Origin of the sequence: Nocardioides daejeonensis (assembly GCF_003194585.1) — a bacterium.
Lineage (GTDB): Bacteria > Actinomycetota > Actinomycetes > Propionibacteriales > Nocardioidaceae > Nocardioides > Nocardioides daejeonensis.
The window spans coordinates 1-44,133 of record NZ_QHKZ01000012.1; the positions used below are offsets into that span (position 1 = coordinate 1).

General features: G+C 69.2%; 44 protein-coding genes. 12 read left to right on the forward strand and 32 right to left on the reverse strand.

From position 1 onward, the window contains the following. Positions 1–241, reverse strand: a 241-nt coding sequence (locus DNK54_RS20590) for an alcohol dehydrogenase catalytic domain-containing protein (protein WP_204164735.1), incomplete at its 3' end; no start/stop codon positions are given. Positions 242–309: 68 nt separating this feature from the next. Here DNK54_RS20590 and DNK54_RS20595 point away from each other — a divergent pair. The 3 genes from DNK54_RS20595 (at position 310) to DNK54_RS20605 (ending at position 3,358) form a co-directional block, all read left to right on the forward strand. Continuing rightward, positions 310–1,467 (forward strand): hypothetical protein, encoded by a 1,158-nt coding sequence (locus tag DNK54_RS20595; protein ID WP_110208897.1) that lies wholly within the window; start codon positions 310–312, stop codon positions 1,465–1,467. A 77-nt stretch (positions 1,468–1,544) separates the two neighbouring features. After that, positions 1,545–2,108 (forward strand): SigE family RNA polymerase sigma factor, encoded by a 564-nt coding sequence (locus DNK54_RS20600; RefSeq protein ID WP_239460213.1) that lies wholly within the window; start codon positions 1,545–1,547, stop codon positions 2,106–2,108. Then, positions 2,105–3,358 (forward strand): hypothetical protein, encoded by a 1,254-nt coding sequence (locus tag DNK54_RS20605; RefSeq protein WP_110208898.1) that lies wholly within the window; start codon positions 2,105–2,107, stop codon positions 3,356–3,358. Before DNK54_RS20600 ends, DNK54_RS20605 begins: the two co-directional genes overlap by 4 nt. 81 nt (positions 3,359–3,439) lie before the next feature. Here the strand turns inward: DNK54_RS20605 and tsaD are convergent, their stop codons facing one another. From tsaD to DNK54_RS20635, 6 genes are all read right to left on the reverse strand, one after another. Beyond that, positions 3,440–4,483: a tRNA (adenosine(37)-N6)-threonylcarbamoyltransferase complex transferase subunit TsaD gene (gene tsaD / locus DNK54_RS20610; protein WP_110208899.1), complete on the reverse strand. Its 1,044-nt coding sequence runs from the start codon at positions 4,481–4,483 to the stop codon at positions 3,440–3,442. After that, a complete protein-coding gene (locus DNK54_RS20615; protein ID WP_162602579.1) occupies positions 4,480–4,944 on the reverse strand; it encodes a GNAT family N-acetyltransferase in 465 nt (154 codons plus the stop codon). Before DNK54_RS20615 ends, tsaD begins: the two co-directional genes overlap by 4 nt. Continuing rightward, positions 4,941–5,588, reverse strand: coding sequence for a tRNA (adenosine(37)-N6)-threonylcarbamoyltransferase complex dimerization subunit type 1 TsaB (gene tsaB, locus DNK54_RS20620; protein WP_110208901.1), 648 nt, complete (start codon positions 5,586–5,588; stop codon positions 4,941–4,943). The genes DNK54_RS20615 and tsaB overlap by 4 nt, the downstream gene beginning before the upstream one ends. 95 nt (positions 5,589–5,683) lie before the next feature. Next, the gene (tsaE, locus tag DNK54_RS20625; protein ID WP_110208902.1) at positions 5,684–6,649 is read right to left on the reverse strand and encodes a tRNA (adenosine(37)-N6)-threonylcarbamoyltransferase complex ATPase subunit type 1 TsaE; all 966 of its coding nucleotides are present in this window, start codon (positions 6,647–6,649) and stop codon (positions 5,684–5,686) included. Next, a complete protein-coding gene (alr, locus tag DNK54_RS20630) occupies positions 6,646–7,806 on the reverse strand; it encodes an alanine racemase (protein ID WP_110208903.1) in 1,161 nt (386 codons plus the stop codon). Before alr ends, tsaE begins: the two co-directional genes overlap by 4 nt. 61 nt (positions 7,807–7,867) lie before the next feature. Continuing rightward, positions 7,868–9,361, reverse strand: a complete 1,494-nt coding sequence (locus tag DNK54_RS20635; RefSeq protein ID WP_110208933.1) for a bifunctional ADP-dependent NAD(P)H-hydrate dehydratase/NAD(P)H-hydrate epimerase — start codon at positions 9,359–9,361, stop codon at positions 7,868–7,870. Positions 9,362–9,456: 95 nt separating this feature from the next. Here DNK54_RS20635 and DNK54_RS20640 point away from each other — a divergent pair, with 95 nt between their 5' ends. Continuing rightward, positions 9,457–9,753, forward strand: coding sequence for a hypothetical protein (locus DNK54_RS20640; protein ID WP_162602580.1), 297 nt, complete (start codon positions 9,457–9,459; stop codon positions 9,751–9,753). A 15-nt stretch (positions 9,754–9,768) separates the two neighbouring features. On the opposite strand, the gene DNK54_RS20645 is transcribed toward DNK54_RS20640, so the two are convergent. Continuing rightward, complete coding sequence (locus DNK54_RS20645) at positions 9,769–10,119, reverse strand: holo-ACP synthase (RefSeq protein WP_110208905.1); 351 nt, start codon at positions 10,117–10,119, stop codon at positions 9,769–9,771. Further along, the gene (gene glmS, locus DNK54_RS20650) at positions 10,116–11,960 is read right to left on the reverse strand and encodes a glutamine--fructose-6-phosphate transaminase (isomerizing) (RefSeq protein WP_110208906.1); all 1,845 of its coding nucleotides are present in this window, start codon (positions 11,958–11,960) and stop codon (positions 10,116–10,118) included. Before glmS ends, DNK54_RS20645 begins: the two co-directional genes overlap by 4 nt. Positions 11,961–12,048: 88 nt before the next feature. Between glmS and coaA the strand changes: the two genes are divergently transcribed. Continuing rightward, on the forward strand, positions 12,049–13,026 hold the full coding sequence (gene coaA / locus DNK54_RS20655; protein ID WP_110208907.1) for a type I pantothenate kinase: 978 nt from the start codon (positions 12,049–12,051) through the stop codon (positions 13,024–13,026). Between the two features lies 1 nt (position 13,027). On the opposite strand, the gene DNK54_RS20660 is transcribed toward coaA, so the two are convergent. The 5 genes from DNK54_RS20660 to rplM form a co-directional block, all read right to left on the reverse strand. After that, entirely contained in the window at positions 13,028–13,774 is a 747-nt protein-coding gene (locus DNK54_RS20660; RefSeq protein WP_110208908.1) for a DUF8017 domain-containing protein, read from the reverse strand. Between the two features lie 34 nt (positions 13,775–13,808). Beyond that, complete coding sequence (locus DNK54_RS20665) at positions 13,809–14,828, reverse strand: GNAT family N-acetyltransferase (protein WP_110208909.1); 1,020 nt, start codon at positions 14,826–14,828, stop codon at positions 13,809–13,811. Between the two features lie 80 nt (positions 14,829–14,908). Further along, the gene (gene glmM / locus DNK54_RS20670) at positions 14,909–16,252 is read right to left on the reverse strand and encodes a phosphoglucosamine mutase (RefSeq protein WP_110208910.1); all 1,344 of its coding nucleotides are present in this window, start codon (positions 16,250–16,252) and stop codon (positions 14,909–14,911) included. A 92-nt stretch (positions 16,253–16,344) separates the two neighbouring features. Then, positions 16,345–16,848, reverse strand: coding sequence for a 30S ribosomal protein S9 (rpsI, locus tag DNK54_RS20675; protein ID WP_204164736.1), 504 nt, complete (start codon positions 16,846–16,848; stop codon positions 16,345–16,347). Positions 16,849–16,871: 23 nt separating this feature from the next. After that, positions 16,872–17,315 (reverse strand): 50S ribosomal protein L13, encoded by a 444-nt coding sequence (rplM, locus tag DNK54_RS20680; protein ID WP_110208911.1) that lies wholly within the window; start codon positions 17,313–17,315, stop codon positions 16,872–16,874. Between the two features lie 309 nt (positions 17,316–17,624). On the opposite strand from rplM, the gene DNK54_RS20685 reads away from it, so the two are divergent. Continuing rightward, complete coding sequence (locus tag DNK54_RS20685) at positions 17,625–18,944, forward strand: citrate synthase (protein WP_110208912.1); 1,320 nt, start codon at positions 17,625–17,627, stop codon at positions 18,942–18,944. Between the two features lie 72 nt (positions 18,945–19,016). Here the strand turns inward: DNK54_RS20685 and DNK54_RS20690 are convergent, their stop codons facing one another. Beyond that, positions 19,017–20,591 (reverse strand): long-chain-fatty-acid--CoA ligase, encoded by a 1,575-nt coding sequence (locus DNK54_RS20690; protein WP_204164737.1) that lies wholly within the window; start codon positions 20,589–20,591, stop codon positions 19,017–19,019. A gap of 155 nt (positions 20,592–20,746) precedes the next feature. Here DNK54_RS20690 and DNK54_RS20695 point away from each other — a divergent pair, with 155 nt between their 5' ends. Further along, positions 20,747–22,030, forward strand: coding sequence for a S1C family serine protease (locus DNK54_RS20695; protein WP_110208935.1), 1,284 nt, complete (start codon positions 20,747–20,749; stop codon positions 22,028–22,030). 9 nt (positions 22,031–22,039) lie between these two features. Here the strand turns inward: DNK54_RS20695 and DNK54_RS20700 are convergent, their stop codons facing one another. Then, the gene (locus DNK54_RS20700; RefSeq protein WP_110208914.1) at positions 22,040–23,716 is read right to left on the reverse strand and encodes an ABC-F family ATP-binding cassette domain-containing protein; all 1,677 of its coding nucleotides are present in this window, start codon (positions 23,714–23,716) and stop codon (positions 22,040–22,042) included. 213 nt (positions 23,717–23,929) lie between these two features. Between DNK54_RS20700 and DNK54_RS20705 the strand changes: the two genes are divergently transcribed. Beyond that, positions 23,930–24,880, forward strand: coding sequence for a phosphatase PAP2 family protein (locus DNK54_RS20705; RefSeq protein WP_110208915.1), 951 nt, complete (start codon positions 23,930–23,932; stop codon positions 24,878–24,880). A 69-nt stretch (positions 24,881–24,949) separates the two neighbouring features. On the opposite strand, the gene DNK54_RS20710 is transcribed toward DNK54_RS20705, so the two are convergent. From DNK54_RS20710 to truA, 3 genes are read right to left on the reverse strand one after another with little or no spacing between them, the layout of a single operon-like run. Continuing rightward, complete coding sequence (locus DNK54_RS20710) at positions 24,950–26,320, reverse strand: FAD-dependent oxidoreductase (protein ID WP_110208916.1); 1,371 nt, start codon at positions 26,318–26,320, stop codon at positions 24,950–24,952. Beyond that, positions 26,317–26,931 (reverse strand): class I SAM-dependent methyltransferase, encoded by a 615-nt coding sequence (locus DNK54_RS20715; RefSeq protein WP_110208917.1) that lies wholly within the window; start codon positions 26,929–26,931, stop codon positions 26,317–26,319. The genes DNK54_RS20710 and DNK54_RS20715 overlap by 4 nt, the downstream gene beginning before the upstream one ends. Further along, positions 26,928–27,785, reverse strand: coding sequence for a tRNA pseudouridine(38-40) synthase TruA (truA, locus tag DNK54_RS20720; RefSeq protein ID WP_239460214.1), 858 nt, complete (start codon positions 27,783–27,785; stop codon positions 26,928–26,930). Before truA ends, DNK54_RS20715 begins: the two co-directional genes overlap by 4 nt. Before the next feature lie 115 nt (positions 27,786–27,900). On the opposite strand from truA, the gene DNK54_RS20725 reads away from it, so the two are divergent. From DNK54_RS20725 to DNK54_RS20735, 3 genes are all read left to right on the forward strand, one after another. Further along, a complete protein-coding gene (locus DNK54_RS20725; RefSeq protein ID WP_110208919.1) occupies positions 27,901–28,095 on the forward strand; it encodes a hypothetical protein in 195 nt (64 codons plus the stop codon). Positions 28,096–28,156: 61 nt separating this feature from the next. Further along, positions 28,157–28,903 carry a DUF2786 domain-containing protein gene (locus DNK54_RS20730; RefSeq protein ID WP_110208936.1) on the forward strand — a complete coding sequence of 249 codons (747 nt, stop codon included), beginning with the start codon at positions 28,157–28,159 and terminating at the stop codon, positions 28,901–28,903. A gap of 88 nt (positions 28,904–28,991) precedes the next feature. Continuing rightward, positions 28,992–29,498, forward strand: coding sequence for an Lrp/AsnC family transcriptional regulator (locus DNK54_RS20735; RefSeq protein ID WP_110208920.1), 507 nt, complete (start codon positions 28,992–28,994; stop codon positions 29,496–29,498). Here DNK54_RS20735 and DNK54_RS20740 read toward each other — a convergent pair. The 13 genes from DNK54_RS20740 to DNK54_RS20800 form a co-directional block, all read right to left on the reverse strand. Next, positions 29,458–30,198: a gamma-glutamyl-gamma-aminobutyrate hydrolase family protein gene (locus tag DNK54_RS20740; RefSeq protein WP_110208921.1), complete on the reverse strand. Its 741-nt coding sequence runs from the start codon at positions 30,196–30,198 to the stop codon at positions 29,458–29,460. The genes DNK54_RS20735 and DNK54_RS20740 overlap by 41 nt on opposite strands. Continuing rightward, the gene (locus tag DNK54_RS20745) at positions 30,199–31,653 is read right to left on the reverse strand and encodes an APC family permease (protein ID WP_110208922.1); all 1,455 of its coding nucleotides are present in this window, start codon (positions 31,651–31,653) and stop codon (positions 30,199–30,201) included. Positions 31,654–31,767: 114 nt separating this feature from the next. Next, positions 31,768–33,054 carry a YlbE family protein gene (locus DNK54_RS20750; protein ID WP_110208923.1) on the reverse strand — a complete coding sequence of 429 codons (1,287 nt, stop codon included), beginning with the start codon at positions 33,052–33,054 and terminating at the stop codon, positions 31,768–31,770. A gap of 2 nt (positions 33,055–33,056) precedes the next feature. Then, entirely contained in the window at positions 33,057–34,397 is a 1,341-nt protein-coding gene (locus DNK54_RS20755) for a hypothetical protein (RefSeq protein WP_110208924.1), read from the reverse strand. A 180-nt stretch (positions 34,398–34,577) separates the two neighbouring features. After that, positions 34,578–35,099 carry a 50S ribosomal protein L17 gene (gene rplQ / locus DNK54_RS20760; RefSeq protein ID WP_110208925.1) on the reverse strand — a complete coding sequence of 174 codons (522 nt, stop codon included), beginning with the start codon at positions 35,097–35,099 and terminating at the stop codon, positions 34,578–34,580. A gap of 54 nt (positions 35,100–35,153) precedes the next feature. Beyond that, a complete protein-coding gene (locus tag DNK54_RS20765) occupies positions 35,154–36,170 on the reverse strand; it encodes a DNA-directed RNA polymerase subunit alpha (RefSeq protein ID WP_110208926.1) in 1,017 nt (338 codons plus the stop codon). A 107-nt stretch (positions 36,171–36,277) separates the two neighbouring features. After that, entirely contained in the window at positions 36,278–36,886 is a 609-nt protein-coding gene (gene rpsD, locus DNK54_RS20770; protein ID WP_110208927.1) for a 30S ribosomal protein S4, read from the reverse strand. 36 nt (positions 36,887–36,922) lie between these two features. After that, on the reverse strand, positions 36,923–37,330 hold the full coding sequence (gene rpsK / locus DNK54_RS20775) for a 30S ribosomal protein S11 (RefSeq protein ID WP_110208928.1): 408 nt from the start codon (positions 37,328–37,330) through the stop codon (positions 36,923–36,925). Between the two features lie 94 nt (positions 37,331–37,424). After that, positions 37,425–37,796, reverse strand: coding sequence for a 30S ribosomal protein S13 (gene rpsM, locus DNK54_RS20780; RefSeq protein ID WP_110208929.1), 372 nt, complete (start codon positions 37,794–37,796; stop codon positions 37,425–37,427). Between the two features lie 190 nt (positions 37,797–37,986). Beyond that, positions 37,987–38,100, reverse strand: coding sequence for a 50S ribosomal protein L36 (rpmJ, locus tag DNK54_RS20785; RefSeq protein ID WP_004008316.1), 114 nt, complete (start codon positions 38,098–38,100; stop codon positions 37,987–37,989). 84 nt (positions 38,101–38,184) lie between these two features. Next, on the reverse strand, positions 38,185–38,406 hold the full coding sequence (gene infA, locus DNK54_RS20790) for a translation initiation factor IF-1 (RefSeq protein WP_011757309.1): 222 nt from the start codon (positions 38,404–38,406) through the stop codon (positions 38,185–38,187). Between the two features lie 233 nt (positions 38,407–38,639). After that, positions 38,640–39,695 carry an LLM class flavin-dependent oxidoreductase gene (locus DNK54_RS20795; RefSeq protein ID WP_239460215.1) on the reverse strand — a complete coding sequence of 352 codons (1,056 nt, stop codon included), beginning with the start codon at positions 39,693–39,695 and terminating at the stop codon, positions 38,640–38,642. Positions 39,696–39,783: 88 nt separating this feature from the next. Beyond that, positions 39,784–42,126 carry an FHA domain-containing protein gene (locus DNK54_RS20800; RefSeq protein ID WP_110208930.1) on the reverse strand — a complete coding sequence of 781 codons (2,343 nt, stop codon included), beginning with the start codon at positions 42,124–42,126 and terminating at the stop codon, positions 39,784–39,786. A gap of 178 nt (positions 42,127–42,304) precedes the next feature. On the opposite strand from DNK54_RS20800, the gene DNK54_RS20805 reads away from it, so the two are divergent. Beyond that, positions 42,305–44,133, forward strand: a 1,829-nt coding sequence (locus tag DNK54_RS20805; RefSeq protein ID WP_110208931.1) for a beta-propeller fold lactonase family protein, incomplete at its 3' end; no start/stop codon positions are given.

The following is a 44,133-nucleotide window of genomic DNA, read 5'->3' on the forward strand; positions in this document are numbered from 1 at the left end:
CAGGAGCCACTGAGGTGACGTCCGGACCGACCGACTCCACCACCCCGGCCGCCTCATGTCCGAGCAGGAACGGGAAGTCGTCGTTGATCCCACCCTCCCGATAGTGCAGGTCGGTATGACACACCCCGCAAGCCTGGATCTTCACCACCGCCTCCCCCGGACCAGGATCAGGCACGTTGATCGTGGTCAGAGTGACCGGCTCACCCTTCGCCAACGCCACCACTGCTTGCACCTGCTGCATAGTTCCTCCCAAGGACGGCTCGACTCGGCACGACCTTAGTAGGTCCGCACCACACGTAGGCTGGTGCCGTGCGCCGTACGACGCTCCGCCTCGTTCTGCTGACCGCCGTCGTCGTCGGGCTGGTGCCGGTCACCTTCCTTCTCATCGGCCTGAACGTGCGCGCCACCCTGCAGCAGAAGGCACCCGACCCCGAGGCGAAGCCCGCCTACGGCCTCGGCTGCGCCGCCCCGACGCTGACCTCGGTCGAAGGCATGAACCAGTGGATCGACTCGGCACGCACCGTCGCCGGGTTCGTAGGCGCCGACGTGGGCGCGAGCGTGCAGCTCAGCGACGGCCGAAGTGTCTGGGTCTTCGGCGACACCATCCGCGCGGCCTCGGTGCCGGGCCCCGAGATGGTGCACAACTCCATGATGGTCGTGGACAAGAAGTGCATCCGGGTGGTCTCCACACCCGACGGCGGGGCCGTCGTACCCGATGGACCGGACGGCGTCGGCTACTGGCCGACGACCATCGACCATCTCGCCGTGCCCGGCGGCGACAAGGTGGCCGTCGGCCTGATGCGCGTCAGCCCGCACGGCCCTGGCACGTGGGACTTCACGATCCTCGGCAGCGCCCTGGCCGAGTTCTGGGTCCCCACCGGTGGTACGCCGGAGCTCGTCCAGGTCGTCGACGTCGGCGGGCGGGCGCGGGACGACCGGCCTACCTGGGGTGTCTCGGTGGTCGTGAACGACCCGTGGATCCATGTCTACGGCACCTCGCGCCCCTCCCCCGACTCGACCGGATGGGCGTTGCACGTCGCCCGGCTGAGGCTGCCCGACATCACCCGTCCGGACCGCTGGCAGTACTGGGACGGTCGCCGGTGGGGCGCGGACCCGAACACGACCGCTGCGGTGATCCCGGCCGACGGCGGCGTCTCGCGGGTGCTCAGCGTCTTCCAGCGCGGCAGGCACTGGTACGCCGTCAGCAAGCGTGGCGACTTCCTCGGCACCGATCTGGTGATCTGGAAGGCCGATGCGCCGCAGGGACCGTTCCTTGCCGGCCCGCCGGTGAAACAGATCCCCTCGACACCCGACCACCTCCAGTACATGGCCCTGGCGCACCCGCACCTACTCCCCGAGCCAGGCTCGATCGTGGTCAGCTGGAGCCGCAACGGCGGCGGACTCGACGCCATCCGCGCCGACCCGACCCGCTACCGGCCGGTCTTCGCCCGCGTCCCGCTGCCCTGAGGCACTGACGCGGGGGCGCGCATGCAACCCGTTCGCACCCATCTGCGTCTTGGTTGCGAAAGGATGGTGAGGACACCGTGCACACCGCGACCCACACGGGGGCGACGATGAAGGCATCCAGCGCAGAGCGCGACGCCGACTTCGGCGCGTGGATGGCCGCCCGGCAACCCGGCCTTCACCGGACCGCCTACCTGCTGGCCGGCGACCATCACACCGCCGAGGACCTGGTGGCCCAGACGCTGGCCAAGGTCTATCTCTCCTGGCACAAGATCGAGCGCCGCGAGTCCGTCGACGGCTATGCCCGCCGGATCCTGGTCAACGAGCACAACTCCCTGTGGCGTCGACCGTGGAAGAAGCGCGAGGTCACGCACGACTCCCTCCCCGATCAGGTCGGCGCCCACGACCACTACGACGAGGGGCAGAGCCAGGCGCTCTGGTCCCTGGTGCAGACGCTGCCGCGCAAGCAGCGCGCGGTGGTCGTGCTGCGCTACTACGAAGGCCTCAGCGAGGCCGAGATCGCCGACGTTCTAGGCATCTCCACCGGAACCGTCAAGTCCCAGGCGAGCCGCGCGATGGCGACCCTACGCACCCAGGCCGCAAGCAGCGGCGTACACACGTCCTTCGGGGAGGAGGAGAAATGAACGAGCACGACACTCTCGGCGGCCGCCTGGCACAGGATCTGCAGGCTCGTGCCGATGGGCTGCCCGGCCACCCGGTCTCCTTCGACCAGGTCAAGCGGACCGCGGGTCGAATCCGACGGCGACGTGCCGCAGCGACCTCCGCCGCTGTCGCGGTGGTGGCCGTCGGGGTGCCCGGTGGCACCTGGATGGCCATGCAGGGCAGCGACGCGCCCGACCAGCACCTCGTCGCCGCACCCAGCTTCCACCGGGACGGCCCGACGCCCAGCCTGGACCCCGACGCCACCGCGCCCGGCGACCGTTCCGGTATGAGCATCCCCAGCCTCGAGTTGGACGAGATGGCTCGCGGCGACGCGCCCAGGCGCGACTGGATGCAGGACAAGGAGTTGCACACCGCAGACGGCCGGGTCCTCACGCTGCAGACGGCGTACAGCACGATCTACCGGTACGACGACGGTTGGTTGGCGCTGGACTACAACGGCTCCGACGCCGGCGCCACCATGCAGAAGTTGGACGGTTCCGGAGCACCCGTCGGCGACCCCTTCCCCAGCACCGGCGGAGCCAGCTCAGCCGACGGTCAGCACCTGACCTACCTGTCCGGCAACGACTTGATGCTGCACGACAACCGCACCGGTGACACCACGACGGTCCGCGCCGGCTTGCCCGCGGAGACTGTCGCGGTCGGGGTTGATGCCGAGGGTGCCGTCTACTACAACGTCCCGGCCAAGGACCACATGCTCGACGGGCGCGTCTGGAAGGACGGCGCGGAGATCGACCCGAGCCCCGGGGTCACGCAGCCGATCCGATCGGTCAGTGGGGCCGGGTTCACCACCCGCTTGATCGAGATCTCCGACATGGGCAGTTGCTCGGCGGTCTTCGATCCTGCTGGCCTCGAGCAGGCGCGCACCTGCGACTTCTCGACCTCCGAGTTCTCCCCCGACGGCACCAAGGTGCTGGCCGGCCCCGCGTACGGCGACGGTTTCGCAGACCTGAGCTTCGCCGTCCTCGGCGCCGACTGGGCCACACCGCTCCTCGAGCGGGTCAACTACGGCTCCTCGGAGGAGCAGGGGGACAGCCTGGTTGACTCGGTCTGGGAGGACGATGACCACGTCCTCATCGCGATGGCCGACGCAGCCAACGGCTACGACAAGATGAAGTGGTACGTCGTGCGGGTCGCCCTTGACGGCACCACCGAGATCGCCGCCGGCCCGATCACCGGAGCCGAGTACGAGGGAATCGCACTGCTGCAGTAGCCCACGCCCGCACGCGGGTGGTCCCTGATGCTCCGCAGGTTCATCGACCAGATGACCTGCAGAACGTCGGGGACCACCCGTTCAGACCAGGACGGTGGTGATCGGCTGCGAGGAGTCCGCGGGCAGGTCGAGGGCCGAGGGCGTGCGGCCGCGGGCGACCATCTCGGCGCCGAGGGCGGCGACCATGGCGCCGTTGTCGGTGCACAGGCCGGGCCGGGGCACCCGCACCCGGATGCCGAGGTCGGTAGCGCGCTCGACCGCCATGGCCCGGAGCCGGGTGTTCGCCGCGACGCCGCCGCCGATCAGGATGTCCTCGATGCCCTCGCTCGACGCCGCGTCCAGCGCCTTGCGTACCAAGACGTCGCAGACAGCCTCTTGGAAGGAAGCCGCGACATCGGCCACCGGCACAGGTTCACCGGAACGCTCCCGGGCCTCCACCCAGCGGGCGACCGCGGTCTTCAGGCCGGAGAAGGAGAAGTCGAAGCGGTGTCGCTCCAGGTCGCGACGCGAGGTCAGGCCGCGGGGGAAGTCGATGGCGACGCTGGAGCCGGAAGACGACTCCTTGTCGATGTACGGTCCACCGGGGAACGGGAGCCCCAGGAGCCGAGCCACCTTGTCGAAGGCCTCCCCGGCAGCATCGTCGATCGTCGCCCCCATCGGGTCGACACCCGTGGTGATGTCGGTGACCCGCAGCAGCGATGAGTGCCCGCCGCTGACGAGCATCGCGATGCACGGCTCCGGGAGCGGACCGTGCTGGAGCTGGTCGACCGCGACGTGGGCGGCCAGGTGGTTGACGCCGTACAGCGGCTTGCCCAGACCGAGCGCCAACGCCTTCGCCGAGGCCACCCCGACCAGCAGCGCTCCGGCCAGTCCGGGACCAGCGGTCACCGCGACGGCGTCCACGTCGTGCAGGGCGATACCCGCCCGTTCGCAAGCACGGTCGATGGTGGGGACCATCGCTTCGAGGTGGGCGCGCGAGGCGACCTCGGGCACCACCCCGCCGAACCGTGCGTGCTCCTCGACGCTGCTGGCCACCTCGTCGACCAGGAGTGTGTGGCCTCGGACGATGCCGACGCCGGTCTCGTCGCAGGAGGTCTCGATGCCGAGGACCAGGGGTTCGCTCATGACGCGCTCCAGTTGCAGCTCGGGCCGAGGCTCCGTCGCAGCACCAGCGCGTCGGAACCATCCTTGTAGTAACGCGGCCGCTGGTCGATCTGCGTGAAGCCGGCGTCGACGTAGAGGGCGATCGCACCGCGGTTGAGCGCCGAGACCTCCAGCAGCATCCGGTCGGCGCCAGCCGCCTTGGCGTGGCTGAGAGCATCCGTAAGCAGGACCCGCGCCACCCCGTTGCGCCGCGCCTCCGGCCGTACGACGACCCGCACCAGATCACTCACCTCACCCAGCGTCATGGTCACCAGGGCGCCTACCACCTCGTCGCCGACGACAGCCACGCGCACGCGACGCCCGGGCCCGTCCAGCTCGGCCTCCCAAGCAGGACGGTCCCACGCATCGGCGGGGAAGCCGAGAGCGTCGAGGGTCACCAGCGTGTCCAGGTCGGTGGGAGTCGCATCGCGAAGCTCAGTCACGACACTCGCTTCGGCGCGTGGGCGGCCACGGCATCGGGGCGACGCAGGTAGAGGGGCTCGGGGTCCAGCAGCTCGACCACCTCGGCGGCGGCGATCCGGCCGAGCCAGCCGGCGGACGGACGGGCTGGGCCGACCCGGGTGCCGAGCAGGTCTGAGTAGAGCTCGGCGCCCTCACCGACCACCGGCGTACCGGGGGCGAGGCGGGCGGCGAGGTCGGCCGGCCGTTCGACCTCCGGCCCTTCGACCCGGCGGCCCGCGGACCAGGCGCCCCAGTAGACCTCCTTGCGCCGCGCGTCGGTGGCGACGAGGAACTCCTCCCCGACGACGCCGGAGGACATCGCCTCGGCGGCCAGGATGTCGAGCGAGCAGACGCCGTACACCGGGACCTCGAGGACGTGTGCCAGCGTACGAGCGGTCACCAGGCCGACGCGCAGACCCGTGAAGGGACCGGGCCCGACACCGACCGCGATCGCGGTGAGGTCCTGCATGATCAGGCCCGCGTCCGCGACCACGTCGGCGATGAGCGGGGCGAGGAGCTCGCCGTGCTTCATCGTCTGCGCGGAGTTCCGCTCGGCGCGCACTTCGTCGCCATCGGTGACGGCCACCGCGACCTGGGGCGAGGAGGTGTCAAAGGCGAGCAGCACGCTCGGAGTTTAGTACGCGTCCCTACGCATGACTGGTGCGGTGGCGTTGTCGGAATGCTGCGTCACAGCAGGTGTGGAGCGACCATGACCCCGCATTACAGCGGGAGATCGAGCTTCTCGAGGTCGGCGTCGAGCCAGCGCTCCCCTACCGGTTGCAGCCACAGCTCACGGGGATCGAGCGGCTCCTCGCCGGTTGCCACCGACGCACCGGGAGCCGGCGCCGCGGCGCCCAGGGCACGCACGATCCGGATCTCCAGGCGATCCTCGGCCAGCCCCTCGGCCACGCCGTCTCCCCACTCCACGACGGTCACAGCCTCACTCAGCGAGGTGTCGAGATCGAGGTCGTCGAGCTCGTCGATACCACCGAGCCGGTAGGCGTCCACGTGCACCAAGGCCGGACCGGAACCGGTCGGCGGATGTACCCGGGCGATCACGAAGGTCGGCGAGGTGACGTCACCGCGCACCTCAAGCCCAGCGCCGATCCCCCGGGTCAGGGTGGTCTTGCCGGCACCGAGCTCGCCGGAGAGGATCAGCAGGTCCCCGGCCCGCACCACCTCCGCCAGCCGACGGCCGAGCTCGTCGGCGACCTCCGCGGTAGGCATCTCGATACGCCGATCGAAGATCCTCAGCATGGTGACGTTGACACCGTCACGGCCGGTGCGCACGAATCCGTGATGCTCCCAGAAGGCCAACGAAGCGGGGAGCTCCGCCCGGGCGACAACGCGCATCCCCGCATGACCACGTGCCCGGGCCTCCGCGGCCGCGTGCGCCACCAGCGCACCGGCAACACCGGTGCCCTGCGCTTCGGGTACGACGCCGAAGCGGGTGAGCATCAGTGCCCGGTCGCGCTCGGGCCCGAAGACCAAGCAGCCCAGCGGACGGCCGTCGAGCGACGCCAGCAGGCCGCCGTTCCCCGCCAGCGCCGCCGCGACCGTCTCCGGAGTCTCCGCGAGGGCCGCCGCCGGTGGATCCAGCGGTGCCCGGGAGCCGAAGGCGCGCGCGATGACGCCGTGCACCACCTCCGCAGCGTCAGCACCGACCCGGCCTACCTCCACGGTCACCGGTCGCGCTCGCTGTCGACGTAGATCCGGGCGAAACGACCGCCGATCCGCGTGACGATCTCGTAGTTGATGGTGTTGCACGCCTCCGCCCAGTCCTGGGCGGTCGGCGCGCCGTCGTGTCCGGTGCCGAAGAGCTCCACCGCGTCCCCCGCCGCCAGCTGCGCACCGTCCGGGCCGAGGTCGACCATGAACTGGTCCATACAGATCCGGCCACGCGCGGGTCGGCGAGCGCCGGCCACCCACACGTCGACTCGGTTGCTCGCCGCGCGCGGGATTCCCTCGCCGTAGCCGGCCGGAACCAGGCCGAGCCAGGTCGACTCGTCGGCCACCCACTGGTGCCCGTAGGAGACGCCGTCCCCCGGCTCGATCGGCTTGACCATGCCCAGCCGGGCACGCACGGTCATCGCCGGCACCAGCCCGCTGCCCTGGGTGTGTCCGGGCGCCGGGTCCAGCCCGTAGGTGGCGATCCCGCAGCGCACGAGGTCGAAGTGGATCGAGGGGCGGAGCAGAGCCGCCGCACTGTTGGCCAGGTGGCGCCACCGAGGCCGGAGGCCGGCTCGCTCGGCGACGGCGACGGCATCGAGGAAACGCAGCTCCTGCTCGTCGTTGATGGCACGCTCGGGCTCGTCGGAGGCCACCAGGTGCGACCAGACGCCGACCACCTCGACGCTGCCCGCGAGCTCTGCGGCGCGCGCGGCAGCCACCAGCTCCGGCCAGTCGGCGCGGGTCGCGCCACCGCGGCTCAGCCCCGTGTCGATCTTGAGGTGCACACGCGCGGTCACGCCCACCGCACCCGCCGCCTTCTCGATGGCGGTGAGCTGCTCGATCGAGTACGCAGACACGTCGACGTCCCGCGCCAGCGCCGGACCATGATCCTCACCGGGGACCGCCAGCCAGGTCAGCAGTGGGCCGAGGTCTCCGGCCTCGCGCAGCGCCACCGCCTCCTCGAGCGTCGCGACGCCGATCCACTCGGCGCCCGCCTCGCGAGCTGCGCGTGCGACCGGAACCATGCCATGGCCGTAACCGTCGGCCTTGACCACGGCCATCACCGCGGGCGCGCTGCCGTCGGGGCGCGTCACCGCCTCACGCAGGCGCCGCACGTTGTGTCGGATCGCCGCCAGGTCCACCACGATCTCTGCGCGGGCGGAGTCGGTCATGCCCTCCAGTTTCGCAGGTCGCGCGCCGAGGCGGACGGCGGGTCCGCGACCGGGCCGCTCGTCAGGGACGAAGCAGGTCGGCCAGTACCGGGCGGAGCGCAGCAGCCACCTCGCTGGCGATCACCGGACCGCCTGCCGAGGAGCGGACCCCAGCAGCGTCGTACACCTGTGCGCCTGCGGCACCGGTCACCTGTGCGCCTGCGGCACCGGTCACCTGTGCGCCTGCGGCACCGTGCACCTGTGCGCCTGCGGCACCGTGCACCCAGGCGCCTACGGCACCGTGCACCCAGGCGCCTACGGAGGCGGCGTCGAACGGACTCAGGCCACTGGCCAGCAGTGCGCCGGCGAGGCCCGCAAGCACGTCGCCCGAGCCGGCGGTCCCCAACCAGGGCACACCGGTGGCGTTGACCCGCACGCAGCCGTCGGGCCGGGCGATGAGGGTACGCCGCCCCTTGAGCAGCACCACCGCCTCGAAGCGTTCCGCAGCCCGCCGGACATGCTCGAGCTGCCGCGCCTCCACCTCGTCGCGGCGCACCCCGAGCATGGCGGCGAGCTCGCCTGCATGCGGCGTCAGGACCGCAGGAACGCCCAACGGACCACGGACGGCGGCGAGGGCATCCGCGTCCACCAGCACGGGGACCTCGTCGGCCAGTGCTGCGTCGAGGTCGGCGCTGGCCCGCTCCGCCGCGCCCGGGCCGACCACCCACGCCTGTACCCGTCCGGCGCCCACGATCTCTGGATGGCGGGACCGCGCGGCAACCGCCACCGCCTCGTCGCCGACGAACCGCACCATCCCCGGCAGGCCGAGAGCGCCGTCCAAGCAGAGCAGCGCTGCTCCGGGGTAGGTGGCCGATCCGGCCCGAACGCCGAGGACTCCGCGGGTGTACTTGTGGCCGTCGTTCGCCGGTCGAGGGAGCAACCGGGCGACGTCGGAGCGCTGCAGCGACGTCACCCGAGAGTCAGGCAGGGAGAGTCCGATATCGACGAGGTGCACGACACCACAGGCGGCCGCCGCCGGGTCGACCAGATGGGCGACCTTGTGCGTCCCGAAGGTCACGGTGACAGCCGCGCGTACGTGCGGCCCCGAGACCTCACCCGTGTCGACATCGACCCCGCTCGGCACGTCGACCGCCACCACAGGCACCTCCGGCCATTCGCCGAGCGCCTCCACCGCTTCAGCACGCAACCCTGGCCGACCACCGATGCCCACAATCCCATCGACGACCACGTCCGGCCGCCGGCGCGGCTTCCCGACCCGGCCGCCGGACCGCCGGAGGCCGGCGAGTCCGTCAGCGTGCGCAACTGCTCCCAGCAGTACGGCGTCGACGTGGGCGCCGCGACGGGCCAGATAGGCGCCTGCCCACAGCGCGTCGCCACCGTTGTTGCCCGGCCCGACCAGCAGCAGCACGCGACGACCGAAGGCACCCCCAAGGATGTCGAGGAGTACATGAGCCAGGCCTCTCGCCGCCCGCTGCATCAGCACTCCGTCGGGCAACCCCGCCAACAGCGGCTCCTCGGCCGCCCGAACCTCGGCCACGGTGTGGGCACAACGCATGGAGCTCACGCTACCGGCGCGCTCCGCGTAGAGGTTCTCCACAGACCCACGAATCGGGCTGGTGCCGCCAGCGGACACGACCTACCGTCATGGGCATGGCGGCGGAGAACAGCTTGGAGCGCAAGGTCAACCAACTCGACCACGATGTGATGGCGATCTATGAGCTGCTCGCAGCCATCGCCGAGACCCAGGCAAACCACACGGCGCTTCTCGCCAAGCACGAGCAGCGGCTCGATCGCATCGACACCCGGCTCCAAGCAGTCGACACCCGACTCGACGGAATCGACACCCGACTCCAAACAGTCGACACCCGACTCGACGGAATCGACACCCGACTCGACGGAATCGACACCCGGCTCGTGGAGATCATCAGGCTGCTCCGCGCGGGCTGACAGGCAGGTGGGGGGTCATCCCTCCAAGACGACGTACGCCGACGCGATGCCCGCGTCGTGGGTGAGCGAGAGGTGAACGTGCCGCACACAGAGTGCGGTAGCCACCTCCAGCACCGTGCCGCGGATCTCGAAGCGCGGCCGACCGCTGATCTCGCGCACTACCTCGGCGTCGTGCCAGGCCATGCCGGGCGGCGCCTGCAGTGCCTTGGCCAGGGCCTCCTTGGCCGCGAAGCGCGCCGCCAGGGAGCGCAATGGCAGCTCCGACTCCGCCGGGGTGAACAGCTTCGCCAGAAGTGCCGGGGTGCGCTCCAGCGAGAGCCCGAACCGGTCGACGTCAACGACGTCGGTGCCGATGCCGACGATCATTCGACCGTGACGGACTTGGCGAGGTTGCGCGGCTGGTCGACATCGTGACCCATGAGGGTCGCCAGCTGGCAGGCGAAGAGCTGCAGCGGGATCACGGCAACGAGCGGCTGCAGCAGGGTGGGCACCCGTGGCAGCGCGATGAAGGTGTCGGCGTAGTCGGCGGCGGCCGGGTCGCCCTCCTCCGCCAGCACGATGGTGCGTGCGCCGCGTGCCCGGATCTCCTGGATCGCGCTGATCATCTTGCCGTGCAACTGGTCGCGCCCTCGCGGCGGCACGACGCAGAAAACGGGCAGTCCCTCCTCGATGAGCGCGATCGGGCCATGCTTGAGCTCGCCGGCCGCGAACCCTTCGGCATGGATGTACGCGAGCTCCTTGAGCTTGAGCGCACCTTCCATCGCCACCGGGTATCCGGCGTGCCGGCCGAGGAAGAGCACTGCCTTCGCTCCGACCAGCTCCTCTGCCAGCTGGTAGACCCGGTCGGCGCGCTCGAGCACCCGGCCTACCTGGCCGGGCACCTGCTCCAGGTCGCCGACGATGCGGCTGATCTCGTCGCCGTACATCGTGCCGCGGACCTGGGCCAGGTAGAGGCCGAGCAGGTAGCAGGCCACCATCTGGGTGACGAAGCCCTTGGTGGAAGCGACGCCGATCTCGGGGCCCGCGTGGGTGTAGATCACCGCGTCGGACTCGCGCGGGATCGTGGCGCCGTTGGTGTTGCAGATCGCGAGCACCTTGGAGCGCTGCGCCCGGGCGTGCCGGATCGCCATCAGAGTGTCGGCGGTCTCTCCCGACTGGCTGATCGCCACGACCAGCGTGTTGCGCGTCAGGATCGGGTCCCGGTAGCGGAACTCGTGCGCAAGCTCGACCTCCACCGGGATCCGGGTCCAGTGCTCGATGGCGTACTTCGCCACCTGCCCGGCGTACGCCGCGGTGCCGCAGCCGACGACGATGATCCGGTCGACGTCACGCAGCTCGGCGTCGTCGATCCGCACCTCGTCGAGCTGGAGCCGACCGTCCTCGGTGTGCCGTCCGAGCAGTGCGGCGGCGACGGCGGCAGGCTGCTCGAAGATCTCCTTGCGCATGAACCAGTCGTGGCCGTCCTTCTCGGCCGCCGAGAGATCCCAGTCGACGTAGTAGCGGTTGCCGGCCGCCGGCCGTCCGTCGAAGCCGGTCACCTCGACTCCGTCCCGGGTGATGGTGACGACCTGGTCCTGCCCGAGCTCCAGCGCCTCGCGGGTGTGCTCGATGAACGCAGCGACATCGGAGCCCAGGAAGTTCTCGCCGTCACCCAACCCGACGACCAGCGGCGAGTTGCGGCGTGCCGCCACCACCCGGTCGGGGTCGTGGGAGTCGACGGCGACAAGGGTGAACGCACCCTCGAGCCGTCCGCAGACGCGCTGCATGGCGACGGTCAGACCGACACCGGTGGCAAGCTCGGACTCCAACAGGTGGGCGGCCACCTCGGTGTCGGTCTCGGAGCGCAGCTCGTGCCCCGCCGCCTCGAGCTCACGGCGCAGCTCGGCGAAGTTCTCGATGATCCCGTTGTGGACGAGCGCCAGCCGCGACTCGTTGCCCAGGTGCGGGTGGGCGTTCGCGTCGGTGGGGGCACCGTGCGTTGCCCAACGCGTGTGCCCGATCCCGGTCGTCGAGGAGGGCAGCGGCGTCTCGGCGATCGCCTTCTCCAGGTTGGCCAGCTTGCCGGCCCTCTTGTCGGTGGCCAGGTCGCCCTCGTGGACCAGTGCGATGCCGGCCGAGTCGTAGCCCCGGTACTCCAGGCGGCGCAGCCCCTCGATCACTACGTCCTGGGCCTGCTTCATCCCGACGTATCCGACGATTCCGCACATGCTCTGGTCCTCCCCGGGGCAACCATCCCTGCCTCCTGGTCACGGGCCCAGAAGCTGGGCGCTCACAACGGCTGCAAGAATACCCGGCATGTCCTCCTCCGACGGTCCGGAGCCCCGCGACCAGCCGCGGGAGACCTCGCCGTACGTCGAGCTCGACCGGGCAGCCTGGGCCGCTCTCGCCGCCCATACCGAGCAGCCGCTCAGTGCCGAGGAGGTCGAACGGGTCCGTGGACTCGGCGACGAGCTCGACCTGGAGGAGATCCAGCAGGTCTACCTGCCGCTCTCCCGCCTCCTGAGCATGTACGTCGAGTCGGCCGGTGCGCTGCACCGCAAACAGCAGGACTTCCTCGAGCGGCCGCACCAGGCGCGCACGCCGTTCGTGATCGGCCTGGCCGGCTCGGTCGCGGTCGGCAAGTCCACGACCGCGCGCGTCCTGCAACAGATGCTCGCCCATTGGCCAGAGCATCCGTCGGTCGCGCTGGTCACCACCGACGGCTTCCTCCTCCCCAACGCCGAACTGGAGCGGCGTGGCCTGCTCGGCCGCAAAGGCTTCCCCGAGTCCTACGATCGCAAGGCGCTCCTACGCTTCGTGGTCGACATCAAGTCCGGCCGCGACGAAGTGCTTGCACCCACCTACTCCCACCTCATCTACGACGTGGTGCCCAACCAGATGGTGGCGGTCAAGCGCCCCGACATCGTCATCGTCGAGGGACTCAACGTGCTGCAGCCCGCCCCGGTACGCGAGGACGGACGCACCGGGCTCGCCGTGAGCGACTTCTTCGACTTCAGCGTCTACGTCGACGCCGCCACCAGCGACATCAGGGAGTGGTACGTCGCGCGGTTCCTCCGGTTGCGCGAGACCGCCTTCCGTGACCCCGCGTCGTACTTCTCCAAGTACGCGAGTCTCTCGACGGAGGATGCCGTCGCGGAGGCGCGGCGGATCTGGGCAGAGATCAACGAGCCCAACCTGGTGCAGAACGTGCTCTCGACACGCTCACGCGCCACGTTGGTGCTGCGCAAGGACCGGGACCACTCGGTGCGCTACGTACGGCTGCGCAAGCTCTGACTCAGCCGACCGTGAGGGAGGCGGCGATTGCCGCCCACTCGGTGTTGGTCACTCCCCCGCTGGCAAGCAGGTAGCGTGCCTGGACCAGGCTGACGAGCTCGCCGTCGTGCTCCGTGGTCGTCACCGCGACCTCCACGGTCTCCGGATAGCAGGGGCCGGTGAAGACGCTCCAGTCGACCATCACGACGCTGCGCGCGCCCTGGCTTCCATCGGCCAACGTCACATTCTCGGTCGTCACCGGATCGGAGACGGGAGCCGTCGTGCCCGCTTCGTTGCTGGCGAAGCTGCGTGCCCAGGCGACGACGGCGCGCGTCGCCTCCACCGCGGCGTCGTCACCTGCGACCGCCTCGGCGAGTACCGTCCAGCCAGCGGCGACCGGCATGGTCTCTTCCGTGCAGGCGTTGCCGTAGTAGCGGGCCACGTCGGCACCTCGGGCGACGACCGCTCCGTCGGCATCTGTCGCCTCGTAGTCGCCACCGGTGACCTGCCAACCGCCGGGCACCCGGTAGGTGGCATCGTCACCGCGCTGGATGACCCAGTTCCGATAGCTGAAGCCGCCCGGAGGCTCGGCGAAGACGTCGTCACTCGGGTTCGGCGCGGGAGTCGGCCCGTCCGCCTGAGCGGCGGCAGGAGACTCCTCCTGAGCCTGGACGACGGCCGCGCCGATCCCCGCGCCCAGTGTGCAGAGCACGGCGAACACCGCGAGCACGCGTACTGCGCCCGCCAGCGCGCCGCGTTCCCGAGTCATGCGGTCAGTCTAGGGAAGATGGATCGGCGGTTCCCTAGGCAGTCAGGAGCTTCTTGAACTCCCCGAGCCGGGCGACGGGCCGGTAGCCCAGCCGGTCGTTGACGCCGACCATGTGAGCGTTCACCTGCGCGTTCCAGGTGTGCACCTGGCGCACCCGGGGGTCGCCCTCCTGGAGGACCCGGAGGTTGTGGACCTTCAGCGCCAGGCCGAGCCGCGCACCACGATGGGCGCCGTGGACGAGGGTGCCCCACTGCCAGGCCCGCTCCGGCTCCAGCTCGGAGGTGCAGATGTCGGTGTAGCCGGCCAGCGTGCCGTCGGCAGCCACCGCGACCGTCGCCCAACGAGTGCGCCTCTGCGCGGCCAGTGTTGCCTCCTCGGCCCGGAAGGCAACGACGTCGGCGACCGCCTCCTCCAACCCCAGTTCACCGACCGGGGCCTCGGTCGGCAGCGCCGCGGTCAAGGCGGCGAATTCGGCGACCAGCTCTTCGGGTACCGGGCCGCGGAAGGAGCGCAAGGTGTACGCCGCATGGTGAGGTGCCGCCTCCTCGGCGAGCCCGGTGAGTCTCGCCTCGTCGACCGGGAGGTCCAGCACCCGCTGCACATCCAGCAGCGCCAGCTCGTAGCCGTGCCGCCGCGCGAACTCGACATCGCCGTAGCCGGCACCGTCGGCCGGGCTGGTGAGCGGGAAGGTCACCTCGGCGAGGATCTTCGTCCGGCCGAGGGAGCGCACCTGCTCCTCTACGTGGGCGACGAGCGTCGACCCGTGGCCGCGGCGCCGGTGCTCCGGGGCGGTCCATACCTTCGCCAGCGCCAGGTCGAGGTTGTCGAGTCGCGAGATCTCCACGCCGGCGCAGGCGACGACCTGGCCGCGGTCGACCGTGGCCCAGATGCGCCAGTCGCTCGCCGGCGTACGGGCCTGCTTCAGAACGCGCGACTCCTCCCGGAGCCACGGGGTGGCGATGCTTCCGTGGCCGTGTCGCTCCGCGGCCAGGTAGCAGTCGTGCCAGGCGTCGAAAGACTGCCGGTCGAACGGGTCGACCTCCACGATGCGCATGGTTGTGACGCTATCCGGCCGGCGCCACCGGGGCACAACGGTTTTCCGCGGCCGCCGAGGGGTCTCTCCCAGGCAGACGCTCAGAGTGCGAGGCGCTCGCGCACCACGTCGGCCAGGCGATCAGCGACCTCCCGGGCGTGGGCCTCGGTGAGCGCCTCGACCATGACGCGCACGAGCGGCTCGGTGCCGGATGCGCGGAGCAGGACCCGCCCTCCGTCGCCGAGCTCCGTCTCGGCCTCGGCGATCGCGGCGCCGAGAACCTCGTCGTCCGTGCGGGTCTTGTCGACTCCCGGCACGTTGACCAGCACCTGCGGCAGCCGGGACATGACCCCGGCGAGCTCGGCAATGCTGGCGCCGGTGGTGGCCATCCTCTCGAGCAGGTGCAGCGCGGTGAGGATCCCGTCGCCGGTCGTGGCGTGATCACTCATGATCACGTGGCCGGACTGCTCCCCTCCAAGGTTGTAGCCACCGGCGCGCATCGCCTCGAGCACGTAGCGGTCGCCCACCTTGGTCTGCCGCACCGCGACCCCGGCGTCGCGCATCGCACGGACGAACCCCAGGTTGCTCATCACGGTCGCGACCACGGTGTCGGCACGCAGGCGACCGCTGTCACGCAGCGAGCCGGCCAGGATCGCCAGGATCTGGTCGCCATCGACGACGTTGCCCTCCGCGTCGACCGCCAGGCAGCGGTCGGCATCGCCGTCCAGCGCGAAGCCTACGTCGGCACCGTCCTTGACCACGGCGGCCCGCAGATCGGCCAGATGGGTCGACCCGCAGTTGTCGTTGATGTTGAGCCCGTCGGGCTGGGCGTGGATCGCCGTCACGTCTGCACCGGCGCCGATCAGGGCACGGGGAGCGGCCTCGGAGGCGGCCCCCTCGGCACAGTCGAGCACCACCCGTAGGCCCGCCAGCGGCTTGTTGGTGGTGCGCACCAGGTGTGCGACGTATTCGTCGACCGCGGTCGCGTGCTGTCGGACCCGGCCGACCGCGGCTCCGGTCGGGCGCTCCCACTCCTGGTGCAGGTGCGCCTCGATGGCCTCCTCGATGGCGTCGTCCAGCTTCTCGCCGCCGCGGGCGAGGAACTTGATGCCGTTGTCGGGCATCGGGTTGTGGGAGGCCGAGATCATGACGCCGAGGTCGGCGCCGAGGGTCTTGGTGAGGTGCGCGACGCCCGGAGTGGGGAGTACGCCGAGCAGGGCGACGTCAACCCCTGCCGAGAGCAGGCCAGCAACGACCGCCGACTCCAGGAACTCACCCGAGATGCGGGTGTCGCGCCCGACGACGGCAAGGGGGCGGTGCCCGGCGAACTCGCCTCGCTCGGCGAGCACGTGGGCCGCCGCGACCGACAGCTCCAGGGCCAGCTCGGCAGTGAGGTCGCCGTTGGCCAGCCCCCTGACTCCGTCGGTGCCGAACACTCGCCCCACTGCTCACTCCCAGCTGTCGCGGACCCTCAGACAAACACGAACGCGTCGCGTGCCGGGCAATGGATCTGCCCGGCTCGCGACGCGTAACGCAATCAGCGCTTGCTGAACTGGGGCGCCTTGCGCGCCTTCTTGAGACCAGCCTTCTTCCGCTCGATGACGCGGGCGTCACGGGTGAGCAGACCGGCCTTCTTCAAGGTCGGGCGGTTGGCCTCGACGTCCACGTCGTTGAGCGCACGGGCCACGCCGAGACGCAGCGCGCCTGCCTGGCCGGTGATGCCGCCGCCGTGGATGCGGGCGATCACGTCGAAGCGACCCTCCAGCTGCAGTGCCGTGAAGGGCTCACGGACGACCTGCTGGTGCAGCTTGTTGGGGAAGTACGAGTCGAGCGAGCGGCCGTTGACCGTCCACTGGCCGGTGCCCGGGACGATCCGGACGCGGGCCACGGCCTCCTTGCGGCGACCGGTGGCCGCGGCGGGGGCGATGGTGGCGGGCTTGAGCGGGGCGTCGGCGGACGGCGCGCTCTCGGAGGTGTAGGCAACGCCGTCGGCGCTGGTCTCGAAGGTCTCCTCGACCTCGGCGTTCACGTTCTCAGTCACGAAAATGTCCTTGTCTGCTGCGCTCACTGGGAGATCTGCGTGATCTCGAACGGCTTGGCCTGCTGGGCCGCGTGCGGGTGCTCGGGTCCGGAATAGACCTTGAGCTTCTTCAGCATCTGGCGACCGAGGCGGTTCTTGGGGAGCATGCCCCAGACGGCCTTCTCGACGGCCTTGCGGGCGTCCTTGTCGAGCAGCTCGCCGATCGGCGTGGCGGTCAGACCACCCGGGTAGCCCGAGTGGCGGTAGGCCATCTTCGTGGTCTTCTTGTTGCCCGAGAGGGCGACCTTCTCCGCGTTCACGATGATGACGAAGTCGCCACCGTCAACGTGGGGAGCGAAGGTGGGCTTGTGCTTGCCGCGAAGCAGGTTCGCGGTGGTCACGGCCAGGCGACCGAGCACGATGTCGGTGGCGTCGATGACATACCAGTCGCGCTGGATGTCACCGGGCTTGGGGCTGTACGTACGCAACGTCTCTAAGCCTTCGTTCGTAGGGCCCGACCGGTTGATACCGACCGGGTTGTCTTGCTGCGTCTTCTGACGAACACGGCCCGGCTCGACGACCCCACCAGGGGGCCCCGTCCGGATCTGCACCCACCTCCGGTCACTCTCGCGAGTGGCGGCGTACGAATGCGGCAGGAGACGCGACTGAGCAGTCTAGATCCGTCTCAGAGGGCGGGTCAAAACGGCCCTCGTTCGCATCTGCTGGGCCGGGGGGAATAGGTTGACCAGTGACTCTCCACCGAGGTGTCCACACACACTTAGCAGACAGGAGCCGACGTGACAGACGTAGCGGCCGCCGCTGCCGACCCGGCAGCCTCCCTGACCGTACGCGACAACCGCACGGGCAACGAATACGAAGTGCCCATCGTCGATGGCACCATCCGTGCCGCCGACCTCGGCAAGATCCGAGTGTCCGATGAGCAGCCCGGATTGGCTGTCTACGACCCGGGCTTCGTCAACACCGCCTCGTGTCGCAGCTCCGTGACCTACATCGACGGCGACCAGGGCATCTTGGAATACCGCGGCTACCCGATCGAGCAGTTGGCCGAGAAGTCGAGCTTCCTCGAGGTCGCCTACCTGCTCATCCACGGCGCACTGCCCACCAAGGAGCAGTACGACGCCTGGGAGCACGAGATCACCTACCACACCTTCGTGCACGAGAACGTCAAGGGCTTCATGCACGGCTTCCGGTACGACGCCCACCCGATGGGCATGCTGATGGCCTCGGTCGGCGCGTTGTCGACGTTCTACCCGGACGCTCGCAACATCGAGGACCCGCACAACCGGCACATGCAGATCGTGCGGATGATCGCCAAGATGCCGACGCTGGGCGCCTGGTCCTTCCGCCACGCACAGGGCAAGCCGTTCGTCTACCCCGACAACGAGCTCAGCTACACCGAGAACTTCCTGTCCATGCTCTTCAAGATGAGCGAGCAGAAGTTCGAGGCCGACGAGCGCCTCGTCCGTGCCCTCGACGTGCTCTTCATCCTGCACGCCGACCACGAGCAGAACTGCTCGACCAACGCCGTTCGCTCGGTCGGCTCGTCGCAGGTCGACCCGTACTCCGCGGTCGCGGCCGGGGTCGGCGCTCTCTACGGACCGCTGCACGGCGGCGCCAACGAGGCCGTCCTCCGCATGCTTCGCCGGATCGGGTCGATGGAGAACATCCCCGCCTTCATCGAGGGCGTCAAGAACGGCAACGAGCGGCTGATGGGCTTCGGCCACCGGGTCTACAAGAACTACGACCCGCGCGCCAAGATCATCAAGCAGGCCGCGGACGACGTCTTCGAGGTCACCGGCGTCAACCCGCTGCTCAAGATCGCCAAGGAGCTGGAGAAGATCGCGCTCGAGGACGAGTACTTCGTCAAGCGCAGGCTCTATCCCAACGTGGACTTCTACTCCGGCCTCATCTACGAGGCGTTCCAGTTCCCGCCGGAGATGTTCACCGTGCTCTTCGCCATCGGCCGGACGCCCGGCTGGCTCGCCCAGTGGAACGAGCTGGTGCAGGACAAGGAGCAGAAGATCGCCCGTCCCAAGCAGATCTACACCGGCGACCGCACGCTCGACTTCGTTCCGGCCGCCGAGCGCTGGGCCTGAGCCACGCCAGGTGGTCGAGCCTGTCGAGACCCGTCCGACAAGACGGTCTCGGCAGGCTCGACCACCGTCGGGCTACACGATCGCCGAGTCCCGGCCGTCCCAGTGCTCCTTGCGCAGCTCACGCTTGAGGATCTTGCCGCTGGGGTTGCGCGGCAGCAGCTCGAGGAAGTCCACCGAGCGCGGGCACTTGAAGTGCGCAAGCCGATCCCGACAGAAGTCGATGATCTCCTGCTCGGTCGCGGCGGTATCGGGCTTGAGTGCCACGATCGCCTTCACCACCTCACCCCACGTGTCGTCGGGCACGCCGATCACGGCGACCTCCAGCACCGCTGGATGCTCGGCCAGGACCCGCTCGACCTCGGGCGAGTAGATGTTCTCCCCGCCGGAGATGATCATGTCCTTGATCCGGTCGTGCACGTAGACGAAGCCGCCCTCGTCGACCCGGCCGATATCGCCGCTGCGGAACCAGCCGTCTTCGGTGATCGCCTTGGCCGTCTCCTCTGGCTTGTTGAGGAAGCCTTTCATCAACTGCGGCGTCCGCAGCCAGATCTCCCCCTCCTCCCCCACTGCGACGTCGGCCAGCGTGGCGGGGTCGACGATCCGCACCTCGCACTCCGGGATCGGGATTCCGGCCGAGAGCAGGCGCTCGGGATGCGCAGTGTCGCGGTGGTGCTCAGGCATCAGGTGCGTCACCACGCCCGCAACCTCTGTCAGGCCGTAGACCTGGATGAAGTCGGTCTCGGGCCACGCCTCCATCGCCGCACGAAGCAGAGGCGGAGGCATCGGCGAGGCGCCGTAGGTGTAGGTCTTGAGCGCCCCGAAGAGCTTGACCGCGTCGGGGCCGGCTTGAAGCACCTGCGCCAGCACGGCCGGCACCAGGAAGGTCCGGTTGGCTCCGGCGAGGATCGCTCCCGCCAGGGAGGCGCCGTCAGGGTCACGGGTCATCACGCTCGGCACGCCGTCGTAGATGCCGAAGAGCACATAGGAGGAGCCGCCGACGTGGAAGAGCGGCATCGAGACCATCGACTTGTCACCGGGCTCGAATCCCCAGCCGTCATGAGCATTGACGGTGTGCGCGATCATGTTGCGGTGGGTCAGCATGATGCCCTTGGGCCGCCCGGTGGTGCCTGAGGAGTACATCACCAGACAGACGTCGTCGGGCTCCACCGCAGGATCACCCGCGTAGGGCTCGGCAGCCGCGATCAGCGCCTCGTAGGCATCCCCGTCCGCGCCGTCGGGCGTCACCTCGACGATCCGCTCCACGGCCGTGAGCCGGTCGCGGATCTCCTCGATCGTCGGCATCAGCTCCTGCCCGACGAAGAGCACCCGCGCACCGGAGTCGTTGACGGCGTAGTCGACCTCGTCGCCCGCGGAGCGCCAGTTGATGATCGCGTTGGCAGCGCCGATCGAGGCGGCTGCCAGGCTGATCTCGACGCAGGCGGGGTGGTTCTTGTCGAGGAACGAGACGACGTCACCGCGGCCGATCCCCAACGCTCGCAGGGCTCCGGCCGCGCGACGGACCCGGTCGTTCCACTCCCGCCAGGTCCAGGTGCGGCCCAGGTAGGTCATCGCCTCACCATCGGGAGTCGCCTCCGCCCAATGGGCCAGACGGTCATCGACTCGGACGTGCTCGGGTGCTTCGCTCACAGGTTCCCCCTGTCTCGACGGCGGTGCCGTGATTGTGACCGACATCACCAAGCACGGCAAGGTGTCCGCCAGCCGCTAGGGGGCGTCCGGGCTTTCCAGTGAATGCATGGCTCGCTCTCAGCCGCTTCACAGAGATCCGGAGCAACGTGGAGGACATGCACGAGCAGACGCCCTCACCCCAGCAGCCTGACCGCAGCGAGCCGCCGACCGGACACCTGCCCCCGTACGGCGGAGCACACGGGACGTCGTACCCACCGCCGGTGGGGGCACCCGTCGGCCCACCGCCCCAGAGCGGCCCGCCGACCACGGCGTTCGGGCCGGTCCCGCCTCGCTCCCCTGCCCGGCGTACGGCGGCCGGCCTGTTGGTGGCCGCGCTGCTGGTCGGCGGGGCCTCCGGCGTCGGCGGCGCGGCGCTGTGGACCTCGCAGCACGACTCAGCAGACGCACCGGTCCGTACCTCGCAGGTCGTCGACACTGGCACGCCGGTCGCCGCGAAGGGTTCCGTGCAGGCAGCGGCCAGCAAGGTGATGCCGAGCGTGGTGCAGATCGAGGTCAGCGGGGCGGGCGGCAGCGGCTCCGGATCGGGCATCATCTTGAGCTCCGACGGGGAGATCCTCACCAACGCGCATGTGACCGAGCTGGCTGACGGCGGCGGGCAGCTGACGGTGGCGTTCAGCGACGGGACGCGCGCGAAGGCACAGCTGGTGGGCTCCGACACGCTGACCGACCTCGCGGTGATCAAGGCGGAGGGGGTCTCCGGACTGACTCCCGCGACCCTCGGCAAGTCCACGAGCCTGGCCGTTGGCCAAGGGGTGGTCGCGGTCGGCTCGCCCTACGGCCTCGACGCCACCGTCACCTCCGGGATCGTGAGCGCGCTCAACCGGCCAGTGGAGGTGGCGCGAGACCAGTCCGGCAACACCACCGCCTATGCAGCCATCCAGACCGATGCGGCGATCAACCCGGGCAACAGCGGCGGTCCGCTGATCGACATGTCCGGCAACGTGGTGGGCATCAACTCCTCCATCCGCACCTCGGGCTCCGGCGATGCCTTCGGCCAGACGGTCCAAGGCGGGTCGATCGGCCTCGGGTTCGCGATCCCGATCGACTCCGCCATGCCGATCGTCGACCAGATCCGCGACGGACAGACGCCTACCCACGCCCGACTCGGGATCAGTGTCGCCGACGTGCGCACCGATGACACCGGAGCCACCGGTGCCCAGATCCAAGATGCCGGCCAGGGTTCCGCGGCTGCTGACGCAGGGCTGCGCAAGGGCGACGTGATCACCCGGATCGACGACCACGCGATCAGTGGCTCCGACTCCCTGATCGCCACCGTGCGCTCCTATCGTCCCGGCGACAAGGTCACGGTCACCTACGTCCGCGGCGGTGACCAGAAGACCACCAGCCTCACCCTCGGTTCGGACGCCTCTGACTCCTGATCGGCCCGGTCAGCGGGGCCGGGCGACGCGTGCCTCGTCCCAGACCGGTTCCGGTGTCTCACGAACAGTGCCGTCCGCCCCGTAGACGAGGAAGCGGTCGAAGCCCCGCGCGAACCAGCGGTCGTGGGTCACCGCGAGCACCGTGCCCTCGAACGCGGCCAGGCCCTCCTCGAGAGCCTCTGCGGACTGGACGTCGAGGTTGTCGGTGGGCTCGTCGAGCAGGAGCAAGGTGGCGCCGGAGAGCTCCAGCAGCAGGATCTGGAATCGCGCCTGCTGGCCACCGGAGAGCGAGTCGAAGGCCTGCTCCGCGGCATGCGCCAGCTCGTAGCGGTCCAGCACCCGTGACGCCTGCTCGCGCGGCATCCCGTCGCGGTGCGCATCGCCGCGATGCAGGATCTCGACCAGGGTGCGTCCGACCAGCTCCGGATGCGCGTGCGTCTGCACGAACCAGCCGGGCCGCACCCGGGCGCCGAGCCGGGCCGTGCCGCGGTGGGCGACGGGGGCGATCTCCACCTCTCCGACGGGCTCGTGCTCCTTCTCCGGGGCGGTGCCGCCCGCCGCGAGCAGGCGAAGGAAGTGCGACTTGCCCGAGCCGTTGGAGCCGAGCACCGCCACCCGTTCGCCGTACCAAACCTCCAGGTCGAACGGCCGCATCAGACCGGTCAGCTCCAGGCGCTCGCAGACGACGGTCCGCTTCCCGGTGCGGCCGCCCCCGAGTCGCATCCGCACGTGCTGCTCTCGCGGCTGCTCGGTCGGAGGGCCGGCCTCCTCGAACTTGCGCAGCCGAGTCTGCGCGGCGCGGTACTGGCTCGACATCCCGTCGTTGTACTCGGCCTTGACCTTGAGCCGCAGCACCAGGGCCTTGAGCTTCGCGTGCTCCTCGTCCCAGCGTCGATGCAGTTCCTCGAACCGCGCGAACCGGTCCCTGCGGGCCTGGTGGTACGACGCGAAGCCGCCCGGGTGCGTCCAGACCCGGTTCCCTGCCGCCCCGAGTTCGACAGTCACCACCCGGGTCGCGGTGTTGTCGAGCAGTTCGCGGTCGTGGCTGATGTAGAGGATCGTCTTCGCCGACTCGTTGATCCGTCGTTCCAGCCACTGCTTGCCGGGCACGTCGAGGAAGTTGTCGGGCTCGTCGAGGAGCAGCACCTCGTCGGGCCCGCGCAGCAGGTACTCCAGGACCAGGCGCTTCTGCTCACCACCGGAGAGCGTGTCGAGCGAGCGATACTTGGCCCGGTCGTAGGGAATGCCGAAGGCGGCCATCGTGCAGACGTCCCAGGTGACCTCGAGGTCGTAGCCGCCGGCGTCGGCGTACTCGGCCAGCGCCGTGGCGTAGCGCATCTGGGTGGCCTCGTCGTCGACCTCCATCAGCGCCAGCTCGCAGGCGTCGACCTCGGCGGCTGCCGCCTGGACCCGGGCGGGCGCCACCGACATCAGCAGCTCGGCGACCGACGTCGCGCCGCGACCGACCATCTGCCGCATGACCCCGAGGCCACCAGAACGCGTGACCACCCCCGCATGCGGGGAGAGCTCCCCGGTGATGATCCGCAGGAGGGTCGTCTTGCCGGCCCCGTTGGCCCCCACCAGCGCGACCTTCGCCCCGTCGCCGACCCGGAACCCCACCTCGTCCAGCAGCACCCGTCCGTCGGGCAGCTCGTAACGGACACCTGCGACCTCGATATGACCCACGAGCGGCGATTCTTCCTGGTCCCTCGGCCCCGCGCATCCGGGTTATCGCCGGGTGCGTGGGCGGCTCGACTCGCTTGTGCGGTGCTGTTGTCGAGAATCGGCGTTATGACCCTCTTGTGAAGCGACCGCAACCCCGCACGAGAGCGGCGGAGGCGAGCGGGGCCAACCCACGGATTCGCGAGGTGATAGGGGTGGTGACGTAGCATTCCGCGCATGGCAAGCGGCACCGAGCAACTTCAGGATGCCGTCCTCCCCATCCCTCGGAGGGCCGCGACGCGCCCGCGCGTGCGGATCGTCTCGTTCGGGGTCTACCTGGCGGCGCTGACCGTCTTCACGATCAACTTCGGCATCCCCAGCGATACCGTCCAGATCTTCGTCTGGCTGTGGCTGGCCACGATCGCGTGGCACATCGAGGAGCCCTGGCGCTATCACCTGGGCTTCATCCGCGACTGGTGGGCGCCGCTGCTCGCGCTCGTCGTCTACTTCTACGGGCGTGGCCTCGCGGACGAGCTGTACGCGATGCCGGTGGCCTTCCAGTTCCCGGTCGACGCCGACAAGTGGATGTTCGGCGGCGAGTTGCCCAGTCACTGGCTCCAGGAACGACTGTGCGGCGACCCGTGTCTCCCGCACGAGGGCGCCCGCTGGTACGACCTGGTCTTCACCGTGGTCTATTCGACCCACTTCGTCTTCGGTTTGATCCTGGCGGTCGTGCTGTGGCTGCGGAACCGGGGCGAGTGGCTGAAGTGGATGCGTCGCTACATCGGCCTCAACTTCGCTGGTCTGGCCATCTACGTCTTCTACCCGATGGCACCACCGTGGATGGCAGGGCGGGACGGCTACCTGGAGGAGCAGGTGCTTCGGCTGACCAGCCGCGGCTGGGGTGACACCGGCTTGGGCCGCTACCACCTCATCCTCACCGGCGTGGGCAATCCGGTCGCCGCGATGCCCTCCCTCCATGCGGGAACCGCGTTCCTGATCTCCTTCTATCTGATCCAGCGCTACCGCAACGCCTGGGCGTGGCTGAGCCTGCTCTACCCGTTGACCATGTCGTTCGGTCTCATCTACTACGGCGAGCACTACGTCATCGACACCATCGCTGGTGCGGCCCTGGCCGTGCTTGTGATCGCCGCCTGCAACCTGTGGGAACGCAGTCGAGGCAGTTAGAGGTTCCACCGGTAGGGGCACCTCCCAGGACGTGGCGAGACCAGGCCATGACCTAGCTCAACCCGTTCTCTAGAGCCGCTCCGCCAGTCGCCGGGCTGCCAACGAGACGAACTCCCAGGCGGTCGCGAACGGCGGCGCGTAGGCAAGGTCGGACCATGCCAGGTCCAGCACCGTCGAGCCGTGCCACAACGCAGTGGCGACGGTGTCGATCCGCTTGGCCGATCCGCGCCCGCCCACGATCTGTGCACCGAGGAGCCGCCCGGTGCCACGCTCGCCGATCACGCTGAGAGCGATCGGCTCGGCGGCCGGGTGGTAGCCACTCGCGGTCGTGCCCTCGGTGGTCGTCTCGACCGCGTCGAGGCCGTGTTGCCGTGCCTCCTCCAGTCCGAGCCCGGTCCGTGCCACCTCGACGTACGACGCCCCTGCCGCGAAACGGGTGATGGCCGTGCCGAGGGCTCCAGGGAACGCCAAGGTTCCGCCGCCGAGGTTCTCGCCGACCGCTCGGCCCATCTTGTTGGCATGGGTGCCCAGCGGGAGGTAGACCCACTCGCCGGTCAGTCGATGCCGCACCTCACAGCAGTCACCGGCCGCCCAGAGGCCGTCGGCCAGGCGGCCCTGCGGATCCGGCCGCAGGGCTCCATAGCTCGACCTCGGAACGTCGAGGTCCGCCAGGAACCCGGTGGCAGGCGCCACGCCCAGCGCCAACACCAGGAGGTCGGCCGCCACCCGCAGCTCTCCGGCACGTACAGCGCACAGGGCGCCGTCTGCGGATCGCTCCACCCCGGAGGCTGCGGCACCGAGATGCACGGTCACGCCTCCTGCCTCGACCGCTGCCTGGACCCGACCGCTCATCGGCTCGTCGAGCGAGCTCATCACCCGCGACCGGGTCAGCAGCGTCACCTGGTGGCCACGCGCAAGCAGGGCCTCGGCCATCTCCAGGCCGATGTAGCCACCGCCGGCGACCACCACTCGCAGGCCCGGCTCGGCGAGCTCCCGCAGCCACCATGCGCCGTCGTCCAGGGTCTTGACCACCTGGATCCCCGCGGCCGGGGTGCCCGGGCCGGCGCAGGCCCACTCCGGCACGAGTGCGGAGGCGCCGGTGGCGACGACCAGGTCGTCGTAGTCCAGGCGATGCTCGCCCTCAGGCCCCACGTAGACCACCCTCCGGGCGGCGGGGTCGACGGAGATCGCGCGGGCACCGAGCCTCAGGTCGACGCCGAGCCGACGGTGCTCCGCCGGGGTGCGCGCGACGAGTGCCTCGCGCGAGCCGACCTCGCCCGAGACCCAGTAGGGGATGCCGCAGGCCGAGTAGCTGGTGTCGTGCGTCGTCTCGAGGACGGTCACCTCCAGCTCACGACCATGCTGCCGGGCAGACCGCAACGCCTGATGGGCAGCGCTCATCCCCGCTGCGTCGCCGCCGACGACCACGACCCGCCTCATGCCTCGCTCCTCTGCCCGACCCTGCTCTCCAGCACCCGGAATCCCTTGGCGCTGGCGAGCCGCGTTGTGGGATACCCCTGCTCCTCCAGCCAGCGTTGCAGCGAGTCGGCGCCGAGGTTGCGGCCGACGACCATCACGGCTCGCCCGCCCGGAGCCAGCCGGGCGAGCCAGGTCAGCAAGAGAGCGTGCAAGGCGTCCTTGCCGATCCGGATCGGCGGGTTCGACCAGATCTCGTCGAACTCCCCCTGCGGCACGTGCCCGGGAAGCAGGGCGGTGAACCGGTCAGACACCCCGAGCGCCTGGGCGTTCTCGCGAGCAAGGAGGAGCGCTCGTTCGTTGACGTCGATGCCGGTCACGGTCGTCTCCGGTGAGGCCAACGCAACCGCGAGGCCGATCACGCCGTACCCGCAGCCGAGGTCGAGGACCCGGCGCGCGGTGGGCGGGTCAGTGACCCGGAAGAGGACCGAGGTGCCGATGTCGAGGTGGCCCTTGGAGAAGACACCGGCGCCGCTGGTCAGCGCCAACTCGTGTCCCCAGACCGTGGCCCGGACCGGCTCGCGTGTGAACGCGACCCCGGGGTCCGCGCTGAAGTAGTGCTCCTGATCGCTCACGCTTGCTCCTCGACCGGGGTCCGCTTGTTCCTCGCCCGCTCTGCCTGGGCGGCCAGGTCGGCACCCTCCGGATAGCGGACCTCCTCAAGAGTCAGCCCGTGCGGCGGAACCACGGAGACGGCAGGATCTCGGCGTACGCCGCGCAGCACCTCGGCAGCCCACTCCGGCTCCCGCCGGCGCTCTCCCACGGCCACGAGGCAACCGACCAGGGCACGCACCATGTTGTGACAGAAGGCGTCCGCGCGCACATTGCCGACGACCACGCCCTCCTGCCGTCGCCAGGAGAGATCGAGCAACGTGCGCACCGTCGTGGCGCCCTCCCGCTGCTTGCAGAACGACGCGAAGTCGTGGAGCCCCACCAACGGCGCCGAGGCCGCGTTCATGGCCACCACGTCGAGGGGACGTCCCCAGGCGAGCACGTGATTCCTGGTCAGCGGATCGGTCGCGGCGGGGTTGTCTGCGATCCGGTAGGCGTAACGGCGCCAGCTGGCAGAGAAGCGGGCGTCGAACCCTGCAGGAGCCGGCAGCATGCCGCGCACCCGCAGATCGCCCGGCAGGAGCCCGTTGACCCGTCGCGCGAGCTGGGCACTGAGCTGCTCCGGACTGCTCGAGGTCGATCCCCGCGACCGCCCACCGGCGAGCAGCTCCTCCTCAGCCAGATCGACATGGCAGACCTGGCCCCGTGCGTGGACGCCGGCGTCGGTCCGGCCGGCGCACGTCACCTGCACCTGCGGCAACCGGAGCACGGTCGCCAGAGCCGCCTCGAGCTCACCTTGCACGGTCCGCAGCCCGGGCTGGCGGGCCCAGCCCTTGAAGTCGGTGCCGTCATAGGCGAGGTCGATTCGGATCCGCACGCCCCGCATCCTCTCACCCACTGCCGACTCGCCCACCTCCCGACACAGGTCGGGTGAACCCTGCGGGGCCGTGACGTCTCCTACTCTGGTGCGATCGGCGCACCGAGGAGCTCCCATGACCAACGTCTCGCAACCCGCCCTGCTCATGATGATGGGCACCTTCGACATCCTGTTGGGGCTCGGCTTGGCCTGGTGGGGCACCCACGACGACCTCGCCGGCCTCCAGTGGGCGGGGCTGGCGCTGGCGCTGGCCGGTGTCGTCGTGGTCGGCTTCGCCCTGGTCCGGAGCAGTCGCGAAGAGCGACGCTGAGTCCTCCTGTCGGTGCCCTCCGCCACCGTGGAACCCTCCCTCGCGAAAGAAGGCGATGCCGATGACTCGACACCACCCCGGATCCGACGCCCCGATCCTCGACAAGGTACGCAAGCTTCTCGCCAAGGCCGCGGATCCAGCAACGACCGTCGCCGAAGCCGAGCTCTACAACGCCAAGGCCGCCGACCTGATCGCCGGCTACGGCATCGACCAGGCGCTGCTCGGGGACGAGACGGGCACTGCGACGGTCGGCGACCGCAGGATCGGCCTGGATCCGCCCTACGCACGCGACAAGGCCGACCTGCTGGCCACCGTCGCGATCGCCCTGGGTTGCCGCTGTGTGCGGATGCGCACGAGGCGGGACCGCGGCACGGGATACGCCTTGCACGTCTTCGGCCAGCGCCCTGACCTGGAGCGTGCTGAACTGCTCTTCACCAGTCTTCTCCTGCAGGCGACGACGTGGCTGGTCCGTACGCCCGTGCCAGCCGGAGAGCACCAGGCGGCGTTCCGGCGCTCCTGGCTTGCCGGCTTCACCGCTGCGATCGGCCGCCGTCTCGAGCAGGCCGAGCAACGGGCCGCACACGAGGCGGCAGACCGCCGGACCGCCACGGGGCGCAGCACCGCCCTGGTGCTCGCCGACCGCGCACACGAGGTCGAGCACGCCCTCCAGGAGGCCTATCCACGGGTTCGCGCCGCCCGGGCCCGCTCGCTGAGCGGGAGTGGTGTGGCCCCCGGCTACCGGGCCGGCGAGCGGGCCGACCTCGGTGGCACCCGCATCGGCGTCACGCCTCCTTCCGCCCTGACCTAGTCAGTACACGGTTCCGGACACACACTCGGAGGCTGCCGCGCTGTCGTGGCGTCTCTCTGCGCGGATCCGCCGCGGCTACTATCGGCGGGTGAGCGATAAGCCGAGGGACAGCAAGTCACGGCCGCGGCCCGCACGGGAGCCGTTCCCCTCCCTGGACGAGACCGATCGGGAGATCCTGCGGATCCTGCAGCGCGACGGCCGTACCTCCAACTCGCAGATCGCTCGCGACCTCGGTATCACCGAGACCACGGTGCGCAAGCGGATCGCCTCCATGCAGGAGCGGGACCTCATGGAGATCGTGGCCGTTCCCACGCCCCGGGTTGCCGGCTACAACGTCTCAGCCATCATCGGCCTGTCCGTGGCCCTGCACTCGCTCCGCGAGATCAGCGAGTCGCTGGTGACCCTGCCCGAGGTGCGCTACTGCGGCCTCTCGACGGGCCGGTTCGACGTGATCATCGAGGCGTTCTTCTACGACAACGAGCACCTCCTGCAGTTCACCACCGATGTGCTCGGCGCGCTGCCTGGCGTCACCGATGTGGAGACGTCGCTGATCCTCAAGATCGAGAAGTTCTCCTACGAGTGGGAGCTGGCCTGATCGAGGCGTCGACGAGGGCTGCGAGAACTCCGTCGAGCCCACGGTCCTCCTCCGGGTGTCCCTGAACGCCGAGCAACCAGGCTGCCCCGGTGCCCTCGACTCCTTCGATCACTCCGTCCTCGGCCCACGCGGTCGCACACAGCCCCGGGGCCAGTTCGCGCACGGCCTGGTGGTGATGCGTGGGCATCACCCTCCGCTGTCCGAGCAGCCTGCTCAGCCGGCTCCCGGGGGCGGTGATCACCGCGTGCCGGCCGACCTGCCCCGGTTCGGGGCTGTGCACGTCAGTGCCGACCACGGCTGGCAGGTGCTGATGCAGAGTGCCTCCGAGCGCGACGTTGATGAGTTGCATCCCCCGGCAGATCCCGAGGACCGGTAGGCACCTCTCCTGGGCCGCCGTGAACAACGCCAGCTCCCATTGGTCGCGCAGGCGGTGGGCGACCACGGTGTGCGGCTCCGGCTCCGCGCCGTACCGGGCCGGGTCGAGGTCTCGTCCTCCCGTGAGCACCAGGCCGTCCAGGAGAGCGATCACCGCGTCGACCGCGCCCGGCAGCGGTGCCAGCATCACGGGGAGACCTCCGGCCCGCCATACCGCCTCGTGATAGCTCACCGGACTGACCACGGCGTCCTGCTGCCACTCGTCCCAGGACGCCGTCGACAGATCGAGGCTGATGCCGATGACCGGGCGAGGAAAGCCGGACAATCAGTGCACCTCCGTCTGCGTGAGCTGGCGATACACAGCGGGCTGCCGGGTGCGCAGGTAGAGCGCGCGGCAGGTCCCGACCGCGAAGGCCAGCGGCAACAGCGAGAGAAGCAGCAGGTTGACCCAGTCGGTGCGGCCGGAGAGCAGCTCGAAGTTCTTCACCACGAGCCAGGAGGCCACGGCGAGCCCCGTCATGCTGACGACGGGTGCCACCAGGGTGGTGAGCGGACTGAAACCATGCCCGGGATGGCGCAGGAAGTAGACGGCGATCGCGAGCGAGCAGAGCGATTGCAGCACGATGACGGTGAGCACCCCCGGGGCGACCATCAACAGGAAGACCTGCAGATACGGGTCGGAGTCGGTCAACGCGAACCCCGCCAGCACCGCGGCAGCCAGCACCGCTTGGGCCGCGCTGGCGACGTACGGCGAGTGGTTCCGGGGGTGAACTCGCGCCAGGACAACCGGAAGCATCCGCTCCCGACCGAGCGTGAACATGTAGCGGCTTGCGGTGTTGTGGAACGCCAGCGTCGAGGCGAAGGCGCTCGTGACGAGCAACCACTCCATCACCACCACGGCCGGGTGACCGACGTAGTGCTCGGTCGCTGCGAAGACGAGGCCGACCGGGTCGGCAGTGGCGGCCGCGACGATCTCGCTCTTGCCGTAGGCGAGATACACGATCCAGGCCATGAAGGTGTAGAAGACGGCAAGGAAGCCCACGGCGAGGTAGACGGCGTGACGCACCGTCCGCTCCGGGTCACGCGCCTCCTCTGCATAGATCGCGGTCGACTCGAACCCGATGAAGGCGCCGAAGACGATGGCGAACATCGCCCCGGTGCTCCCACCTGCGAAGACGGAGTCCGGCGTGAAGCTGGAGAGGTCGAAGCCCTCAGCCCCGCCCTGCCAGAGCACGGGCGCGGCGAGCACGAGAAGGACCGCCGCCTCGGTCAGCAACGCGACGCCCAGCACCTTCGCGCTGAGGGAGATCTGCCGGTGGCCGAGGTAGGCGACGATGGCGAGCGCACCGAACGACCAGACGGGCCAGGGCACGTCCACTCCGAACGCCTCCTCGATCGGTGCAGCGGCGAACGCACCCACCGCGCCGAGCTGACCGATCGCGATCATGGAGTAGGCACCGAGCGCCAGCACGGCCGCACCTCCGCCGACAGGACGCCCCATGCCTTGGCCGATGTAGGAGTAGAAGGCACCTGCGTTCTTGATCCGCAGCGCCATCCGGGTGAGCCCTACGGCGAAGACCAGCAGGACCAGCCCGGCGATGAGCTGCGCTCCCGGCGCGCCGACACCACCGATCATGAAGGCCAGCGGCGCGAACCCGGCGACCACGAGAAGCGGCCCGGCCGCCGCCACCACGAAGAAGGCGAGCTCGAGAGGCCCCATCCGGCCCCGGATCCGTGGGTTCGTCGTTGACTGTGCGGTGTTGCGTTCTTCCGTGCTCATATCCGCTCCTGGTGGGATAGGCCGTCCGAGGATGGGGATGCCGTGGACTCCCACGGCGGGTGACGGGAGCGCGGTCCGAGCCGGCGTGAGCGACACCGGACCGCGCGCGTCTACTCAGGCACCCGAGGCCTGCGGGTAACGCAACTCGTAGGCTGCGGCTGCGGCTTGGAATGCACCGAGGTGGGGGCGCAGCACCCCCGCACCGATCTGGCCGCCGTCCTTGCCGGCCAGCCCACCGTCGATGAGCGGGGTCACTCCGGTCGACAGCACGGCGTGGAGGTCGATACCGACCGGACTGCCGCGGAAGTCGAGCGCCGGAATGCGATAGGCCGGATGCTCGCCGAGCGTGATCGCATACATCGACTCGTTGTTGCGCAGCATCGTGGCGAAGCTCCCTCCCTGGTACTCCATCAGTGAGGGAGCGCAGGCCTGGGTCATCGCGCCCAGCCCCACCGTCTCGGTGACGCAACTCTCCCCACCGATCCACTCGGCGTCCTCCGGGGTGAAGCCGTCGAAGAACTTGCCGTCGAGGGAGGGGTGCGGGCCCCGGAACCACTCCGCCTCCAAGCCACTGACCCGGATGGCAAACTCTCGCGAGTTCAGCGCCATACCGGTCAGCACGCTGCTGTGAGGCACCCCGTGTGCCGCATCGGCCGTTGCCTTGGCGGCAGCCATACCAACGCGGAGGAAGGTGTAGTCGTTGGCCATCAGGAACTCCAGTACCGACTGCACCCGGCCCGCCCACGCTGGATCCCCAGCCAGGCGCAGCAGCGAGGGCGTCAGCTCCCTGGTCAGGAGCATGGTGCCGGCGGTGTTGCGACTGTGCAGCTCATCCCCCATGCGCAGGGCGCGCGCCATCAGCGGCTTGAGGTCGACAGGCTGCAGGCTCAAGGACTGCGACAGGACCGGGGCCATCACCTCCTCGAGCCAGCGCAGCCCGTCAACGACCTCCTGGTCGAACGAACCGTAGTTCAGGCGATAGCGACTCGCACCCTCATAGAGGTTGCAGAAGGCGCGGTTGCCATGGACACGGTCCTCGACGATGAGCACCGGCATCGAGGCCGTGTAGATCCCGGCCACCGAGCCGATACAGCCGTGCTCCTGCGTCGTCGCCACCCGGATGACTCCCCGGTCCAGCTTGTCGGCCGCTTCGTCGGGGTCGCGGGCCAGGCCCTCGTAGAGCGCCCCGTAGATGAGTGCGCGCCGTTGACCGCCCGAGTACTCCGGCCAGGCGAGGGGCGCACCCGAGGTGAGGATGAGCTCCGGGCTCATCCCGGGAACGACCTCGAGGGCGGGTGCCACACCAACCAGCACGGGCTCGGCGTTGGTCAGACGGGCGAGCGCCTCGGCATTGGCCCGGAGCCGCAACGTCTCGGCGTCGTGGTTGCCCTGGAACGACATCGTCAGAGCCTCTGCAGGTAGGTCCGGGACTCCCAGTCGGTCACGACCGAGCCGTACTCGCGTGACTCCGCACGCTTCGTCGCCAGGAAGGTACGGTGGAACTCCTCCCCCATGGCACGCGCAGCGAAGTCGTCGGCCTCGAACTCGTCGAGGGCACCGTCCAGCGAGGTTGGCAGCAGGCCGATGCCGAGCGAGTCGATCTGCTCCTCACTGAGCTGGTAGGTGTCCTGGTTGAGCGGAGAACCCGGGTCGAGTGCCCGCTCGATGCCGTCGAGGCCCGCGGCCAGGATCAGGCCGATGCCCAGGTGGTAGTTGACCGACGCGTCGACGGTGCGCACCTCGAGGCAGTGCCGGTTCACCGGCATCCGGCACATCAGGGTCCGGTTGTTCTCGCCCCAGGCACGGAACACCGGCGCCCAGGAGATCTCGTCCATGAACCCCTTGCTGGTGAACCGCTTGTAGGAGTTGACCGTCGGCGAGGTGACAGCGCAGATCGCCCCGGCGTGGGCGAGAACCCCGGCGACGAACTGGCGCGAGATCTCGCTGTAACCGCCGTCCCCAGCCGCGAAGAGGTTGGCCCCGGTCTCGGGGTCGGCGAGGCTGATGTTGACGTGGGAGGCCGAGCCGAAGTCGTCTTGGAAAGGCTTCGCCATGAAGGTGGCGATGCAGCCGAGCTCGCGCGCCACGTGCTTGGCCATCAGCCGGAAGACGACCATCCGGTCAGCCATCGTCATCGCGTCGGTGTAGTCGAAGTTGAACTCGTACTGTCCGTCGCCACCTTCGTGGTCGAAGGAGTACACGCCGTAGTCGAGCTCGTTCATGTAGGTGACCATCGGGTCCAGGAACTCGGTGGCCAGGACCGTCGCCTCCAGGTCGTATCCGCGTGTCGGAGCGTTGATCCGGTCCTCGGCGACGAGAGGCGCCCAGCCCTGCGGGGTGTCCCGCAGTACGTAGAACTCCGGCTCGATGCCCACGTTGGCGACGAAGCCCATGGCCGCCGCCCGGTCGATCTGGCGGGCGAGGAAGTTCCGCGACTCCTGTGCGTACGGCTTCCCCTCCAGGTGGAGCCGGGTGGGCACCACGGCGTACTCCGGCTGCCAGGGAAGCACCACCAGCCGGTCGAGGTCGGGGATGCCGGCGCACTCGTCCTCGTGTGGCCCCAGGTCACCCATGCCTTCGAGGGCTCCCACGGTGTAGAGCTCCGACCCGGCCGCCATGGAGGGCAGCGAGGCGATCGGAACGCACTTGCTCTTCGGTACGCCGTGGATGTCGACGTAGAAGCCGAACACGTACTTGACGCCCTTGGCTGCCAGTTCGTCCCGCAGGGTTTCAGCGTGTGACACAGTTCACTCCTCAATCGAATTTCGAGTAGTTTTCGCCAGATAACTTCGAATGTCAACACTCTGAACGGCTTATTGGCTCGATTTTCATAGTTCGATTGAGGAGCACGCTCCACGCTGCCCCCGGAAATGCACGGAGGCCCGTCACCCCCAGGGGTGACGGGCCTCGCGTAGGAGGGAAGCTCAGGCCTCCTCGGCCGGAGCCTCCTCCGTGACAACAGCCTCGTCGGCGACAGCCTCGGTGCTCTCCTCGGCGGTCTCCTCCGCCGGAGCCTCGGCGACCTCCTCGGCAGCCGGCTCCTCGACCGGAGCAGCCTCAGCCTTGGCGCTGCGCACCTTGGGCTGGTATGCCTCGGTGACGAGCTCGATCACGGCCATCGGCGCGTTGTCGCCCTTACGGGGGCCGATCTTGGTGATCCGGGTGTAGCCACCGGGACGCTCCGCGAAGGTCGGGGCGATCTCGGTGAAGAGCACGTGCACGACCGACTTGTCGCGGACGGTCTTGAGGACCTCGCGACGGTTGTGCAGGTCGCCCTTCTTGGCCTTCGTGATGAGCTTCTCCGCCAGCGGGCGGAGACGACGCGCCTTGGTCTCGGTCGTGACGATCCGGCCGTGCTCGAAGAGCGCGGTGGCCAGGTTCGACAGGATGAGACGCTGGTGCGCCGGGCTGCCGCCGAGGCGGGTTCCCTTGGTGGGAGTAGGCATGTCGTTCTCTCGATTCTCCCCGGCCGTATCAGGTACCGGAGTAGATCCAACTGATTAGTACTGCTCGTCCTCGACGAAGCTGGCGTCGTCGTCGTCGCCGTACGCCGCGAGGGCGGCGGCGGCGTCGAAGCCCGGAGCGCTGTCCTTGAGGGAGAGGCCCATCTCGACCAGCTTGCCCTTGACCTCGTCGATCGACTTGGAACCGAAGTTCCGGATGTCCAGCAGGTCCTGCTCCGAGCGGGAGATGAGCTCACCCACGGTGTGGATGCCCTCACGCTTGAGGCAGTTGTAGGAGCGGACCGTGAGCTGCAGGTCCTCGACCGGAAGGGCGAGGTCGGCAGCCAGCTGCTCGTCGACGGGCGACGGGCCGATGTCGATGCCCTCGGCCTCGACGTTGAGCTCGCGGGCCAGGCCGAAGAGCTCGACGAGGGTCTTGCCGGCCGAGGCGATCGCGTCGCGGGGACGGATCGACGGCTTGGTCTCGACGTCGATGACCAGACGGTCGAAGTCGGTGCGCTGCTCGACACGCGTGGCCTCGACCTTGTAGGTCACCTTGAGGACAGGCGAGTAGATCGAGTCGACCGGCATCCGGCCGATCTCGTTGTCGGCACCCTTGTTCTGCACGGCGCTGACGTAGCCGCGGCCACGCTCCACGACCAGCTCCATCTCGAGCTTGCCGTTGTCGGAGAGCGTCGCGATCTTCAGGTCGGGGTTGTGCACCTCGACACCGGCCGGCGGCGCGATGTCGGCCGCGGTGACGTCACCCGCACCCTGCTTGCGCAGGTACATCGTGACGGGCTCGTCGTGCTCGGAGGAGACGACGAGACCCTTGAGGTTCAAGATCACCTCGGTGACGTCTTCCTTCACGCCCTCGATGGTCGAGAACTCGTGGAGGACGCCGTCCACCTTGATGCTCGTGACCGCTGCCCCGGGAATCGAGCTGAGCAGGGTACGGCGAAGCGAATTGCCAAGCGTGTAGCCGAAGCCGGGCTCCAGCGGCTCGATCACGAACCGCGAGCGGAACTCGTCAACGGACTCTTCCGACAAGGTCGGGCGCTGAGCGATAAGCACTGATGTTGTCCTTCCCGGGCCCACCCACCATTTGATGGGCCCGAACTACGGTGATCGATGGGAAGAGAGCCGGTCCTCCCCCACGGGTGCGGAGGACCGGCGGGAGATTACTTCTTCGAGTAGAACTCGACGATCAGCTGCTCCTGGACCGGCACATCGATCTGCGCCCGCACGGGAAGCTGGTGGACGAGGATCCGCATGCGGTTGGGCAGCGCCTCGAGCCAGGCCGGCACGACCCGCTCGCCGTGGGTCTCGCGAGCCACGATGAAGGGGGTCATCTCCAGGCTCTTCTCGCGCACGTCGATCACGTCGTGGGCAGACACCTGGTAGGAGGGGATGTCGACCTTCTTGCCGTTCACCTTGAAGTGGCCGTGCACGACCAGCTGGCGGGCGTGACGACGGGTCCGGGCGAAGCCGGCGCGGTAGACGACGTTGTCGAGGCGGCACTCGAGCAGCTGCAGCAGGTTGTCACCGGTCTTGCCGGCACGACGAGCGGCTTCCACGTAGTAGTTGTGGAACTGCTTCTCCATCACGCCGTACGAGAAGCGGGCCTTCTGCTTCTCGTGCAGCTGGTTGCGGTACTCGCTCTCCTTGATACGCGCACGACCGTGCTGGCCGGGAGCGTAGGGGCGGCGCTCAAACGCCTGGTCTCCGCCGACGAGGTCGACGCCGAGACGACGCGACTTGCGCGTCATGGGGCCGGTGTAACGGGCCATTTTCTAGTCTCCTTGCAAAGTCTTCGTCGTAGGCGATCAGACGCGGCGGCGCTTGGGCGGCCGGCATCCGTTGTGGGGCGTGGGCGTGACGTCCTGGATGGTGCCGACCTCGAGGCCGATCGCACCCAGGGACCGGATCGCCGTCTCGCGGCCCGAGCCCGGACCCTTGACGAAGACATCGATCTTCTTCATGCCGTGCTCCATCGCCCGACGCCCGGCGGCCTCGGCGGCCATCTGTGCGGCGTACGGCGTGGACTTGCGCGAGCCCTTGAAGCCGACGGTGCCGGCAGAGGCCCACGAGATCACTGCGCCCGTGGGGTCGGTGATCGTGACGATGGTGTTGTTGAACGTGCTCTTGATGTGGGCTTCGCCCTGAGCGATGTTCTTCTTCTCCTTGCGGCGGATCTTGGTCTTCGCCGCAGCCTGACGGCTCTTGGGAGGCATTCAGTAACTCCTGATTTGCTGGTCTATGAGTTCGAGATCGGAAGAGAGAGCCGATCGACCCGCCCAAGGCAGTGGAGCCTCGGACAGGATGCGATCACTTCTTCTTCTTGCCGGCGACAGTCCGCTTCGGACCCTTGCGGGTGCGTGCGTTGGTCTTGGTGCGCTGACCGCGGACCGGAAGGCCCATGCGGTGGCGGCGACCCTGGTAGCTGCCGATCTCGATCTTGCGGCGGATGTCGGCCTGGACCTCGCGACGGAGGTCACCCTCGATCTTGAAGTTGGCGTCGATCTCATCGCGGAGCTTGACCAGCTCCTCATCACCCAGCTGGTGGACCCGGAGGTTGGGGTCGACACCGGTGGCTGCGAGCAGCTGCTGGGAGCGGGTACGGCCGATGCCGTAGATATAGGTGAGTGCGATCTCGATGCGCTTGTCGCGCGGGAGGTCGACTCCTGCGAGGCGTGCCATGCGTGGCGTTTCCCTTCTTCTGCGGTGGTGTGGTCGCGATGCATCCGGTCCTGCCCTGGTCGGGTCAGTCCGGCTCCGGCCATCCGCACCGGAGGTGATTCAGCACTGGGTGCCTAGCAATCACGTGGACTTGTCGTATTCAGTTGTGCTGCAAGTCGCTGAGGCAGACCGCGTCGCGGCCACCACAGACTCAGCCCTGGCGCTGCTTGTGGCGCGGGTTCTCGCAGATGACCATGACGCGGCCGTGGCGACGGATGACCTTGCACTTGTCGCAGATCGGCTTGACGCTGGGGTTGACCTTCACGAGGAGGGCCTTTCTTCTCTGTATCGGCTGTTGGACCAAGCACGCCGCGTCGGACCACTCCGAGAAACGGAGGGCCCGAACGGATCACTTGTAGCGGTAGACGATGCGGCCGCGGGTGAGGTCGTAGGGCGAGAGCTCCACCACCACACGGTCCTCGGGGAGGATCCGGATGTAGTGCTGACGCATCTTGCCGCTGATGTGTGCGAGCACCTTGTGGCCGTTGGACAGCTCCACTCGGAACATCGCGTTGGGCAGCGCCTCGACGACAGTGCCCTCGATCTCGATCACGCCTTCTTTCTTCGGCATGTCCTCCGCAATCCGCTCGTGTGTGTTCTACCGTTTTCTGCACCGCACGGTTCGGTACCGCACGGCCCGGCCCGGGAACCTCCCGGCCATGCCGGGTGGACCTCGTGAAGCCGTTCGTGGCACCCTCGCCGGGACGAATCACCGGGCAGCCGCTGGACACCACAAAACAGACCCACGTTGGGCCGAACGCTCAGTCTAGTCCGAGCGGTCACCGAACCCCTAATCTGGGGCGATCACCCTTGGCCGTCGGCGTCTCCGACAAGCAGCTCCAAGGTCCGTTCACGGGCCGGTGAGCCGTCCACCGGATCGGCGCTCCGAGCACCGGCGACCGGATGCACCATCACCTCGTCGACACCGAAGCCGGCGGCAAGCTCGGCGATCCGGCTGCGCACCCGGGTCGCGTCTCCGATCACCCATCGCGAGCGCATCGCCTCCACCAGCGAGGCGTGCGCGGCCGGAAGCTCGGCCGCCTCCGCCTCCTCCACCAGTCGCTGTGGCAGCAACGGCCCGCCGGTGCGCAGCGCCACCATCGCCTGCAACTGCGGCAACGCCAGGCGCTCGGCCTCCTCCGTCGTCTCGGCCGCGACGACGTTGACCGTGAGGAACGTGCGTGGCTCCGGGTGGTCCGGCGACGGGCGGAAGCTCTCGCGGTAGAGCGCCAATGCCTCCGCCGTGCCGGAGCCCGAGAAGTGGTGGGCGAAGACGTAGGGCAGCCCACGCTCCGCAGCGAGCCTGGCGGAGTAGTCGGAGGAGCCGAGCAGCCACAGGTCCGGCGTGTGTACGGCGCGGGGCGTGGCTCGCAGCTCGTGCGTACGACCGGCCACCCGCACGCCGGCACCTGCCGGCGACATCAGCGTGATCACGTCATCGACGTACTCCGGGAACCGAGCCACCGCCTCCTCCCCCGCTCCGTTGCGCAGGGCCCAGCTCGTCACCGGATCGGTGCCAGGCGCGCGGCCGATGCCCAGGTCGATCCGACCGGGGAAGGCCGCTTCGAGCAGCGCGAACTGCTCGGCAACCACGAGCGGCGCATGGTTAGGGAGCATCACCCCGCCCGAGCCGACGCGGATCCGCTCCGTCGCCGCAGCGAGCAGACCGATCAGCACCGGCGGGTTCGTCGCCGCCACCGCAGGCATGTTGTGGTGCTCGGCGACCCAGTAGCGCTCGAACCCCAGACGATCCGCAGACCGCGCCAGCCGCCGCGAAGCGGCCACAGCGTCGGCGGAGCTCTGATTGCTCCGCACCGGCACGAGATCGAGCACGGACAGGGTCGGACCAGTGGCACTCACGTGAGCCTGAACCACCGCCGCCGTCCCAGCATTCCCGGCCCTCCCGTCGACGCGTTCGACTCGCCCGCAGCAACCGCCTCCGCTCGCGTCAGCGGCGTACGGCGCTACGGCGGACCAGGACGAACGCTGCCGCAATCAACAGACCGACCAGGATCCACAGCACGGTCATGTCGAGGAACCACTGCCCGGCCGTCGCCTGGTAGAGGCCGTCCAACTCCTCCATGCCGCCCCGCTCGTTGACCTGTCTTCGCGCGCGGTCGAGGTCAGAGGAGGCAGCAGCAGCCGAGAAGCCCCAGCGTGCGGGCGCCAGCCAAGCAAGCTGCTCCAGGACGGCGCGCCCCGCGACCGGGACCAAGGCACCGCACAGCACGAGCTGCAGCATCACCAGGCCGACCAGCGCCGGCATCGTCTGCTCCGAGGAGGTGACGAGGGCGGAGACCGCCAGGCCCAGCACCGCCATCGCGAAGGTGACCGAGCCGATCGCCAGGGCGACCTCGAAGGAGCCCAGTCCGAGCACGCCGTCGCCATCGGGCCCCGGCAGGCCGGCCATCGCGATCCAGGTGACCAGCATCCCCTGAAGGAAGCAAGCGGTCCCCAGCACCAGCACCTTCGACGCGAGATAGATGCCTGGTGAGAGCCCCACCGCGTACTCGCGCTGGAAGATGGCTCGTTCCTTCACCAGCTCACGGATCGTGACGGCGGTGCCCATCAGCGCGGCCGCGACGATCAGGATCGTGAGTCGCTGGAGCGCCTCACGGTGATTGAGAGCACCAGCGCCGTCGGCCGTGCCGAGGATCGACAGTCCGTCGTCGCCTTGCACGACCCGGCTGAGCCCTCCGAGCGCGAGCGGCATCAGGACCAGCATCGCCAACAGCATCCGGTCGGCCACGGTCACCGCCAGGTTGCGGCGGACCAGCGTCCAGAGCTGGCGGCTCAACGACTGCACCGGCGGCTGCGCGACCGGAGCGTTGACCGCCGGCAACCGCCCGGTCTCCACGGAGACGGGCGGCGGCGGGATCCGTTGCCAGAGGTCCGGCTCGTCAAGCAGGTCGAAGACCTCTGGATAGTCCTTGCAGCCGAAGTGCTCGAGCACCCCTGCAGGCGGCCCGAAGTAGGCCCGGCGCCCACCCGGCGCGAGCACGAGCACGTTGTCGCAGACATCGAGGGCGAGCACCGAGTGGGTGACCACCATGACCACGCGCCCCTCGTCGGCGAGACCGCGCAGGAGGTGCATCACGTCGCGGTCCAGGCCGGGGTCGAGGCCCGAGGTGGGCTCGTCGAGGAAGAGCAGCGGCGGCGCGGTCAGCAGCTCGGTGGCGATCGAGACCCGCTTCTTCTGCCCTCCGGAGAGCTGGGTGCCGATCCGGTTGTCTACCTGACGCTCGAGCTGCATCTGAGCGACCACGCGATCGACGCGCTCCGCACGCTCGGCGGACTTGGTGTCGGGCGGGAGGCGCAGCATGGAGGCGTAGGAGAGGCCCTGACGCACAGTGAGCTGCGGGTGCTGAATGTCTTGCTGCGGCACCAGGCCGATCTGGAACCGCAGCTGCTCGTAATGCGTGTAGAGGTCCGTGCCCTGCCAGATGACCCGCCCGTGCGTGGCGGGGTTGGAGCCGGTCAGGGCGCCGAGCAGCGTCGACTTGCCAGCACCCGAGGGCCCGATCACAGCAGTGAGCGTCGACGGGCCGAGCTCGAAGCTCATGCCGTCGAGCAGTCGCCGGTTCCCCTTGACCACTGTGGTCAAGCCCTCGGCATGCAGCGTCAGGTCGCCACGGCCTGCTTTGGCGGCGAGGTTGTCGCCGGTCCAGACGAAGCTCTGGTTGCCAAAGACCACCTCGTCTCCACGCGTCAGGCCGACCTGCCCGTGGAGCCGACGACCGTTGACGAACGTGCCGTTGAAGCTGTCGAGGTCGCGCAGCACCGGCTGCCCGCCGAGCACCACCGTTGCGTGCTGACGGGAGACCAGCGGGTCGTCGATGACCACGTCGCAGGTGGTCGAGCGACCGATGGTCAGCGAACGGTTCTGCGGCGGATTGCCGGGGAGCACCGTATGACCGTCCGCATAGCGCCCCGGCAGGACCGGCGCACTGGGCACCGGCCGGTCGGGAATGCGGGGCACGGGCTGCACCTCGGCCAGCACCCGGACTCCGTTGGCGCCGCCGAAGACCAGCCGGGAGCTGCTGCCCGGCGCCAGGAGCTCATGGGCGATGCGGCGTCCGTCGATGCTGGTGCCGTTGGTCGACTGCAGGTCCACCAGGTACCAGCCCTGCGGCGTACGTCGGAACTCGGCGTGACGACGCGATATGTCGGGGTGACCCAGCACGAGGTCGACTCCGGCCTCGCGTCCCACGACCACCTGGGCGGCGTTGAACTCGTGGACCCCGCCGGACCAGGTCAATCGGAGCGCGGGCAGGAAGTGCGCTGGGGCCATGTCGAGCGACCGCTCCTCGTTGCTCTTGGGATTGCGACCGCACCAACCCTAGAGGAAAGGGCCGTCATCTCCGGGCGTGGACGCGGACGGCGTGGCCGCGAATCTGCCCCGGCGTGCACACGAGCCAAAGATCTGACTATAGTTAGCCTTGCCTTACTCACTCCTGAAAAGGAAGCCCATGTCTGCATCACCTCTCGCGCGCCGCACGCGGCGCCCTGTCGCCCTCTTGGCCTCGGTCGCCCTGCTGGCTACCGGCGCGGCGGCGCTCAGCGCGTCGTCCACCGCCGCCAACGCTGCTGAGGGCGACTCCCCCGCCCGCACCGAGCTCGGCTTCTCGGTCACCACCAAGACGAGCATTGCCGGGCAGTACCAGATCGCCGCGTCGGACGACACCGGCGACCTCTTCGTCACCTCCGCGCAGGGACGTCCGCCGGTCACGGTGGCCACTCTCGCCCGGATCAACCCGGCCACCTTGGAGGTCGAGCAGACCGCCGAGCTGCCCAAGCTGAAGCATGGCGCCGAGGGCGCGCAGACCAAGTGGCTGAGCACCCACGGCATCTACGTCGACGACACCCACGACAACGTCTGGGTCACCAACACTCGTGACAACCAGGTCAGCGTCTTCGACCAGGACTCCCTCGAGTACGTCGCGGGCACCTACGACTTCGACCTTGCCGAGCAGGGCACGATCACGCAGGTGGCGATCAGCCACCCGCGCGAGGTCGTCATCGACGAGGTTCGCAACCTCGCCTACGTGACCGCCGCCAACCGTGGCGGTGCGGCGGCGTCAGCCGTGACCGTCTACTCGACCGACGTCGAGGCGGGCGAGGTGCTCACGCCGCTCAAGCAGATCACGATCCCCGCTCGCGCCGACTACCCCGTCGCCGGCGAGGACGCCTACGCCGTGACGATGGGCCTGGAGATCGACGAGGCCACGGGCAAGGTCTACACCAACGACTTCCGTGCCGACCAGTACTACGTGATCGACCCGACGAACGACTTCTCGCTCGAGACTCACGCGATCCCCAACGCGACCGTCGCGACCGACGGCCTCGGTAGCCTGCAGCCATCCAGCATCGCGATCGACCCCGGCGCCGGCGAGATCTACAGCGTCAACCAGACGCAGGGCACCAACCCGGCGAGCCTCCAGGTCTTCGACTTGGCGACCAACGAGCTCAAGTACTCCGTGGAGACCGGCCCGCGCGCACTCGCCGTCGACGTCGATCGCGATCGCGGCCTCGTCTACGTCGCCGACTTCGCCAACGGATCGGTCACCGTCGTCGACGCCCGCAACGGCGGAGAGGTCATCGAGACCGTTGCCCCCCAGGGCATCACCAAGTCGGCCAACCACCTGGTCGTGGCCGGCGGCTCGGCCTACATGGTCGACAAGGCCGGCGCCACCTCTGGCACCGTGGACTACGCGGTGAACCTCGAGACCGGGGCAACCGAGACCCGCGAGACCACGATCGACTCCATCACCAAGATCACTCCAGCCGCCGAAGCCGAGGTTGTCGCCGATGCCCGCGTGGGCGGCAAGATCAGCCTCAAGGGCGAGGGCTGGTTCAACCAGGCCGGCACCAGCGGATCCACGGTGGCCGTCAAGATCGACCGGGGCGCCGTGCCTGCTCCGGGTGGCGGCGACGTGTGGGCGACCATCGAGGCTGAGGACGACGGCACCTTCGCTGCCGCGGTCGCTCTTCCGGCCGGCTCCATCGCGCCCGGAACGCACACTCTGAACCTGCTCTCGGGCTCGCTCCAGGAGGGCGACACGGTCCGCTCGGTCCCCGTCGAGGTCGAGGTCCTGCCTGCGCAGAAGATCACGAACAAGAAGAAGCCCGTCATCAAGGGCAAGACCAAGGTCGGAAAGAAGCTGAAGGTCGCCAAGGGCACCTGGAGCACCAGCGACGTCACCCTGAAGTACCAGTGGCTGCGCAACGGCAAGGCCATCAAGAAGGCGACCAAGGCCACCTACAAGGTCACCAAGGCCGACAAGGGCAAGAAGCTCAA

Coding starts and splice junctions, on each gene's coding strand:
- DNK54_RS20605 (WP_110208898.1), top strand. CDS start 2,105: ATGAACGAGCACGACACTCTCGGCGGCCGCCTGGCACAGGATCTGCAG.
- tsaD (WP_110208899.1), bottom strand. CDS start 4,483: ATGAGCGAACCCCTGGTCCTCGGCATCGAGACCTCCTGCGACGAGACC.
- alr (WP_110208903.1), bottom strand. CDS start 7,806: ATGACCGACTCCGCCCGCGCAGAGATCGTGGTGGACCTGGCGGCGATC.
- DNK54_RS20635 (WP_110208933.1), bottom strand. CDS start 9,361: ATGCGTTGTGCCCACACCGTGGCCGAGGTTCGGGCGGCCGAGGAGCCG.
- DNK54_RS20640 (WP_162602580.1), top strand. CDS start 9,457: ATGGCGGCGGAGAACAGCTTGGAGCGCAAGGTCAACCAACTCGACCAC.
- DNK54_RS20645 (WP_110208905.1), bottom strand. CDS start 10,119: ATGATCGTCGGCATCGGCACCGACGTCGTTGACGTCGACCGGTTCGGG.
- glmS (WP_110208906.1), bottom strand. CDS start 11,960: ATGTGCGGAATCGTCGGATACGTCGGGATGAAGCAGGCCCAGGACGTA.
- coaA (WP_110208907.1), top strand. CDS start 12,049: ATGTCCTCCTCCGACGGTCCGGAGCCCCGCGACCAGCCGCGGGAGACC.
- DNK54_RS20660 (WP_110208908.1), bottom strand. CDS start 13,774: ATGACTCGGGAACGCGGCGCGCTGGCGGGCGCAGTACGCGTGCTCGCG.
- DNK54_RS20665 (WP_110208909.1), bottom strand. CDS start 14,828: ATGCGCATCGTGGAGGTCGACCCGTTCGACCGGCAGTCTTTCGACGCC.
- DNK54_RS20695 (WP_110208935.1), top strand. CDS start 20,747: ATGCACGAGCAGACGCCCTCACCCCAGCAGCCTGACCGCAGCGAGCCG.
- DNK54_RS20705 (WP_110208915.1), top strand. CDS start 23,930: ATGGCAAGCGGCACCGAGCAACTTCAGGATGCCGTCCTCCCCATCCCT.
- DNK54_RS20710 (WP_110208916.1), bottom strand. CDS start 26,320: ATGAGGCGGGTCGTGGTCGTCGGCGGCGACGCAGCGGGGATGAGCGCT.
- DNK54_RS20725 (WP_110208919.1), top strand. CDS start 27,901: ATGACCAACGTCTCGCAACCCGCCCTGCTCATGATGATGGGCACCTTC.
- DNK54_RS20730 (WP_110208936.1), top strand. CDS start 28,157: ATGACTCGACACCACCCCGGATCCGACGCCCCGATCCTCGACAAGGTA.
- DNK54_RS20745 (WP_110208922.1), bottom strand. CDS start 31,653: ATGAGCACGGAAGAACGCAACACCGCACAGTCAACGACGAACCCACGG.
- DNK54_RS20750 (WP_110208923.1), bottom strand. CDS start 33,054: ATGTCGTTCCAGGGCAACCACGACGCCGAGACGTTGCGGCTCCGGGCC.
- rplQ (WP_110208925.1), bottom strand. CDS start 35,099: ATGCCTACTCCCACCAAGGGAACCCGCCTCGGCGGCAGCCCGGCGCAC.
- rpsD (WP_110208927.1), bottom strand. CDS start 36,886: ATGGCCCGTTACACCGGCCCCATGACGCGCAAGTCGCGTCGTCTCGGC.
- rpsK (WP_110208928.1), bottom strand. CDS start 37,330: ATGCCTCCCAAGAGCCGTCAGGCTGCGGCGAAGACCAAGATCCGCCGC.
- rpsM (WP_110208929.1), bottom strand. CDS start 37,796: ATGGCACGCCTCGCAGGAGTCGACCTCCCGCGCGACAAGCGCATCGAG.
- infA (WP_011757309.1), bottom strand. CDS start 38,406: ATGCCGAAGAAAGAAGGCGTGATCGAGATCGAGGGCACTGTCGTCGAG.
- DNK54_RS20800 (WP_110208930.1), bottom strand. CDS start 42,126: ATGGCCCCAGCGCACTTCCTGCCCGCGCTCCGATTGACCTGGTCCGGC.